At 73.2% G+C, this 57671-nt stretch carries 44 protein-coding genes and 2 pseudogenes (1 of these 46 running past the window's edge); 29 read left to right on the forward strand and 17 right to left on the reverse strand.

Annotated features, from left to right (window positions below):
* Window positions 1-71: 71 nt before the first annotated feature.
* Window positions 72-446, reverse strand: a complete 375-nt coding sequence (locus tag ABUW04_RS34550; protein ID WP_380568375.1) for a cupin domain-containing protein — start codon at window positions 444-446, stop codon at window positions 72-74.
* A gap of 106 nt (window positions 447-552) precedes the next feature.
* Here ABUW04_RS34550 and ABUW04_RS34555 point away from each other — a divergent pair, with 106 nt between their 5' ends.
* The 8 genes from ABUW04_RS34555 (at window position 553) to ABUW04_RS34590 (ending at window position 11805) form a co-directional block, all read left to right on the forward strand.
* On the forward strand, window positions 553-1008 hold the full coding sequence (locus tag ABUW04_RS34555; RefSeq protein WP_030250549.1) for a MarR family winged helix-turn-helix transcriptional regulator: 456 nt from the start codon (window positions 553-555) through the stop codon (window positions 1006-1008).
* A 140-nt stretch (window positions 1009-1148) separates the two neighbouring features.
* Entirely contained in the window at window positions 1149-2543 is a 1395-nt protein-coding gene (locus ABUW04_RS34560; RefSeq protein WP_380568377.1) for a hypothetical protein, read from the forward strand.
* Between the two features lie 11 nt (window positions 2544-2554).
* Complete coding sequence (locus tag ABUW04_RS34565) at window positions 2555-3520, forward strand: glutamate ABC transporter substrate-binding protein (RefSeq protein WP_380568378.1); 966 nt, start codon at window positions 2555-2557, stop codon at window positions 3518-3520.
* Between the two features lie 123 nt (window positions 3521-3643).
* The gene (locus ABUW04_RS34570) at window positions 3644-4975 is read left to right on the forward strand and encodes a hypothetical protein (RefSeq protein ID WP_232242037.1); all 1332 of its coding nucleotides are present in this window, start codon (window positions 3644-3646) and stop codon (window positions 4973-4975) included.
* Window positions 4976-5015: 40 nt separating this feature from the next.
* On the forward strand, window positions 5016-7769 hold the full coding sequence (locus ABUW04_RS34575; RefSeq protein ID WP_449341764.1) for a tetratricopeptide repeat protein: 2754 nt from the start codon (window positions 5016-5018) through the stop codon (window positions 7767-7769).
* A 540-nt stretch (window positions 7770-8309) separates the two neighbouring features.
* Window positions 8310-9392 (forward strand): PP2C family protein-serine/threonine phosphatase, encoded by a 1083-nt coding sequence (locus ABUW04_RS34580; protein ID WP_063757438.1) that lies wholly within the window; start codon window positions 8310-8312, stop codon window positions 9390-9392.
* Window positions 9393-9396: 4 nt separating this feature from the next.
* Complete coding sequence (locus tag ABUW04_RS34585) at window positions 9397-10743, forward strand: vWA domain-containing protein (RefSeq protein ID WP_030250537.1); 1347 nt, start codon at window positions 9397-9399, stop codon at window positions 10741-10743.
* 75 nt (window positions 10744-10818) lie between these two features.
* On the forward strand, window positions 10819-11805 hold the full coding sequence (locus ABUW04_RS34590; RefSeq protein WP_380568380.1) for an FHA domain-containing protein: 987 nt from the start codon (window positions 10819-10821) through the stop codon (window positions 11803-11805).
* Window positions 11806-11840: 35 nt separating this feature from the next.
* On the opposite strand, the gene ABUW04_RS34595 is transcribed toward ABUW04_RS34590, so the two are convergent.
* The gene (locus tag ABUW04_RS34595) at window positions 11841-12194 is read right to left on the reverse strand and encodes a nuclear transport factor 2 family protein (protein WP_380568381.1); all 354 of its coding nucleotides are present in this window, start codon (window positions 12192-12194) and stop codon (window positions 11841-11843) included.
* A gap of 64 nt (window positions 12195-12258) precedes the next feature.
* Here ABUW04_RS34595 and ABUW04_RS34600 point away from each other — a divergent pair, with 64 nt between their 5' ends.
* From ABUW04_RS34600 to ABUW04_RS34615, 4 genes are all read left to right on the forward strand, one after another.
* The gene (locus ABUW04_RS34600; protein WP_380568382.1) at window positions 12259-12660 is read left to right on the forward strand and encodes a globin; all 402 of its coding nucleotides are present in this window, start codon (window positions 12259-12261) and stop codon (window positions 12658-12660) included.
* Between the two features lie 152 nt (window positions 12661-12812).
* A complete protein-coding gene (locus ABUW04_RS34605; protein ID WP_380568383.1) occupies window positions 12813-16220 on the forward strand; it encodes an FtsX-like permease family protein in 3408 nt (1135 codons plus the stop codon).
* Window positions 16217-19063 (forward strand): ABC transporter permease, encoded by a 2847-nt coding sequence (locus tag ABUW04_RS34610; RefSeq protein WP_380568384.1) that lies wholly within the window; start codon window positions 16217-16219, stop codon window positions 19061-19063. Before ABUW04_RS34605 ends, ABUW04_RS34610 begins: the two co-directional genes overlap by 4 nt.
* Window positions 19060-20106, forward strand: coding sequence for an ABC transporter ATP-binding protein (locus ABUW04_RS34615; protein ID WP_380568385.1), 1047 nt, complete (start codon window positions 19060-19062; stop codon window positions 20104-20106). The genes ABUW04_RS34610 and ABUW04_RS34615 overlap by 4 nt, the downstream gene beginning before the upstream one ends.
* A gap of 5 nt (window positions 20107-20111) precedes the next feature.
* Here ABUW04_RS34615 and ABUW04_RS34620 read toward each other — a convergent pair whose 3' ends face one another.
* Genes ABUW04_RS34620 through ABUW04_RS34630 form a run of 3 tightly spaced genes read right to left on the reverse strand, consistent with a single transcriptional unit; the run spans window position 20112 to window position 22730 of the window.
* The gene (locus ABUW04_RS34620) at window positions 20112-21242 is read right to left on the reverse strand and encodes a dihydrofolate reductase family protein (RefSeq protein ID WP_030250525.1); all 1131 of its coding nucleotides are present in this window, start codon (window positions 21240-21242) and stop codon (window positions 20112-20114) included.
* A gap of 14 nt (window positions 21243-21256) precedes the next feature.
* Entirely contained in the window at window positions 21257-21946 is a 690-nt protein-coding gene (locus ABUW04_RS34625; RefSeq protein ID WP_380568386.1) for a 4'-phosphopantetheinyl transferase family protein, read from the reverse strand.
* Between the two features lie 28 nt (window positions 21947-21974).
* Entirely contained in the window at window positions 21975-22730 is a 756-nt protein-coding gene (locus tag ABUW04_RS34630) for an alpha/beta hydrolase family protein (protein ID WP_030250521.1), read from the reverse strand.
* Window positions 22731-22812: 82 nt separating this feature from the next.
* On the opposite strand from ABUW04_RS34630, the gene ABUW04_RS34635 reads away from it, so the two are divergent.
* The 3 genes from ABUW04_RS34635 to ABUW04_RS34645 all read left to right on the forward strand — a co-directional run bounded on the left by ABUW04_RS34635 (window position 22813) and on the right by ABUW04_RS34645 (window position 26169).
* Window positions 22813-24456 (forward strand): CYTH and CHAD domain-containing protein, encoded by a 1644-nt coding sequence (locus ABUW04_RS34635; protein ID WP_380568387.1) that lies wholly within the window; start codon window positions 22813-22815, stop codon window positions 24454-24456.
* A 95-nt stretch (window positions 24457-24551) separates the two neighbouring features.
* Complete coding sequence (locus tag ABUW04_RS34640; RefSeq protein WP_380568388.1) at window positions 24552-25565, forward strand: YihY/virulence factor BrkB family protein; 1014 nt, start codon at window positions 24552-24554, stop codon at window positions 25563-25565.
* Between the two features lie 58 nt (window positions 25566-25623).
* Window positions 25624-26169 (forward strand): YchJ family protein, encoded by a 546-nt coding sequence (locus ABUW04_RS34645; protein ID WP_380568389.1) that lies wholly within the window; start codon window positions 25624-25626, stop codon window positions 26167-26169.
* A 12-nt stretch (window positions 26170-26181) separates the two neighbouring features.
* Here ABUW04_RS34645 and ABUW04_RS34650 read toward each other — a convergent pair whose 3' ends face one another.
* On the reverse strand, window positions 26182-26475 hold the full coding sequence (locus ABUW04_RS34650; protein ID WP_380568390.1) for an SCO5918 family protein: 294 nt from the start codon (window positions 26473-26475) through the stop codon (window positions 26182-26184).
* A 308-nt stretch (window positions 26476-26783) separates the two neighbouring features.
* Here ABUW04_RS34650 and ABUW04_RS34655 point away from each other — a divergent pair, with 308 nt between their 5' ends.
* Window positions 26784-26987, forward strand: coding sequence for a cold-shock protein (locus tag ABUW04_RS34655; protein ID WP_030250513.1), 204 nt, complete (start codon window positions 26784-26786; stop codon window positions 26985-26987).
* A 78-nt stretch (window positions 26988-27065) separates the two neighbouring features.
* Here ABUW04_RS34655 and ABUW04_RS34660 read toward each other — a convergent pair whose 3' ends face one another.
* From ABUW04_RS34660 to ABUW04_RS34695, 8 genes are read right to left on the reverse strand one after another with little or no spacing between them, the layout of a single operon-like run.
* Window positions 27066-27935, reverse strand: coding sequence for an amidohydrolase family protein (locus tag ABUW04_RS34660; RefSeq protein WP_380568391.1), 870 nt, complete (start codon window positions 27933-27935; stop codon window positions 27066-27068).
* Window positions 27932-28579, reverse strand: a complete 648-nt coding sequence (locus ABUW04_RS34665) for a LutC/YkgG family protein (RefSeq protein ID WP_380568392.1) — start codon at window positions 28577-28579, stop codon at window positions 27932-27934. The genes ABUW04_RS34660 and ABUW04_RS34665 overlap by 4 nt, the downstream gene beginning before the upstream one ends.
* Window positions 28576-30060: a lactate utilization protein B gene (locus ABUW04_RS34670; protein ID WP_380568393.1), complete on the reverse strand. Its 1485-nt coding sequence runs from the start codon at window positions 30058-30060 to the stop codon at window positions 28576-28578. The genes ABUW04_RS34665 and ABUW04_RS34670 overlap by 4 nt, the downstream gene beginning before the upstream one ends.
* Window positions 30057-30761, reverse strand: coding sequence for a (Fe-S)-binding protein (locus tag ABUW04_RS34675; protein ID WP_380568395.1), 705 nt, complete (start codon window positions 30759-30761; stop codon window positions 30057-30059). The genes ABUW04_RS34670 and ABUW04_RS34675 overlap by 4 nt, the downstream gene beginning before the upstream one ends.
* Complete coding sequence (locus ABUW04_RS34680) at window positions 30761-31720, reverse strand: aldo/keto reductase (protein WP_380568396.1); 960 nt, start codon at window positions 31718-31720, stop codon at window positions 30761-30763. The genes ABUW04_RS34675 and ABUW04_RS34680 overlap by 1 nt, the downstream gene beginning before the upstream one ends.
* A gap of 36 nt (window positions 31721-31756) precedes the next feature.
* On the reverse strand, window positions 31757-32515 hold the full coding sequence (locus ABUW04_RS34685; protein WP_380568397.1) for an SDR family NAD(P)-dependent oxidoreductase: 759 nt from the start codon (window positions 32513-32515) through the stop codon (window positions 31757-31759).
* On the reverse strand, window positions 32512-33894 hold the full coding sequence (locus tag ABUW04_RS34690) for an L-fuconate dehydratase (RefSeq protein ID WP_380568398.1): 1383 nt from the start codon (window positions 33892-33894) through the stop codon (window positions 32512-32514). The genes ABUW04_RS34685 and ABUW04_RS34690 overlap by 4 nt, the downstream gene beginning before the upstream one ends.
* A 29-nt stretch (window positions 33895-33923) precedes the next feature.
* A complete protein-coding gene (locus ABUW04_RS34695) occupies window positions 33924-34775 on the reverse strand; it encodes a fumarylacetoacetate hydrolase family protein (RefSeq protein WP_380568399.1) in 852 nt (283 codons plus the stop codon).
* Window positions 34776-35123: 348 nt separating this feature from the next.
* On the opposite strand from ABUW04_RS34695, the gene ABUW04_RS34700 reads away from it, so the two are divergent.
* The 4 genes from ABUW04_RS34700 to ABUW04_RS34715 all read left to right on the forward strand — a co-directional run bounded on the left by ABUW04_RS34700 (window position 35124) and on the right by ABUW04_RS34715 (window position 39648).
* Window positions 35124-36176, forward strand: a complete 1053-nt coding sequence (locus ABUW04_RS34700; RefSeq protein WP_380568400.1) for a sugar ABC transporter substrate-binding protein — start codon at window positions 35124-35126, stop codon at window positions 36174-36176.
* A 61-nt stretch (window positions 36177-36237) separates the two neighbouring features.
* Entirely contained in the window at window positions 36238-37851 is a 1614-nt protein-coding gene (locus ABUW04_RS34705; RefSeq protein ID WP_380568401.1) for a sugar ABC transporter ATP-binding protein, read from the forward strand.
* The gene (locus tag ABUW04_RS34710) at window positions 37838-38929 is read left to right on the forward strand and encodes an ABC transporter permease (RefSeq protein ID WP_380568402.1); all 1092 of its coding nucleotides are present in this window, start codon (window positions 37838-37840) and stop codon (window positions 38927-38929) included. The genes ABUW04_RS34705 and ABUW04_RS34710 overlap by 14 nt, the downstream gene beginning before the upstream one ends.
* A 23-nt stretch (window positions 38930-38952) precedes the next feature.
* A complete protein-coding gene (locus tag ABUW04_RS34715; protein ID WP_030250488.1) occupies window positions 38953-39648 on the forward strand; it encodes a FadR/GntR family transcriptional regulator in 696 nt (231 codons plus the stop codon).
* Between the two features lie 8 nt (window positions 39649-39656).
* Here the strand turns inward: ABUW04_RS34715 and ABUW04_RS34720 are convergent, their stop codons facing one another.
* Window positions 39657-40292: an NAD(P)-dependent oxidoreductase gene (locus ABUW04_RS34720; RefSeq protein ID WP_380568403.1), complete on the reverse strand. Its 636-nt coding sequence runs from the start codon at window positions 40290-40292 to the stop codon at window positions 39657-39659.
* A gap of 406 nt (window positions 40293-40698) precedes the next feature.
* On the opposite strand from ABUW04_RS34720, the gene ABUW04_RS34725 reads away from it, so the two are divergent.
* Window positions 40699-42120, forward strand: a complete 1422-nt coding sequence (locus tag ABUW04_RS34725) for a ricin-type beta-trefoil lectin domain protein (protein ID WP_380568404.1) — start codon at window positions 40699-40701, stop codon at window positions 42118-42120.
* A gap of 52 nt (window positions 42121-42172) precedes the next feature.
* On the forward strand, window positions 42173-44386 hold the full coding sequence (locus ABUW04_RS34730; protein ID WP_380568405.1) for an RICIN domain-containing protein: 2214 nt from the start codon (window positions 42173-42175) through the stop codon (window positions 44384-44386).
* On the opposite strand, the gene ABUW04_RS34735 is transcribed toward ABUW04_RS34730, so the two are convergent.
* Window positions 44373-45440 carry a sigma-70 family RNA polymerase sigma factor gene (locus ABUW04_RS34735; RefSeq protein ID WP_380568406.1) on the reverse strand — a complete coding sequence of 356 codons (1068 nt, stop codon included), beginning with the start codon at window positions 45438-45440 and terminating at the stop codon, window positions 44373-44375. The two genes, ABUW04_RS34730 and ABUW04_RS34735, sit on opposite strands and share 14 nt — an antisense overlap.
* Before the next feature lie 160 nt (window positions 45441-45600).
* On the opposite strand from ABUW04_RS34735, the gene ABUW04_RS34740 reads away from it, so the two are divergent.
* The 7 genes and pseudogenes from ABUW04_RS34740 to ABUW04_RS34765 form a co-directional block, all read left to right on the forward strand.
* Window positions 45601-47031, forward strand: a complete 1431-nt coding sequence (locus ABUW04_RS34740) for a DHA2 family efflux MFS transporter permease subunit (protein ID WP_380568407.1) — start codon at window positions 45601-45603, stop codon at window positions 47029-47031.
* A 222-nt stretch (window positions 47032-47253) separates the two neighbouring features.
* Entirely contained in the window at window positions 47254-49731 is a 2478-nt protein-coding gene (locus tag ABUW04_RS34745) for a lamin tail domain-containing protein (RefSeq protein ID WP_380568408.1), read from the forward strand.
* Between the two features lie 229 nt (window positions 49732-49960).
* The gene (locus tag ABUW04_RS34750; RefSeq protein WP_380568410.1) at window positions 49961-51496 is read left to right on the forward strand and encodes a carboxylesterase/lipase family protein; all 1536 of its coding nucleotides are present in this window, start codon (window positions 49961-49963) and stop codon (window positions 51494-51496) included.
* A 149-nt stretch (window positions 51497-51645) separates the two neighbouring features.
* Window positions 51646-53367, forward strand: coding sequence for a class I adenylate-forming enzyme family protein (locus tag ABUW04_RS34755; protein ID WP_380568411.1), 1722 nt, complete (start codon window positions 51646-51648; stop codon window positions 53365-53367).
* 293 nt (window positions 53368-53660) lie between these two features.
* A complete protein-coding gene (locus tag ABUW04_RS34760; protein ID WP_380568412.1) occupies window positions 53661-55352 on the forward strand; it encodes a hypothetical protein in 1692 nt (563 codons plus the stop codon).
* Between the two features lie 254 nt (window positions 55353-55606).
* Window positions 55607-56020, forward strand: a pseudogene (locus ABUW04_RS39740) (discoidin domain-containing protein); the annotation flags it as partial.
* 75 nt (window positions 56021-56095) lie between these two features.
* Window positions 56096-57340: pseudogene (locus ABUW04_RS34765) on the forward strand (beta-1,3-glucanase family protein); the annotation flags it as partial.
* 71 nt (window positions 57341-57411) lie between these two features.
* On the opposite strand, the gene ABUW04_RS34770 reads toward ABUW04_RS34765, so the two are convergent.
* Window positions 57412-57671 carry the end of a molybdopterin-dependent oxidoreductase gene (locus ABUW04_RS34770; RefSeq protein WP_380568414.1) on the reverse strand. It continues 2023 nt past the right edge of the window, so the window shows 260 of its 2283 coding nt (coding positions 2024-2283); the start codon falls outside the window, past its right edge — the gene reads right to left on this strand; the stop codon is at window positions 57412-57414.

Genomic DNA, 57671 nt, shown 5'->3' on the forward strand with positions numbered 1-57671 from the left:
GGCGGCCCGGCGGGTGTCCTCCGCCGGGCCGCCGGCCGTCGTTCTGCCCCTTCACCGTCTTCACCGTCGCGTCAGTTGGCCCAGGGCGGGGTGACGGTGCTGCCGTCGGCGAGCGTGGCGGTCAGACCGACGCTGGTGACGGTCCACATGGTGGCGGGCTCGCCGCCGGGGTTGTCCACCCCGAAACGGGCTCCGGCCGGGACGATCACGGTGTCGCCGGGGACCAGGTCGGCCGCCTCTCCGTCGACGGTGAAGCGCAGGGCGCCGGTGAGGACGTGGATGACCTCCTCGCGGCTGACGGTGTGCGGGACGCCGGTGGTTCCGGCGGGGATCTCCACCCGCCAGGAGCAGATCTCCTTGCTGCCGGTACCGGCGTTGGCGTGGGCGACGAAGCGGGATCCGTGCATCTCGTGGACGGTGGCGTCGGCACTGCGGATGACAGGCATGATGGCTCCCCGGATTGATGGTCAAGCGGCTTGTCCTTCTGTGGATAGTCAAGCTGCTTGCCCATCGATAGTCAAGCCGCTTGTCCTTCCATGGCAGACTTGGCGCATGAACGACTCCCGTGCCGCCGACGTCCGCGCCCTGCCCGCACTGCTGCTCGCCCTCAGCGGCGAACTGGTCGCCGGCGTCCAGGCCGGCGGTACCGCACGGGGCTTCGGCGACGTACGCCCGGCACACGGCTACGCCTTCGTCCGGCTCGCCCCCGACGGCGCGACCATCGGCGAACTGGCCGAGTACCTGGGCTTCACCAAGCAGGCCGCCAGCCAGCTGGTCGACGAACTGGTCCGCAAGGGTTACGTCGAACGCCGTCCCCACCCCACCGACGCCCGGGCCCGCCTGGTCGTCCTCACCGAGCGGGGCTGGGCCTGCACCAGGGCCGCGGACGAGGCGGCGGCGGAGACGGTGGCCCCGTGGATCGAGGAGCTGGGGCCGGAGCGGTTCCACACCCTGGTGACGGATCTGGCCCGACTGGCACCACGGGGACCGATCCGGCCCAGCTGGTAGTCGCTCCTGTCCCGCCCGCGTCACAGCTGGGCGACGAAACCTCAAGATCGACGCAAGTCCCGTGTGGATGCCGCAGGGGTTGGCCATACTGCTCCCAAAGGACCGCAGCAGGGGAGCGACGGGGGAAGGGGGCGCGCCTGATGACGACGCCGGGTCAGGGTTACGGGCAGGGCGGAGGGGCGGTGGCCACGGCGCCGCCGTCACCGCCCGCCCTCGTGCGCCCCGCCGACGAGAGTCCCGCGCCCGGCCGTGGCGGCCGCCGTCCCGGCGGCTCCCCGCTGCGCCGGCTGTGGACCATGGGGACGCTGCTGGCCGTACTGGCCGTGGTGTTCGGCGTGCTGACGGTGACCCAGGTCGTGCAGAGCTCCAACGCCGCCACCAGCGTGGTGGACCACAGCCAGCCGCTGAGCGACGACGCCGCGCAGATCTTCCACTCGCTGGCGGACGCGGACACCACCGCGGCCACCGGCTTCCTGCAGGCCGGCAACGAGACCGCGGCGGTGCAGAAGCAGTACAACAGCGACATCGCGATGGCCTCCACGCTGCTGGCCAAGGCCGCCGGGAGCACCGCCGCCGACGACCCGGGACAGGTCCAGATCCGCCAGCTCAACGCCCAGCTCCCGGTCTACACCGGCCTGGTGGAGACGGCCAGGGCCGACGACCGGCAGGGGCTGCCGCTGGGCGGCGCCTACCTGCGGTTCGCCTCGGGCCAGTTGCAGAACACGATGCTCCCCGAGGCGAAGCAGCTCTACACCACCGAGACGGCGCGGCTGCACCACGACTACGCGGACGCGCAGGCGCTGCCCTGGGCCGCGATCGGCCTCGGGGCGGTGCTGCTGGCGGCGCTGGTCTGGGCCCAGGTCCGGCTGTTCCGGGGCACCAACCGGGTGTTCAACGTCGGTCTGCTGGCGGCCAGCGCGTTCACCGCCGCCGCGCTGATCTGGCTGGGCACCGCGCAGAGCCTGGCCGCCTCCGATCTGCGGGCCAGCAACACCCGGGGCGCGGCGCCGCTGCAGGTGCTGAACGAGGCGCAGATCACCGCGCTGCAGTGCCGCGGCGCGGAGAACCTCAACCTGGTGGCCCGCGGCTCCACCACCGACTACCAGACCCTCTGGCAGACCGTCAGCACCGAGCTGGCCGGCCAGGGCGGCTACCTGGACCAGGCCGTCCAGATGACCAGTGGCGACGCCGCGGCGCAGCAGCAGGTGCAGGCGGCCCTGGCGGCGTTCGGCACCTGGGACAAGCGGCACGACGCGGCCGGCACCGCCAACAACAACGGCGAGTACGCGACCGCGGTCCAGGACACCATCGGCTTGCCGGGGACCGCCTCCACACAGACCACGGATGCGGCGTTCACCAGCCTGAACTCCAGCCTGGCCGCCGCCATCAGCCATGAGCAGGCCAACTTCGCGAAGCTGGCCGCCGACGGGCGCGGGGCGACCACGCTGCTGGCCGAGGGCGCCGGCGTACTGGCGGCGCTGGCCGCCGCCGGGGCGCTGCTGGGCATCAACCGCCGGGCGGCGGAGTACCGGTGAGGGGGCGACAGATGACGAGGAAGCGACTGATGGCCATGGGCACGGGCAGCCGGACCCGCGCGGCGGTGCTGGCGGCGGGTGCGCTGCTGCTGGGCACCGTCGCCCTGCCCGGCAGCTCGGCGGCCGAACCGCGGCCGCAGGCGGTGCGGATCAGTGCCGGGGCTCCGGCGCTGGCACCCGCCGCGGCGACCTGCGACACCGGCACCAGCCTGACGCCCAGCACGGACGACAGCGGGCCGAACGTGCAGCGGATCAGGAAGCGCGGGAAGCTGATCGCCGGCATCGACACCAACAGCGACCTGTGGGGCTTCCGGGACCCGGCCACCGGGAACCTGCAGGGCTTCGACATCGACCTGGTGCACGCCCTGGCCAAGTCGATCCTGGGCGACGCCAACGCGGTGGAGTTCCTGGCCGTGCCGACCGCCAACCGGATCACCGCGCTGCAGAGCGGCCAGGTGGACGTGGTGGTGCGGACCATGACGATCACCTGCGACCGGCTGAAGCAGGTCTCCTTCTCGGTGCCCTACTTCGACGCCGGGCAGGAGGTGGTCGCGCCCAAGTCCTCACCCATTACCGGACTGGACGACACCGTCAAGGGCAGGCAGGTCTGCGCGGCGACCGGCTCCACCGGTCTCGACCTGCTGAAGGCCAACCTGCACGGCGCCAAGGTGTTCACCGTCGCCAACCAGCTGGACTGCCTGGTGCAGATGCAGCTCGGCAACGTGGACGCGACCATCACCGACAACGCCTTGGGCGCCGGCCAGGTGGCCCAGGACCCGACCATTCATCTGGTCGGCGGACTGTTGGACCACGAGGTCTACGGGGTGGCCATGAAGCTGGGCTCCACTGATCTGGTCCGCAGGGTCAACGCCGCGATGCAGGACTTCCTGGCGAACCAGTGGACCGCCGAGTACAGCAAGTGGTTGAAGCCGCTGGGAGCTTCGCCGGGGGCGCCGGTTCCGCACTTCGCGGGTTGAGCCGGCCGCCCAGGTGACGAGAGTGCAGAGGACGAGTACCCGAGGGTCGACAATTCAAGGGACGACGGGGACCGAAGAACGAATGGCGGACGGATGGCGCTGACAGGACCGAACGGTCCGGTGATGACCCGGGAGGAGGTGGACCGCACCCTGACCAGGCTCGGGGCCGAGCGGGACGCCGTGGAGGCGTCGCTGCTGGCGCTCCAGGACCACCCGGGCCGCCGCCTGCTGGAGGGCGCCGAGCTGAACGGCCGCACCCGGGACCGCTGGGTGCAGGCCGAGCCGGGCCTCGGGCTGCTCTGGTCCATGTTCGACACCTACTCGGAGGCGCTGGCCGCCGCCCGGGCGGTGCGCTCCCGGCGGGCCAGGCCCGGTCAGGCCGAGCTGTACGAGCTGACCGAACTGCTGCGCGGACGGGGCGTCACCGTCTCGGCCGGGAAGCTGCCGCAGGGCGGCCACACCGTCACCGGGATCACCGGCAGCGCCCGGATGAGCGAGCAGGTGAGCCTGACCGAGCTGGTCGACCGGATGAACGGCTGGTACGGACGGATCATCGAGATCGCCTCGGCCGCGGACGCGGTCTGGTCCGCGCTGCCGGCCCGGATAGACCTGCTCACCGCCGAGTTGGGCCGGGTGCGGGCGCTGGCCCGCTCGGTGGGCGTGCACCCCGGCGAGCACCCGGCCGGGGACGCGCTGGAGGAGATGACCAAAGAACTGGCCGCGCTGCGCGGCGAGGTGGTCACCGACCCGCTCGCCTTCTGGACCGCGCACCCGGCCGCGGGCGGCTCCGAGACCTCCCGCGGCACCGTCCCCGGCAGCGTGGACACCGGCCGCTACGACCGCGCCGCCCGCACCGTGGACGACCTCCGGCTGGAGCTGGAGGACCTGCTGCGGCTGCGGGACGACGCCGACGAGCGGCTCGAAGGCGTCGGCGAGACACTGGCCCGGGCGGACGCCACACTGGCCGAGGCCAGGCGGGCGCGCGGCGAGGTGCTGGCCAAGATCGCCTCGACCGAGGTCCCGGCCGTGCCCGGTCCCGCCAGCGCGATGCGGGAGCGGCTGGCCCAGGCCGACCAGCTGCGCCGGCACGGCCAGTGGCACCGGCTCGGCCCGCTGCTGGACACCCTGGAGGGCGCCGCCCAGCGCGAGTTGGAGCGGGCCAGGGAGTCGCTGACGGCGGTCACCGCACCGCTGGCGATCCGGGCCGAGCTGCGCGGACGGCTGGACGCCTACAAGGCGATGGCCGCGCGGCGGGGCGTCGCGGAGGATCCGGAACTGATCGAGCGTTACGACCAGGCCCGGCGGATGCTGTGGAGCGCACCCTGCGACCTGAGGGCCGCCGAGTACGCGGTCCAGCGGTACCAGCAGGCGCTGCGACCACCCGGCAACGGTTTTGACGGCGATCTTAACGGCGGCGGGGGCAGTCCGGTGGACGGGCGCCCGTACAGGGGTTGACCATGATGGCGAACAGTCGATCGATGGGGGGATGGCGGGGATGACGTCCATGACGGGCACACCGTGCACACGGCCCGAGTGCACCGGCGGCGGAGTGATCGACGCCGACGGCTACTGCACCGAGTGCGGGCTGGCACCGGCGGCGGTCCCCGCTCAGGCCGCCGCGGCCGCGGGGTCCGCCAGCGGGTCCGGCACCGGCTCGGCGGCGGCCGCTCCGGCACAGGCGGCGGGCCCCGGCTCACCCTGCACCCGGCCGGAGTGCACCGGCAACGGAGTGATCGACGCCGACGGCTACTGCACCGAGTGCGGGCTGGCGCCCGCGCCGGTGGCCGCCGCGAGCGGCGTCCCGCAGCAGGCCTCCTCCCAGTCGGTCCGCTCCGGCAGCAGCACCTCGCGCGGTTCCTCGCGCTCGCTCTCCGGCCGCTCCCGGTCGGTCCGCAGCGGTTCCACCCGCTCCTCGGTGTCGGTGCGCAGCACCCGCAGCAGCACCTCGCAGTCCAGCCGGGGCGCGCTCGGCGCCGGGCTGGTGACGGTGCCTCCGGTGCCCCGCCCCGATCCGCGCAGCATGGTCCAGGAGCACCCCGAGGTCCCCGAGCGCAAGCGCTACTGCAGCAAGTGCGAGGCCCCGGTGGGCCGTTCGCGCAACGGCAACGCGGGCCGCCCGGAGGGGTTCTGCACCAAGTGCGGCACCGAGTACTCGTTCAGTCCCAAGCTCTTCGCCGGGGACCTGGTCGGCGGCCAGTACGAGGTGGTCGGCTGCATCGCCCACGGCGGCCTGGGCTGGATCTACCTGGGCATCGACCGCAGGGTCAACGACAAGTGGGTGGTCCTCAAGGGCCTGCTGGACACCGGTGACGAGGAGGCGCTGGCGGTCGCCATCGCCGAGCGCCGCTACCTGGCCGAGGTCGACCACCCCAACATCGTCCGCATCATCAACTTCGTCGAGCACCCCGACCTGGCCAAGGGCAGCACCGACGGCTACATCGTGATGGAGTACGTCGGCGGCAAGTCGCTCAAGGACATCGCCGACGAGCGGCGTGGCGCGGACGGCCGGCGGGTCCCGCTGCCGGTCGAACAGGCCATCGCCTACGCCCTGGAGGCGCTGCCGGCGCTCGGCTACCTGCACAGCCGGGGTCTGATCTACTGCGACTTCAAGCTGGACAACGTGATCCAGTCCGAGGACCAGCTGAAGATCATCGACATGGGCGCGGTGCGCCGCCAGGACGACGACGGCGCGATCTACGGCACCGTCGGCTACCAGGCCCCCGAGATCGCCACCGACGGTGTCTCGCCGGCCTCCGACCTCTACACCGTGGCCCGTTCGCTGGCCGTGCTGACCTTCGACTTCCAGGGGTTCTCCACGGTCTACCGGGACACCCTGCCGGGCCCGGAGGACGTCGAGGTCTTCGACCGCTACGAGTCCTTCTACCGGCTGCTGGTCCGGGCCACCGACCCGGACCCGGACAAGCGCTTCTCCTCGGCTCAGGAGATGGCGGAGCAGCTCACCGGGGTGCTGCGGGAGATCCTGGCGCTCCAGGACAACCGGCCCCGGCCCGCCCTCTCCACCCTCTTCGGCGCGGAACTGCGGGTCGTGGACACCGAGTTGGTCGGTCCGGCCGGATTCGACGCACCCGGCCGGGACCGGGTCGGCCGGCGCCGCGGACGCAAGGCCGCGGTCCCGGCGCCCCGCGCACCGCTGCCGGTGCAGACCGCTCCGGGCGCGGCACCGGCGCCGGCCGTGGGCGCCAACGGCGCCGGCAACGGGAGCGGGGGCCATCCGGCGACGATCCCCGGGGTGGCCCCGGCGCTGCCGTTCCAGCCGGGCGGCGACGCGGCCCCGCAGGTGCTGGCGCTGGACCCGCGCCCGGCCGCGCTGGCGCTGCCGGTGCCGCGGATCGACGTGGCCGACCCCAACGCCGGCTTCCTGGCCGCGCTGATGGCGACCGCGCCCGCCGACGTCATCGCTGCGCTCCGCTCCGCGCCGCTGAGCTCGGTCGAGCTGCGGCTGCGGGAGCTGCGCGCGCTGATCGAGATCGGCGATCTCGCGGCCGTGGACGCGGCGTTGAACGCGCTGTCGGCGGACCACCCGGACGACTGGCGGGTGGTCTGGTACCGCGGCCTCGCCGCGCTGGTCGCCGCGGGCACGGCCGGAGGCCCGGAGCCGCTGGCGGCGGCGCGGGCCGCGGCCGACTCCTTCGACGCCGTCTACGACGCGTTCCCCGGCGAGGCCGCGCCCAAGCTGGCGCTGGCCATCTGCGCCGAGGTGCTGGGCTCGCGCGAGGACGCCGCCGAGTTCTACCGGCTGGTGTGGACCACTGACCGCGCCTACGTCAGCGCGGCCTTCGGGCTGGCCCGGGTACGGCTCGCGGCCGGCGACCGGGTCGGCGCGGTGGACGCGCTGGAGTCGGTCCCGGAGACCTCCAACCACTACGTGGCGGCCCGGGTCGCGGCGGTGCGGGCGCGGCTGCGGGAGCGGTCGGCGGCCGAACCGCTCAAGGGCGACCTGGACGCCTGTTCGGTCCAGCTCACCGGGCTCGGCCTGGACGCACGGCGCCGCGAGGAGCTCTCCGTCGAGGTGCTGGGCAAGGCCCTGGGCTGGGTGCTGGCCGGGCGTCCTGACGGTCCGGCGGGTGCAGGACCGATCCTGCTGCTGGGCCATCCGGCTGAGGAGCGGGAACTGCGGTTCGCGCTGGAGCAGTCGTACCGGGTACTGGCGCGTCTCGCGGAGCAGCCCGAGAAGCGGATCGAGTGGGTGGAGCGGGCCAACCGCACCCGGCCCAGGACGTGGGTGTAAGCGCGCATGGACCAGTTGACCCTTTCCTGTCCCAACTGCGCGCAGCCGGTGGGCGAGAGCGACCGCTTCTGCGAGCAGTGCGGGCGCGACCTGACGGTCGCGGCGAGCCCGCCCTCCGGGGCGACGGCCCCTGCGGGGGCTGCTCACGCCCACGGCGTTGCGGCTGCCGGCACGGGCCCCGACATGCCCTCCGGGCCCGGAGCCCCTGCCGGGCAGGCCGCCTACGGCGGGGGCGCGCCTGCGGCGGGCGGGCCCGGCGGAGCCGGAACTGCGGTGGAGGCGGGAGCAGTCGGCGTGAGCCAGGGTGGGTCCCCCGGGGCGGCGGCCCCTGCGGGGCAGGCCGCTCACGGCGGGTTCACACCCGGCGCGGCCGGGGCAGCCGCTGCCGGGACCCGCGGCGAGGCAGGTACTCCGGCTCCGGCTGGGGCTCTCGGCGAAGTCGGGGCTGTGCCGCCGCGGCCGGTAGGGCCGCCGGTGGTGGGGGTGGATCCCCGGGCCGGGCTGGGGCGGGGCGGGACAGAGGCTCCGCAGGAGGGGCATGTGCCGGGAGCCACCGGGGACTTCCTGCTGGCCGCCCCCGCGCAGCTGCTGGTCAGCGAGGAGGAGCCGGAGTCGGAGCTGGACCACGCCCCGACCGAGCCCAACCCGGTGGTGGTGATCGCCCCGGGCGGCGGCCCGGTGTGCGTCGGGTGCGGAGCACAGCGCATCGACGCGGACGGGTACTGCGAGGCCTGCGGGCGGGCGCAGCCGCGTCCGAGGGACCATCAGGAGCGCGCGCTGGCCGGGGTCACCGGGGTCAGCGACCGCGGCCACCGGCACCACCGCAACGAGGACGCCTTCGCCGTCGCCGCCACCTCCCGTCCCGGCGGCTCCCCCGCCGTGGTCGCGGTGGTGTGCGACGGGGTCTCCTCGGCGACCCGTCCTGACGAGGCGTCACAGGCCGCCGCCGACACGGCGAGTGAGTACCTGCTGGAGGCGCTGGAGTCGGGCGCGGACCCCAAGCCGGCGATGCACGCCGCGATCATGGCCGCGGCGCAGCGGGTCGAGGAGCTGGCGAACGAGGGCCCGCTGGAGCCCAGCCGCAACTCCCCCGCCTGCACCATCGTCAGCGCCATCGCGGCCGACGGCGAGGTCACCGTGGGCTGGGTCGGCGACAGCCGGGCCTACTGGTTCCCGGACGAGCGGGCCGGCTCCGAACGGCTGACCGTGGACGACTCCTGGGCCGCCCGGATGGTCGAGGCCGGACTGATGGAGGAGGCCGAGGCCTACGCCGACGCCCGGGCCCATGCGATCACCGGCTGGCTGGGGGCGGACGCCGTCGAGGTCGAGCCGCACACCACCGTCTTCGCGCCCCCCTCCGCCGGAGTCGTGCTGATCTGCACCGACGGCCTGTGGAACTACTGGGAGTCGGCCGCCGACCTCGGCGCCGTGGTCCCCGCCGACGCCAGGACCCGGCCGCTGGAGGCGGCGCAGGAACTCGTCAGGTTCGCCTGCGAGCGCGGCGGGCACGACAACATCACAGTCGCCGTGCTGCCCTGCCTCGCCTCCCCCCTGTCCACCCCCTACACACCCACCGAGCTCTCGCTGCCCGTCCTGGGCGCGGGAGAGAAGCGGGAGATCTGACCCCATGGCCAGGCTCGCCAAGTCCAACCTGCCGCAGTTCGCCGTCGACATCTTCCAGAACGAGTACCTGGCCGAGGGCGCCCGCGAGGTGAACGCGATCGTCACGGTCACCGCGACCGGCGGCGGGACCAGCGGCAGCGTCAGCGCCCAGCCGGTCAACTTCGCCGACGGCCCGGACGCCGCCGTGGTGATCATGGTGGACTGCTCCGGCTCCATGGACTACCCGTCCGACAAGATACGCGCCGCCCGCGAGGCCACCGCCGCCGCGATCGACGCGGTCAGGGACGGGGTCGCCTTCGCCGTGGTGGCCGGGACGCACGAGGCCAAGGAGGTCTACCCGGGCGGCGGCCAGCTCGCCGTGGCGCACGCAGGCAGCCGGGAGGAGGCCAAGCAGTCGCTGCGCCGGCTCACCCCCAGCGGCGGGACCGCCATCGGCACCTGGCTCAGCAAGGCCGAGCAGCTGTTCCACTCCCGCCGGGACATATCGATCCGGCACGGCATCCTGCTCACCGACGGCCGCAACGAGCACGAGAACCCCAACGACCTGCAGCGCACCCTGGACCGGGTGCAGGGCCACTTCACCGCGGACTGCCGCGGCGTCGGCACCGACTGGGAGATCCAGGAGCTGCGCCGGATCTCCTCGGCGCTGCTCGGCACCGTGGACATCGTCGCCGACCCCGCGGGTCTCGCCGACGACTTCCGGGCCATGATGGAGAACGCCATGGGCAAGGAGGTGGCGGACGTGGCCCTGCGGGTGTGGACGCCGGCCAACGCCGCGGTGAAGTTCGTGAAGCAGGTCGCGCCGACCGTCGAGGACCTGTCCGGGCGGCGCAAGGAGTCCGGCCCGAGGGCCGGGGACTACCCGACCGGCTCCTGGGGCGACGAGAGCCGCGACTACCACGTCTGCATCGAGGTCCCGTCGGCGGCCGTGGGCAGCGAGATGCTGGCCGGGCGGATCAGCCTGGTGGTGCCGCAGCCGGACGGGACCACCGAGGTGCTGTCGCAGGGCCTGGTCAAGGCGGTGTGGACGGACGACATCGCCGCCTCCACCAAGATCAGCCCGCAGGTGGCGCACTACACCGGCCAGGCCGATCTGGCGAAGGCGATCCAGGAGGGCATGGAGGCCCACCGGCGCGGGGATGTGGACAACGCGACGTCCAAGCTCGGCAAGGCGGTCCAGCTGGCGCACGAATCGGGCAATGAGGACACCTTCCGCCTGTTGGCGAAGGTGGTGGACGTGGTGGACCCGAAGGAAGGTACCGTTCGATTCCGTAAGAACGTCAGCGAGGCCGACTCGATGACACTGGAGACCCGGTCCACCAAGACGGTCCGGGTCAAGAAGACGCCCTGATCAGAGCAGCACGCGTCCTGAAGAAGCAGGCCGCCCGGCCGGGCGCTGCACCCACGAGCCAGAGGGGGGCTCCCCATGCCGATCTGCCCGCAGGGCCATGACTCGCCAGCCGCCGACTACTGCGACTACTGCGGCTGGCCCATGCCCACGCAGACCGCCCAGCCGCCGCAGCAACAGCAGCAGCCGCAGCAGTGGGGCGTCCCGGACCCGGCGCAGCAGCAGCCGCCGCAGACCGCGGGTCTGGAGATGTGCCCGATCTGCAGCACCCCGCAGACCGGCCGCTACTGCGAGGAGTGCGGCTACGACTACGACCTGGCCACTCCCTCGCGGCGGGCCCAGCAGCAGCCCCCGCAGCAGCAACAGCCGTCCCCGGTGCCGCCGCACTTCCAGCAGCAGCAGCCGTACGGCCAGCCCCAGCCGCCGCAGCCGCAGTACGGGCAGCAGCAGGGCTACGGACAGCAGCCCGGCGGCTACGCCCAGCCGGGCCGGCCCGTCCAGCCGCAACAGCAGCAGCCCCCGCAGCCCCAGCCGGGCACCTACGGCGGGGTGCAGTACTCCACCGGCGACACCAGCGGCGGTTTCGGCACCGACTACTTCCTGCCGCCGCCGCAGGAACAGCAGCAGCAGTCCCAGCCGTCACAGCCGGTCGGCCGGGTCACCTGGGTGGCCACCGTCGCCGCCGACCGCGACTACTTCAACGACATGATGGCGCGCAGCGGCCCGGACGCCGCCGGGCTCTACTACCCGCCGTACTCGCAGGAGCGGCGGGTGCCCATGACCGGGCGCGGCCAGCTGCGGATCGGCCGGCGCAGCAACCAGCGCGGCACCGTGCCCGAGATCGACCTGTCCACCGCCCCCGAGGACCCGGGGGCCTCGCACCAGCACGCGCTGCTGCAGGAGCAGCCGGACGGCGGCTGGGTGGTCATCGACCAGGACTCCACCAACGGCACCACCCTCAACGGCGCCCCGGACTCGATCCCGGCGCACACACCGGTCCCGTTGAAGGACGGCGACCGGATCCACGTCGGCGCCTGGACCACCATCACGGTGCACCACGCCTGACGGCCGTACGGCGCCTGAGCGATCCGAGGAGACGTTCAGGCGAGGTCGGCACTGCCCTCGCGGTAGACGGCGGCCGAGACGATCAGGCCGTCCCGGAAGCGGAAGAAGCCCGCTATCGGGACGGCGCTGGTCCGGCCCTCGTGGGTGAGCGTCTCGGTGAGCTCGCAGGCCGCGAGGTCGCCCTCGACCACCAGGGTGCGCAGGGTCAGTTCCGGCAGGATGTTGGCCATCGCCCAGCCGAACAGCTCGGTGAGCGCGGCCCGCCCGGTGACCGTGTCGGTGCCGGTCCGCCAGACCGCGTCGTCGGCGAATCCGGCCATCAGGGCGTCCAGGTCCCGGGCGTTGAAGGCGTCCAGATGGGCCTGCAGCAGCTCGCGCGATGTGATCATCCGGTGAGTATGGACGATGGCCGGCCCGGCCGTCCGGGACTCGAACATCTGAGACCATGGGGCCGTGGACCAGATCAAGCGAGGCACCCTCGACACCCGGACGTTCTTCGAGCAGGTCGGCGGCGAGCCGGTGTTCCGGCGCCTGGTGCACACCTTCTACCAGGGCGTCGCCGAGGACCCGCTGCTCCGGCCGATGTACCCGGAGCAGGACCTCGGCCCGGCCGAGGAGCGGCTCGCACTGTTCCTGATGCAGTACTGGGGCGGCCCGCGCACCTACAGCGACCAGCGGGGCCACCCGCGGCTGCGGATGCGGCACGCCCCGTTCACCGTCGACCGCGCCGCCCACGACGCCTGGCTGCGCCACATGGGGGCGGCGGTGGACGAGTTGGGGCTGGCCGAGGAGCACCGGCAGCAGCTCTGGGACTACCTGGTGTACGCGGCGGCGTCGATGGTCAACACCCCCTGACCCTGTGCACCCGCTGACCTGTACACGCTGAGCCAACTCCCGTCCACTACCGGGTCGGTCAAGATTTACCCGCGGCCCTTCCGCCACCACTGGCCTGCGTGACAGGATCGCCCGCGAACCGGGGGTGATCGGATCGAGACACGGGGGCTCAGGTGGGTGGCTTCGTCCTGCTGCGGGTGCGGGCACACCGCCTGCTGATCGCCGCGGCGCTGCTCACCGTGCTGCTCACCACCACGGTGCTGGCCGCACTGGCCGGCTTCACCTCCTCGGTCGGCGACGCCGGCGTGCGGCGCACCCTGGCCACCACCGACGCCGCCGGCACCCCGCTGCTGCTGACCCGCACCGCGGGCCAGGCGGACCGGGCCAAGAACGACGCCGCGGTCCGGCAGCTCGCCGCCGAGGCCTTCCCCGGACTGCCGACCAGCACGACGACGCTGGCGCTGTCCGACCCCTACGCCCTGCCCGGCGCGGCGAAGGGGGCCGACCCCGACACCGCCTCGCTGGGCTCGCCGGACCGCTCCCGACTGCGCCTGGTCAGCGGCGCCTGGCCGGGGACGGCGGTGCCGGGCGCGCCGGTCCCGGTCGCGGTGCCGCAGGCCGCGGCCCAGCGCTTCGGGGCCACCGGCGGCCGCACCCCCGTGGTCACCGTCAAGGACCGGCTCAGCGGCAGGCAGGTGCGGCTGCGGATCACCGGCGTCTACGCCCCGCGCAGCAGCGCCGACCGCTACTGGCAGCTCGACCCGCTGGCCGGCAAGGGCGCCTCGCGCAGTTCCGGGAGCAGCACCAGCTCCTACGGCCCGCTGCTGGTCGACGACGCCGACTTCGGCAACGGCACCGTCCCGCAGTACCAGGAGTCCTGGCAGGTCGTCGCCGACTTCGGCGGCCTGGACAGCGGCCGCCTGCCCGCGCTGGCGCAGAGCCTGCGCACGGTGGTGAACGGCATCGGCAACCAGTCCGTCGGCAGCGGCTCCGGGCCCTTCTCCGCCACCTGCGTGCTGCCCTCGCTGCTGGACCAGCTGCAGAACTCGCTGCTGGTGGCCCGGGCCACGCTGCTGGTGGCGGTCCTGCAGCTGTGCCTGCTGGCGATGATGACGCTGCTGCTGGCGGCCAGGCTGCTGGCCGAGGAGCGGGAGTCGGAGAACGCGCTGCTGCGGGCCCGTGGCGCCGCCCCGCGCCGGCTGACCCTGCTGGCCGCCGCCGAGGCGGTGCTGCTGGTGCTGCCCGCGGCCGCGTTCGCGCCGCTGCTGGCCGCCCCGCTGATCCGGCTGCTCGGCGGCTACGGCCCGCTGGCCCGCTCCGGCGTGCGGCTGGACGGTCCGTTGCCGGACAGCGCCTGGTGGGTCGCCCTGGCCGCGGCCTTCGCCAGCGCGCTGGTGGTGCTCGGACCGACCCTGGTGCGGGCCAGGAGCTGGTCCGAGCACCGGCGCGGGCGGGCCCGCCGGGCGGCGCTGCCCGGACTGCTGCGCGGCGGCTCCGACCTGGCCCTGGTCTGCCTGGCGGTGGGCGCCTACTGGCAGTTGAACCACTACGCCGCCCAGAGCGACGGCAGCGGGGTGCTCACCGCGGACAGCGGCGGCAAGCTGGGCATCGACCCGGTGCTGGTCGCCGCGCCGACCCTGGCGCTGTGCGCCGGAACGGTGCTGACGCTGCGTCTGATACCGATGGCGGCCAAGGCCGCCGAACGGCTGATCCCGCGCGGACGCTCGCTGCCGGCCGCCATGGTGGGCTGGCAGCTGGCCCGGCGGCCGCAGCAGGGCGCCGGACCGGTGCTGGTGCTGTCGCTGGCCGCCGCCATCGGCACCCTCTCGCTGGGCCAGATCGCCACCTGGCAGCAGTCGCAGACCGACCAGGCCGCGTTCGACACCGGCGGCCAGATCCGGGTGGCCGCCAACAGCACACCGCCGTTCGGGCAGGGCGGGCAGTACGCCGCGCTGCCCGGGGTGACCGGCGCGGTCCCGGTCGGCCGCAGCTCGGTGTCGGCGACCGCCGGCCGCAGCGCCGAGCTGATCGCCCTGGACACCCGGCAGGAGGCGGACCGGTACCCGCTGCGCGCCGACCTGGCCGACCGCAGCGCCCGGCAGCTGCTGTCCTCGCTGGCGGACCCGCCGCTGTCCGCGGCCGCCGAGGGCATCCAGGTCCCGGGCCGCCCGGACAGCATCGTGCTGGACATCAGCGCCGGGCTGTCCGCCACGGCGTCGGCCGAACCGCAGATGAGCGCCGCCACCGACCAGGTGGCGATCCAGGTCACCGACCGCTACGGCCTCCCCTACACCCTCGCCGCCGCCGCGGTCGCCGCCGACGGGGCGACCCACCCGGTCGCCTTCGACCTGGGCGCCGCCACCGGCGGCGGCGCCCCCGCCTACCCGCTGTGGCTGAGCGGAATGACCGTCACCACCCCGGTCTCCCTGGGCCGGGCGGTCACCCAGACCTTCACCGTGCACGCGGTGCACGGGCAGGGCGGCGCCGCGGCGACCCTGCCGCCGGGCGCCGCCTGGAAGGCGTCCTTCGACGCCGGTGAGAACAACATGGTCTACAGCCTGTCCGGCGGTCCCACCAGCTACGTCGACGGAAAGGTGCTGGGCCTGGCCTCCGGCGGCGGTGCGCTGCTGACCGCGCGCATCGACAGCGGCACCTTCCACGCCGACCCGGGCAGCGACACCCCCTCCGGGACGCTGACCCTGGGCCCGGGCACCGCCGGCACCGCGACCGGGGCCCTGCCGGCCGTCGCCGACCAGCGGTTCCTGGCCGCCACCGGCACCCGGATCGGCTCGCAGCTGGCCCTCCCCTCGGGGTCCGGCACGGTGCAGGTGGTCATCACCGGCTCGGTCAAGGCGCTGCCCGGCACCGGGAGCGCGGCCGAGCAGGGGATCAACGGCTCGGCACTGGTCCAGGGTTCGGGGTACGGCAGCACCGACCCCAGCGAGTACGGCGGGGCCCTGCTGGTGGACCTGGCCTCCTACAACCGCCGGGCGCTGGCCGACCAGGCCACCCCGCTGCCGGCGGCCGAGTGGTGGCTGTCCGTCGCCCCCGGCGCCGCCGACCGGGTCGGCACGGCGCTGCGCAATCTGCAGGGGGTGGAGGCGGTGTACGTCCGGGACCAGGTCTCCGGGGCCGCCCTGACCGACCCGCTGGGCACCGGACCGCAGGCCGCGCTGCTGGCCGCGGTCGCGCTGGCGGTCGCCCTGGCCGCGGTGGGCTTCAGCGCCGACGCCACCGGCGCGGTACGGCGGCGGACGGGCGAGGTGGCGGTGCTTCAGGCGCTGGGCGCCCGACGGTGGCAGCTGGTCCGCGGCACCGCCGCGGAGCTGGCGCTGCCGGTCCTGGTCGGCGTCGGGGTGGGCGCCGGCCTGGGCCTCGCGCTGACCCGGCTGGTGACACCGCTGCTGGTGATCACCCCGCTGGCGCACCGGCCGGTGCCCCAGGTACTGGTGCGGATACCCGGCGAACGGCTGGTGCTGCTGCTGGTGGCGGTCGCCGCGGTGCCGCTGCTGACGGCGGTGGCGGCGGGGCTGCGCGGCGGCGACCCGGCGCGGCAGCTGCGGCAGCCGGAGGAATCATGAGCGGGGATCAGGTGAGCGAGCGTCAGGAACCGCGCCGGGGAGGCCCGCTGGGCCTGCTGGGCCTGCGTCGCCGGGGGAACCGGCCGCCGGCCGTGGCGCCGTGGACCCGTACCAGGCTGCGGTCGGCCGCGGGGGCGGCGCTGGCCCTGACCGTGCTGGTGCTGGCCACCACCTTCATCGCGGCCGGCTTCCCGCGCTGGTACGACCGCTACCAGGACGGCGCGCTGCGCAGCGAGCTGGCCAAGGCCGGGGTGTCGGGATCGGCGCTGGAGGCGGTGGCCGGCTTCAGCAACGACGGCACCCTGCCCCAACTCGGCGGTGCGTCCGCGGTGTCGCCGTCGAACCTGGCGACGGTCCGCTCCAAGCTCGCGGACATCCTCACCGAGGTGCCGGCCGAGACCACCGGCGGCAGCACCGGCGTCCACACCACCGGGATCAGGGACTTCCTGATGGACCCCGGGCTGGCCCGGCCCGAGGGCATCCCGCCGCTGATGACCCTGGACTGGCAGGACGGCGACGCCTCCCGGCTGAAGCTGCTCCAGGGCCGGATGCCGCAGGCGCCCGACGCCGGCTCCGCCGCCCCGGGCGAGCTGGAGATCGCGATCAGCGCCGCGACCGCGACCACCGTCCACATCCGGCTCGGCCAGGTGCTGCACCTGGCGCCGCAGCAGGGCGCCCCGGTGCTGCTGCACGTGGTCGGCGTCTACCAGCCGGTCACCCAGCAGCTCCGGTACCAGGACCAGGACTACTGGAGCGCGGAGCCGCGGCTGGTCGCCCCCTCCTCCACCATCACGCTGCCGCCGAAGGGCGACCCCAACCCCGGCAGCACCTGGCACGCCGAGGCGCTGGTGGCGGCCGGCACCGTCCCGTACTTCCCGGCCATCGGCGGGCTGGAGGCGTACTGGTGGTTCCTGCCGCAGCAGGGCGCCCTGCACGCGCACGACATCCCGGGGCTGCAGAGCAAGCTGTCGGACCTGCTGACCGGAGGCGGACAGGCGGCGGCCCGGGTGCCCGGTGACGGGTTCCCGCAGGGCGAGCAGTTCACCTCCGGCCTGCCCGACGCCCTCAGCCAGTTCACCACCGAGGCGAACGCGATCACCCCGGTGCTCACCGTCGGCATCGCCGGCGCCGCCGGGGTCGCCGGCGCGGTGCTGCTGATGGCGGCCGGGCTCGCGGCGGACCGGCGGGACGCCGAACTGCGGCTGCTGCGGGCACGCGGCGGCAGCATGCCGGCGCTGGGCCGACGGCTGCTGGGCGAGGCGCTGTGCTGCACCGTCCCCGGCGCCGCCGTCGGCATCGGCCTGGCGCTGCTGCTCCTGCCCACCGGCCGGACCCTGCCCGCGCTCACCGCCGGCCTCGCGGTCTGGGCGGTGGCCACCGCCGCGATCCCGCTGCGCGGACTGCTGCGGCACCGCAGGCTCCGGGCCGCCGGCCGTCCCGAGGACGTGACCACGACCAGGCCCAGCCGCCGGCGCACCGTCGCCGAACTGGCCGTGGTGCTGGTGGCGGTGGTCGCCGTGGTCGCGGTGCGGCGCCAGGGGCTGGCGTCGGGCGGCGGCGTCGACCTGCTGCTGACCTGTGCACCGCCGCTGATGGGGCTGGCCGGGGCGTTCCTGCTGATGCGGATCTACCCGTGGCCGCTGCGGCTGGCCGCCCGCCCCTCGCAGCGGCGCGGCGGCGCCGTCGGCTTCCTCGGCCTGGCCAGGGCCGGGCGGGCCTCCTCGACCGCCTCGGTGCTGCCGCTGCTGGCCCTGCTGCTGGCGCTGACCGTGGCCGTCTTCGGCACCGAGGTGCTCAGCGGTGTCAGTGACGCCCGGGACCGGGCGGCGCTGGCCCAGGTGGGCGCGGACGCCCGGGTGACCGCCACCGGCTCGCCGATCCCGGCCGCCGTGGTCGCCGCGGTCCGCAGCGCACCCGGCGTGCGCAGCGTGCTGCCGGTGGCGCAGACCCGGGTGGCGTTCCCCACCGTGGGCGCGGAGGTCGACTTCTACGGGGTCGACCCGGACGGCTACCGGGCCGTCTCCGACCGGGTGGGCGGCTCCTTCCCGGCCGGGCTGCTGCACTGGAGCGGCAGCGGGCCGATCCCGGTGCTGGTCTCCGCCGACGTGGCGGGGACCATGGGCCGGGCGCCGATGACGGTGCAGGACGACTCCGGGTCCTTCCAGATCGTGGTCGCCGGGGTCCTGGACTCCGTGCTGATGGGCAAGGCGCCGTTCGTGGTCGCCTCCGCCCAGGCACTGGCCGCCCGGACGCAGGTCTCGGCCCACGCCGACGACGTGCTGACGCTCTACGTCACCGGACCGGTGGACGGCCCCGCGCTGCGGGCCGCCGTGGCGCGCAGCTCCGGTTCCACGGTGACCACCGTCGACCTGCACAGCGAGGCGCTCGCCGCGCTGCACGGCGACCGGCAGTCCGACGGGGCGGCCACGCTCTACCTGGCCACCATCGCCGCCGGCGCCCTGCTCGCGGTACTGGCGGTGCTGTTGTCCCTGCTCCAGGCCGCCCCGGGGCGCGCAGCGCTGCTGGTACGGTTGCGGACCATGGGCATGACGCCCCGTCAGGGATATCGGCTGATCCTGGTGGAAGCGCTGCCGCAGGTGGTCGCGGCGGTGCTGGCGGGCACCGGGCTGGGGCTGGCCGCGGTGCCGCTGCTGGGCCCCTCGGTGGACCTCGCGGCCCTGGTCGGAGCGGACGTCGACGCCGGCCTACAGGCCACCGCGCTGCCGGTGCTGGGCCCCGGTCTCGCCCTGCTGGCGCTGGCGGTCGGCGTGGTCGTGGTGGAGGCAGCTGTGATCGGCAGGCGCCAGATCGGCGTCGAGTTGAGAGTGGGGGACCAACGGTGAGCACCACCGCGCAAGGGCAGACCGGCGGCCGTCCCGGGGACGGCGGGCCGGAGACCGTACCCAGCCTGGATGAGCTGCGCGGCCGGGTCGCCGCCGCCCGGCAGCAGCCCGCCTACGGGCACGACGCGGTGATCGCCTGCGACCGGCTGGTCCGGATCTTCTCCTCCGACGGGGTCGAGGTCCAGGCCCTGCAGGGGCTGGACCTGACCGTCGCCAAGGGCGATCTGATGGCCCTGGTCGGCGCCTCCGGCAGCGGCAAGTCCACGCTGCTGCAGATCCTGGCCGGGCTGGACGTGCCCACCGCGGGGAAGGCCACCGTCGCCGGCCGCGACCTGATGGCGATGGGCGCCAAGGAGCGGCTGGCCTACCGCCGCGAGGTGGTCGGCTTCGTCTGGCAGCAGACCGCCCGCAATCTGATGCCCTTCCTGACGGGCCGCCAGAACGTGGCGCTGCCCATGCAGTTGAGCGGCGGCCGGGGCCGGGCGCTGAAGCGGCGGCGCGGCGAGCGGGCCGGTGAGCTGCTGGACCTGCTCGGCGTGGGGCACTGCGGCGACCGGCGTCCGCAGCAGATGTCCGGCGGCGAGCAGCAGCGGGTGGCCATCGCCGTCGCCCTGGCCAACGAGCCCTCGGTGGTGCTCGCCGACGAGCCCACCGGGGAGCTGGACTCGGAGACCGGCGCCCAGATCTTCGAGGCCTTCCGCACCGTCAACCGGGAGTTGGGGGCGACCGTGGTGATCGTCACCCACGACCTGATGGTGGCCGGCGAGGTCCGCCGCACCGTCGCCGTCCGCGACGGCCGGGCCAGCTCCGAGGTGCTGCGCCGGCTGGCCACCGACGAGCACGGCGAGGAGTCCCTGGAGGAGCGCGAGTACGCGATGCTGGACCGGGCCGGCCGGATCCAGCTGCCCCGGCAGTTCCTGGAGGCCCTGGGCATGGAGCACCGGGTCGGCGTCTCGCTGGAGCCGGACCATGTCGGCGTGTGGCCGGAGCAGCAGCAGGACCCCGCCGCCGACGGGGCGGACCTCGACGAGCGGACGGACTGAGCCGCTCAGCCCAGGTGGGCGTTGACCGCGCGGGCCTCGGCGGCGAGTTCGGGGCACTCCAGCACGGTGACCCCGGCCTGCTCCAGCAGTTCCACGCCCTGGCAGTCGGCGACGAACAGGGCCGGCTCGCGCCAGGCCAGCACCACCCGGCGGATGCCGGAGGCGAGCACCAGCTGGGCGCACGGGGTGGGACGGGAGGCCCGGACGCTGCACGGCTCCAGGGTGGTGTAGAGGGTGGCGCCGGGCAGCCGCGGGTCGTCGGCGGGGATCTTGGCCAGGGCCGCCTCCTCCGCGTGCACCTTGGGGTCGCCGCCCTCGCGGGAGTGGCCGCGGGCCAGTTCGGTGCCGTCCTCGGCGACGACCAGGGCGCCGACCGAGTAGGCGGTGTCCGAGGGCGGGCAGAGCCGGGACTCGGCGACGGCCTCGGCCAGCAGCCTGCGGTCGGCCGGGGTCAGCGGCGGACGGGCGACCAGGTAGCGGAGCAGTGCGGTGTCGCCGAGGGCGCTGGTTCCGGCCAGGGTCATCCGGTGCGCGGCGTCCTGCGGGAACAACCCGGGGCGGACGAACGCGGGGGCGTCGGCGTCGCCGACGAAGAAGGGGGCGACGGCCAACTGGATCTCGTCGACCAGACCCGCCGTCAGGAACAGGGTGTGCACCGCTCCCCCGCCCTCGACCATCAGCCGGCGCACGCCGCGGGCGCCCAGGTCGTCCAGCACCGCGCCCGGGTCCAGTCGGGCGCCGGTGCCCACCACCTCGGCCAGCGCCCCCAGCCGGGCCGCGAGCGCCCCGGTGGCGGCGTCCGGGGCGTAGGCGACCCTGGCGTCGCCGTGGTGCCAGAAGCGCCGGGCCGGGTCGAGGTCGCCGCTGCCGGTCAGCACCACCCGCAGCGGCTGCTCGGGCCGGCCCTCGGCCTTGCGCCGGGCCTGCCGCGCCGGAGCGTTGACCAGCAGCCGGGGGTCGTCGCTGCGCAGCGTCCCGGCGCCGATGAGGACGGCGTCGCTCTGCGCGCGCAGCTCGTCCACCCGGTCGAAGTCCTCCGGCGAGGACAGCAGCAGCCGTTCCGGCGAGGAGTCGTCGATCCGGCCGTCCACCGACATGGCGGCGCTGAGCAGGACGTACGGTCGGGGGTCGGTCATGGCGGCGCTGGTCCTCAGTCCTGGTCGTTCCGGTGCTTCTGGCCGAACCAGGCCAACCCTGCCACAACCGGCTCCGACTGCCGCACCGCGACCGCGACGGCGTGGCCGTCCGGTGCGGCCAGGTCGGCCAGCGCCCAGCCCTCCGGGCCCGGCTGCCCGGTGCCGACGTAGTCGAGGTCCAGGGCGCGGCCGAGGCCGGTGCCGAGGCCCTTGAGGTAGGCCTCCTTACGGGTCCAGATCCGGGCGAAGGCCGCCACCGGGTCGTCTGCGGCGTCGATCTCCGCGCGCTCGGCCGGGTGCAGCTTGGAACCGACCTCGGCGACCGTGCCGGGCCTGGGCAGCGCCTCGACGTCCACGCCGATCGGCACTCCGGCCCCGGCCACGGCGACCGCGACCAGGGCGCCGGCGTGGGACAGCGAGAACTCCAGCGGCGGCTGCTCCCCCGCCAGCACCGGACGGCCGTGCGGGCCGCCGCAGCAGGGGCAGTCCTGCCGGGCGAAGCGCACCTCGGCCGGGTCCTGGTCCAGGCAGCCGCCGAGCACCTGACGCAGCATCACATGAGCGGCGGTGTACCGCTCCCGAAGCTCCGCGCGGACGAAGGCCGCCGCCCTGGCCCGTTCCACCGGGTCCAGCACGGCGGCACCCCCGGCCGCCCCGCCCGTACCGCCGTCGGCCCACCCCAGCCACACCCGTACCGCGTCCATCGGGCCAGAGTAGGTGGTGTGCGCCCGGTCAGGCCACCCGCACCCCGGCCGCCTCCGCGATCAGCCGGGCCGTCACCTCGCCGGCCCGCAGCGCGTGGTCCGCGGTGGCGCCGCGGCAGCGGCCGAGGGCCTTGTCGTACTCGGCCATCACCACCCCGGAGTGGTCCGAGTCCGACTCGGTGAGGGTGACCGGCCACCCCCGGGAGCGCAGTGCGGCGGCGAACTCGCGGGAGCGGGCGACGTCGACGACCGCGTCGGCGGTGCCGTGGTGCAGCCGGACCGGGACCGGGGTGGCCCGGGAGAGGGCCAGGTCCTCCATCACGGTGGGGTACATCAGCTCGTCCTCGGAGCGGTAGTTGCTGCCCAGGCCGACCACGGCGCTCGGACGCCAGCCGTCGGAGCTGGCGGCGGACGGCCGCAGCGCGGTGGCCAGCGCGGCACGGCCGCCGAGGGACCAGCCGGCCAGCACCATCCGCCGGGCGTCGCCGCCGTGCCGGACCGCACGGGTACGGGCGTAGGCCAGGGACTCGCGCAACTGCCCCCAGCCGCCGTCCGGTGCGTCGGTGCGCCAGTCGGGCACCAGGACGACCAGGCCGTGGCCGGCCACCTCCCGGGCCAGGGTGGCCATCACCGCCCGGTTGTCGGCGGGGCGGCCGTGCCACAGCAGCACGGTCGGCACCAGCTCACCGGGCGGGGCGGCCGCCCGGTAGACGTCGAGCATCTGCCCGCTGGGGCCGTAACGGAGGCCCCGCCGCACCTCGACGCGTTCCGCGAGTCTGTTCATGCAGGTCTTTTCCGCCAGCGGGAGTCGGCTGAAACCTCGCCGGGCGCGGTATGGCACCGCCGGTGTTGGGCAGGGAAGGGGCATGAAGAGCAGTCACCTGGAGAAGGAACGCAAGTTCGACGGCCTGGCGGACGCGGCTTTTCCCGCTCTGGACGGGCTCCCCGGCGTCGCCGAGGTGTCCGATCCGGGGGTGGAGGACCTCGACGCGGTCTACTACGACACCGTCGACCTCCGGCTGCTCGAACACGGCATCACCCTGCGCCGCCGCACCGGCGGGCACGACGCCGGCTGGCACCTGAAGCTGCCGGTCGGCCCGGACCGGCGCCGCGAGGTGCAGCTGCCGCTGAGCGCCGGCGCGCCGGGACGGGTGCCCCGCGCGCTCACCCAGCGCACCCGGGCGTACGCGCGCGGTGAGAAGCTGGTCCCGATCGTGCGGCTGCGCACCCACCGGCTCCGCCGGCTGCTGCTGGACAGCGAGCACCGCTCGCTGGCCGAGGTGGCCCAGGACGCCGTCTCGGCGCAGCTGCTCGCCCCGGAGCGGCTCTCAGGACTCCCAGGGCTCTCAGAGCTCCCCGCCGAGGCGGCGCCGGCGGCGCAGCCCGTGAGGCCGGTGATACCGGCCCAGCGCAACGGCAGCGCCAACGGCCACCGCAGCACTGGCCCCGCCGCGCCCACCGCCTGGACCGAGGTCGAGGCCGAGCTGGTCAAGGGCGGCACCGCACTGCTGGACGCGGTGGAGCAGCGGCTCGTCAGGGCCGGGCTGCGACGCTCGCTCAGCGGCTCCAAACTGGCCCGCGCGCTCGGCCTGGAGAGTGCCGGGGCGGTCGTCCCGGCTCCGCGCGAGGCCCGGAGCATCGGCGCCGCCGTCACCGCGCTGCTGCGCGGGCAGACGGAGCAGCTGATCGCCCTGGACCCGGCCGTCCGCGCGGACGAGGCCGACGCGGTGCACCGGATGCGGGTCGCGGTGCGCCGGATCCGCAGCACCCTGCGCACCCACCGGCGGCTGCTGGCCGACGAGCCCTGCCAGGCGCTGGCCGAGGAGCTGCGCTGGCTCGGCGCGGTCCTCGGCGAGGCCAGGGACCGGGAGGTGCTGGGGGCCAGGCTCGGCGCGGAGATCGGGCGGCTGCCGGCGGCGGAGTGCCCAGGGCCGGTGCGCGAGCGGATCGACGGCTGGGCCTCGGCCGAGTACCGGCGCTCCTGGAAGCGCGCGGTCACCACCCTGGACAGCCCGCGCTACTTCGTCCTGCTGGACGGCCTGGAGGCGCTGGCCGCCCGGCCGCCGCTGCGCGGCCGGGCCCACCGCGGCGCGGTCGCGGAGTTCCGCCGCACCGCGCGCCGCGAGCAGCGCCGGGTCGCCCTGCGCCTGGCCGAGGCGTCGGCCACCCCGGCCGGTCCGCAGCACGACCAGGCCCTGCACGAGGCGCGCAAGGCCGCCAAGCGGGCCCGCTACGCGGCCGAGGGCGCCCGCCCGGTGGTGGGGAAGTCCGCCGGGCGGCTGGCCCTGCGGATGAAGGACCTCCAGGAGCTGCTGGGCGAGCGTCAGGACGCGCTGCTGGCCTGCGCCGCGCTGCCGGAACTGGCCGCCGCCGCGCACCGGGCCGGCGAGCCCGGCTTCGGCTACGGCGTGCTGTACGCGGGCCAGCGGGCCGCCGTGGCCGAGGCCGACCGGCGGCTCCCGGCCGCCCGGCGCGCGGCCGGGAAGCGCAAGCTCACCCGGTTCCGTTAGCCCGGTGCCCCGCGGCCTGCCGGTATCGTCCGGGCGGATCAGGGCAGGCGGAGGGTGAGGCACCAACCGCACGGCACGACAGTCGGAGCGACGGCGTGAACATCTTCGAACGGGGTCTGCACTCGGTGGACCGGGCCCAACAGGCCCGGCGGACACCGGGGTTCGTGGTCGGCGTGGTGAAGAAGTTCGGTGACGACCGCGGCGGCCAGCTGTCCGCGCTGATCACCTACTACGCCTTCGCCGCGGTGTTCCCGCTGCTCCTGCTGCTGACCACCGGCCTGGGCTTCGTGCTGCACGGGAACCCCGGGGCGCAGCGGGCGGTGCTGCACTCCGCGCTGGCCGACTTCCCCATCATCGGCAACCAGTTGCAGGACAACGTGCACTCGCTGCAGGGCACCGGGGCCGCCGTCGCCATCGGCACGCTGGGCCTGCTCTACGGCTCGCTGGGGATGACCCAGATCCTGCAGTTCGCCATGGCTCAGGTGTGGAACATCCCCGGCACCGAGCGGCCCGGCTTCTTCGACCGGATGGGCCGGGGGCTGCTGATGCTGCTGGCCCTCGGCCTCGGCCTGGCCCTCAGCACCGCCACGGCGGGCCTGGTCGGCTTCCTCGCGCACGGCGCACTGGCCTGGGTCGGCGGCCTGATCGGCTCGGTGGCCGTCAACATCGGCCTCTACCTGGCCTGCTTCCGCATCCTCACCCCCGAGGAGGTGACGCTGCGCCAGCTGCTGCCGGGCTGCCTGATCGCCGGCCCCTTCTGGACCGCGCTGCAGACCTTCGGCGGGATCCTGGTGGCCCATCAACTACGGCACTCCACCCAGGTCTACGGCTTCTTCGGCACCGTCCTCGGGCTGATCTCCTGGCTCTACCTCGCGGCCCGGATCACCATGTACGCGGCGGAGGTCAATGTGGTGCGGGCCCGCCGGCTGTGGCCGCGCTCGCTGACCCAGCCGCCGCTGACCCGGGCCGACCGGGAGGTGCTGGACGCCCTGGTGCGGCAGGAGGAACGCCGGCCCGAACAGCAGGTGCTGATCTCCTTCAAGGACCAGCCGGAGCAGGCGCCGGCACCCTCGAAAAGCCCGCAGAAGGGCGTCGAGGGCCACACCTGAGGGTGACCGGCTGCCGCCCCGGGCCCGACGGGCGCCGCGGAGCGGGCACAATCGAGGGATGTCCCGACGCAGCAAGGCCCGCAACAGCAAGGCGCGCAGCAGCAGCACGGCGAAGACCGGCGCGACGAAGACCGGCGCGCGCAGGGCGGCCGCCCCGGCAGCAACGATTCTGCCGCTCGGCGGGGACGCCGAGTGCCCCTGCGGCTTCGGCAAGCCGTACCAGGAGTGCTGCCGGCCGTTCCACACCGCCGTCGCGCCCGAACCGGGCCGGGCCCCCGTGCCCGCTCCCGCCACCGCCGAACTGCTGATGCGCTCCCGCTACAGCGCCTTCGCCGTCGGCGACACCGCGTACCTGCTGCGCAGCTGGCACTCCAGCACCCGGCCCGCGCGGCTGGCGCTGGACCCGGGTCAGCGCTGGACCCGGCTGGAGGTGCTGGGCAGCAGCGAGGGCGGCCCCTTCCACCTCGCGGGCACGGTCGAGTTCCGGGCCCACTTCTCCGAGCACGGGGAGGAGGGCGTGCTGCACGAGAACAGCAGGTTCATCCGCGAGGGGGGCGTGTGGGTCTATCTGGACGCGCTGCCGGACCTGCCTGCGCTCGGCTAGCCCGGCCGGCGGCTACTGCCAGAGCTGCTCGGTACCGGTCTCGGGCTGGACGACCGGCGCGGGTTCCGGCGCGGGCGCCGGGCTGCAGGTGAAGCCGAGCTTCTCCATCGCCCGGGTGACGTCGGCGGCGCTGAAGTCACGGCGGTCCTGCTTGGTGATCACCGCACCGACCTGCTTGACCGGGTAGTTCCGCCGTCCGATCCGGACCGACTCGCCGGTGACCGGCTCGGCCTTGATGTCCTTCATCAGCGCGACGACCTCGCTCGCCTGCAGATAGAAGGAGCAACCGGCGATGGTGACGCGCATCGTGCCTCGCAGTCGGGGGGAGGGATTCTGGGGGGACGGGGGTGGCGTCCGTACCCGCCAGCCTTGCACAGCCTGACCCGGACGGAAAGAACGGCTGGGTCGGCGCGGCGTGTGCTAGCTTTGAAGGCGTTGCAGTTTTGGTGTTCCCATGAACGTTGTGTGCGCCTGGCGGGTTGACAGTGACCGCGGGCGCACTTTTGTTTTTCCGGCCTTCTGTGTCTTGTCGCAGCCGGAGCGGGGCGATCATCGCGGCGACTCGGACACCGCACAGTGCGGCGCCCGAACTCTGCCCCTGAAGGAGACAGATCATGGCCAGTGGAACCGTGAAGTGGTTCAACGCCGAAAAGGGCTTCGGCTTCATCGAGCAGGACGGCGGCGGCGCCGACGTCTTCGCCCACTACTCGAACATCAACGCCCAGGGCTTCCGCGAGCTCCTCGAGGGCCAGAAGGTCGAGTTCGACGTCACGCAGGGCCCCAAGGGCCCGCAGGCGGAGAACATCCGCCCGCTGTAGTCGACCCGCTCGACCAGCAGGCTCGTTGATGCTGCAGGGCCCCGCCGCCCCCACCCCGGGGTGGGGACGGCGGGGCCCTCATGCTGTCGGCAGCCGGTAGGCGCGGACGGCGGTGCCGCCCAGGACCGCCCGCTGCTCGTCCTGGCCGAGCGCCGAGACCAGGTCGCGGGCGGTGTCCATGACCCGCCCGTAGTCGGCCGCCAGCGTGCACACCGGCCAGTCCGAGCCGGCCATCAGCCGGTCCGGACCGAAGGCGTCCAGCGCGGTCCCGACGTAGGGACGCAGGTCGGCGGTGCTCCAGCGGTGCCAGTCGGCCTCGGTGACCAGGCCGGAGAGCTTGGCGAAGGTGTTGGGGCGGAGCGCCAGCTCGCGCAGCCGGGTCGCCCACGGCTCCTGCTCCCCCGCCGCGATCGGCGGTTTGCCCAGGTGGTCCAGGACGAAGGTGAGACCGGGCAGCAGTTCGGCGGCCCTGGCCGCCGCCGGCAGCTGCTCCGGCAGCACCAGCAGGTCGTAGGCCAGACCGGCGTCGGCGACGGCGGCCAGGCCGCGCAGCACGTCGGGGCGGACCAGCCAGTCCGGGTCGGGCTCGCCCTGGACCTGGTGCCGGATGCCGACCAGGTACGCGCCGCCAGGGCCCTCCCGCAGCGCGGCCAGGGTGTCGGCGACCCCGTCGGCGGTCAGGTCGGTCCAGCCGACGACACCCGCGACCAGATCGCTGCCGGCCGCCAGGGCCAGGAACTCCGGGGTCTCCTCGGCCACCGTGACCGTCTGCACCAGCACGCTGGCGCCGACCCCGGCCGCCCGGGCCCGGGGCTCCAGCTCGTCCAGAGTGAAGTCCCGCCGCAGCGGGGCGAGTTCGGGGCCGGTGATCCAGTCCTGGTCACGCACCGAGAGGTCCCAGACGTGGTGGTGGGCGTCCACGACGCCGCTCGGGTCCACCGTGCTCATACGACCGGCTCCGCTCCGACGAGGACGACGACCAGGGTGCGCGGACCGTGCACGCCCTCCACCCGGTCGAGTTCGATGTCACTGGTGGCCGAGGGCCCGGAGACGAAGGTCAGCGGACGGGCCGGGTCCAGCGCGGCCAGCGCCTCGGGCACGTCGCCGACGATCTGCTCCTCGCGGACCACGCACAGGTGGTAGTCGGGCAGCAGGGTGAGTGCCCGGCGGCCCTGGCCGGGGCCGGTGTCCAGCACGATGGTGCCGGTCACCGCGATGCCGACCGCCGCGGTGGTCAACACCCCGTCCGCCGCGTCGAGTTCGGCCACGGTCAGCTGCGGGTCGTCGCCGAGGCGCTGCCAGGGGCCGTCGTCCGGGAGGAACTCCTCCGGGAAGCCGGGCGGCACCACCAGGCTGCGCACGCCCCTGCGCCGCAGCGCCTCGGCGACGGCCTGCTTCGCGTCCGCGGGTGCGGTGCGGACCACCTCGGCGCGGTAGTCGGCCACCCGGTCCGCGAACAGGCCGGTCGGGTCGTCGCCGGCGTGGTCGGCCAGGTAGTCGCGGGCCACCGGGACGTCCTGCGGGGCCTCGTCGGCGGGCACGTCCGCGAGGGCGGCACGGATGCGGCCGAGGACGGTGTCGCGGGCGTTCATCTGCTCTCTCCTGACCGGGTCTCGCCCGGATGGGTGCGCCGCCACCACGCATGGAAGGTCTCGGCCGGCGGCTGCGGGCTGTCCCGGCTGTCGGACCAGGCGCGCAGCGGGCCCGGCAGTCGGCCGATGCGTCCCTTCCGGGCCAGCAGATGGCTGCCCAGCCGGGCGCTGCGCTGGGCGGCGGACAGCCGGAGCGGGGTGGCCAGTGCGGCCGCTGCGGCCCGCATCACCAGTGCCTCGGGGGTCGGCGCACGGTGGCTGCGGCGCTTGGACTCGACCACCTCGGCCCGCAGATGGGCCAGTACCTCGGGGATGTTGATCTTCACCGGGCAGGCGTCGTAGCAGGCACCGCACAGGGTGGAGGCGAACGGCAGCGAGGGCGCCTTGTCGACCCCGGCCAGCTGCGGGGTGAGCACCGCGCCGATCGGCCCGGGGTAGACCGAGCCGTAGGCGTGGCCGCCGGTGCGCTCGTAGACCGGGCAGACGTTCAGGCAGGCCGAGCAGCGGATGCAGGCCAGCGCCTGGCGGCCGACGGTGTCGGCCAGGGTCGCGGTGCGGCCGTTGTCCAGCAGCACCAGGTGGAAGTCCTGCGGGCCGTCGCCGGGGGTGCGCCCGGTCCAAGTGGAGGTGTAGGGGTTCATCCGCTCGCCGGTGGAGCTGCGCGGCAGCAGCTGCAGGAACACCTCCAGGTCCGACCAGGCGGGCAGCACCTTCTCGATCCCCATCACGGTGATCAGGGTCTGCGGCAGGGTCAGGCACATCCGGCCGTTGCCCTCGGACTCGACCACCCCGACCGTCCCGGTCCCGGCGATGGCGAAGTTGGCACCGGAGACCGCCACCCGGGCCCGCAGGAACTTCTCCCGCAGGTGCAGCCTGGCCGCCTCCGCCAGTGCCCGCGGCTCGTCGGTGAGGCCCTCCGGGGCCGGGCGGCCCCAGGCCGCCATCTCCCGCCGGAAGATCCCCTGGATCTCGCCGCGGTTGCGGTGGATCGCCGGCACCAGGATGTGCGAGGGCCGGTCCCCGCCCAACTGCACGATCAGCTCGGCCAGATCGGTCTCGTAGGCGGCGATCCCGGCCTCGGCCAGCGCCTCGTTGAGGCCGATCTCCTGGGTGGCCATCGACTTGACCTTGACCACCTCGTCCGCGCCGGCGGCCCGCACCAGCTCGGTGACGATCCGGTTGGCCTGGTCGGCGTCGGCGGCCCAGTGCACCGTGCCGCCGGCCCGGGTCACCGACTCCTCCAACTCGACCAGGTAGCGGTCGAGATGACGGAGCGTCCGGCGCTTCAGCGCGGCCCCGGCCGCGCGCAGCTGCTCCCAGTCGGCCAGCTCGCCGGTCACCGCCAGCCGCTTGTCCCGGATGGTGCCGGTGGCCCGGCGCAGGTTGCCGCGCAGCTGGGTGTCGGCGAGGGCGGTCCTGGCCGCCTCGGGGAAGGCCGGGGTGTCCAGCCAGACCAGGCCGTCCCCGGTGCCGGTCGTCATCGGGCGTCCCCTTCGGTCGCAACGAGGATCTCGGCCAGGTGCAGGGTGCGCACGCCCGAGCGGATCCGGGAGAGCCCGCCGCCGATGTGCATCAGACAGGAGTTGTCGGCGGCGGAGAGGACTTCGGCGCCGGTGCGCAGCACGCAGTCGGCCTTGTCGGCGAGCATCGCCGCCGAGGTCCCGGCGTTCTTCAGGGCGAAGGTGCCGCCGAAGCCGCAGCAGGAGTCGGCAGCGGGCAGCTCCACCAGGTCGATGCCCTTGACCGCGCGCAGCAGCCGCAGCGGCCGGTCCCCCACCCGCAGCATCCGCAGCGAGTGGCAGGTCGGGTGGTAGGTCACCCGGTGCGGGAAGTACGCGCCCACGTCGGTCACCCCCAGCACGTCCACCAGGAACTCCGAGAGCTCGTACACCTGCGGCGGCCGGCTGCCGGTCAGCAGTTCGTGGCTGTCCCGCACCATGCCGGTGCAGGAGGCCGAGGGGCTGACCACGGCGTCGTAGCCGGCGAACACCTCGGCGAAGCGGCGGGCCAGCGGGGTCGCCTCGGGGCGGTAGCCGGTGTTGAAGTGCATCTGCCCGCAGCAGGTCTGGTCGAGCGGGAACTCCACGGTGTGGCCCAGCCGCTCCAGCAGCCGCACCACCGCCTTGCCGGTCTCCGGGTAGAGGGTGTCGTTGAAACAGGTGATGAACAGGGCCACCCGCATCAGCGCACCCCCTCCGTGGCGGCGAGGTCCGCCCAGAGCTGCTCCGGGATCTCCCGCCGGTACTGCGCCAGTGCGTCCTCGACCTGGGCGGCGTCGCGCAGCCCCAGCAGCACCCCGGCCACGGCCGGGTGGCGCAGCGGGTAGCGGGCGGCGGCGGCGCGCAGCGGGACGCCGTACCGCTCGCACACCTGCTGCAGCCGCAGCGCCCGGCCCAGCAGTTCGTCCGGTGCCGCGGCGTAGTCGTAGGTGGCGCCGGGGCTGGGGTCGGCCAGCAGACCGGAGTTGAAGACTCCTCCGACGACCACGGAGACCCCGCGCCGGGCCGCCTCCGGCAGCAGTTCGTCCAGGCCGCTGCCGTCCAGCAGCGAGAGCCGCCCGGCCAGCAGCACCACGTCCAGGTCGGTCTCGCGGACGAACCTGGTGGGCAGCGCGGTCTGGTTCATGCCGATGCCGATGGCGCCGACCACCCCCTCGGCGCGCAGCTGCTCCAGGGCCGGGTAGGCCTCGGTGAGGGCCTGCTCGGCGTGGTCGTCCGGGTCGTGCAGCAGGACGGTGTCCACCCGGTCGAGGCCCAGCCGGACCAGGCTCTGCTCCAGGCTGCGGCGGACGCCGTCGGCACTGAAGTCCCAGACCCGGCGGTGCGTGGCCGGGACGGCGAAGCCCTGGTCGTCCAGGCCGGTGGCGCCGGGGGTCGGCACCAGCAGCCGGCCGACCTTGGTGGACACGGTGTACTCGGCGCGCGGACGGTCCCGCAGGGCCGCGCCGAGCCTGCGCTCGGACAGGCCGAGGCCGTAGTGCGGTGCGGTGTCGAAGGAGCGGATGCCGCCGTCCCAGGCCGCCGCCACGGCCTCCGCCGCGTCCTGCTCGCCGACCTCGGTGAACAGCCCGGCGATCGCGGCCGCGCCGAAGGACAGTTCGGTCACCTCGGTCTTGCTGCGGCCCAGCGGGTGCGTGCGCATCGTCGGTACTCTCCTGTGCCTTCTCGTGGTTCTCGCTCAGCTCTCGGCGGGCGGCCGGAGCCGCAGGCCCTGCATACCACCGTCGACCGCCAGCGCGGTACCGGTGACCGATCCGGCGGCCGGGCTCAGCAGGTAGGCGATCGCGGCGGCCACCTCCTCCGCGGTGACCAGCCGGCCCTGCGGCTGACGGGCCATCAGTGCGGCCCGCTCGGCGGCCGGGTCCTCGGCGGCGTCCAGCAGCCGGCCGACCCAGGGGGTGTCCGCCGTCCCGGGGTTGACGCAGTTCACCCGGATGCCCTCGCGGACGTGGTCGGCCGCCATGGCCAGGGTGAGCGAGAGCACCGCGCCCTTGCTGGCGCTGTAGAGGGCGCGCTGGGGCAGCCCGGCGGTGGCGGCGATGCTGCAGGTGTTGACCACCGCGGCGTGCGCCGAGGCGCGCAGGTAGGGCAGGGCGGCGCGGCTGGTGCGCACCATGCCGAGCACATTGACGTCCAGCACCCGGTGCCACACCTGGTCGGGGTTGGACTCGACGGTGCCGGCCGCGCCGATGCCGGCGTTGTTGACCAGCAGGTCGAGCCCGCCCAGCGCCTCGGCCGCGGCCGCCACGGCGGCCCGTACCTCGGCGTCGTCGGTGACGTCGGCGCGGAAGCCCTGGAGCTCCTTGGGCAGGTCGTCGATCCCCCGGTCCAGGACGGCGACCGCCGCCCCGCGGTCGGCGAGCAACAGCGCCGTCGCCAGGCCGATGCCGGAGGACCCGCCGGTGACCAGGGCTCGCAGTCCGGTGAGTTCGCTCATGCGGGGATCTCCTGAGGTTGGTCGCGGAGGTCGGCGGCCCAGAAGGCACCGTCCGGATAGCTGTACTGGAGGATCGACTCCGGGCGCATCTGGGCGGAGAAGCCGGGCCCGGTGGGGGCCCGGTAGTGGCCGCGCCGGATCTCGACCGGGTCCAGGAAGTGCTCGTGCAGATGGTCCACGTACTCGATGACCCGGTCCTCAGTGGTGCCGGTCAGCGCGACGAAGTCGAACATGGACAGGTGCTGGACCAGCTCGCACAGCCCGACCCCGCCGGCGTGCGGGCAGACCGGGACGCCGAACCTGGCCGCGAGCAGCAGGATCGCCAGGTTCTCGTTGACCCCGCCGACCCGGGCCGCGTCCAGCTGCAGCACGTCGATCGCCCCGGCCTGGAGCAGCTGCTTGAACACCACCCGGTTCTGCACGTGCTCGCCGGTGGCCACCTTCACCGGGGCGACCGCGGCCCGGATCGCGGCGTGCCCGAGGACGTCGTCCGGGCTGGTGGGCTCCTCGATCCAGTACGGGTCGAACTCGCCCAGGGCCCGGGTCCACCGGATCGCCTCGTCGACGTTCCAGCGCTGGTTGGCGTCGACGGCCATCCTGATGTCCGGGCCGACGGCCGCCCTGGCGGTGCGGCAGCGGCGGATGTCGTCGGCCAGGTCGGCGCCGACCTTCAGCTTGATCTGGGTGAAGCCGTCCGCCAGCGCCTGCTGGGCCAGCCGGGTCAGCTTCTCGTCGGAGTAGCCGAGCCAGCCCGGCGAGGTGGTGTAGGCGGGGTAGCCCTCGGCGCGCAGCACCGCCTCGCGGGCGGCCCTTCCGGCCCGGCCGCGGGTCAGCAGTTCCAACGCCTCGTCGGGGGTGAGCGCGTCGGCGATGTAGCGGAAGTCCACCTGGCTGACCAGCCAGGCGGGGTCGGCGTCGGCGAGGAACTGCCACAGCGGCTTGCCGGCCGCCTTGGCGGCGAGGTCCCAGACGGCGTTGACGACGGCGCCGATGGCCATGTGCATCACCCCCTTCTCCGGGCCGAGCCAGCGCAGCTGGCTGTCGCCGATCAGGGCGCGGGACAGCGTCCCGGGGTCGGCGCACAGCTCGCTGACGGAGCGTCCGAGCACATGCGGGCGCAGCGCCTCGATCGCGGCGACCTGGACCTCGTTGCCGCGGCCGATGGTGAAGCTGAAGCCGTGGCCCTCGAGACCGTCGCCGGCGTCGGTGCGCAGCACCAGGTAGGCGGCGGAGTAGTCGGGGTCGGGGTTCATCGCATCCGAACCGTCCAACGACCGCGAGGTGGGGAAGCGGATGTCGTAGGTGTCGACGGCGATGACGCGCGCCGCTGCTGCGGGCATGCTGGGGCCTCTCGTGCTCGGACCGGGGCTCGGGCTCATCCGTGGGCTGTGCGGGCTCGTGCCCGGGCTCATGCCGGGACGAGGGTCTGCCGCTGGCTGCCGAGGCCGTCGATGGAGAGCTCCATGACGTCGCCGGGCCGCAGGTAGGGGTGGTCGGGCAGGCCGAGGGCGACGCCGGCCGGGGTGCCGGTGTTGATCACGTCCCCGGGCTCCAGCACCAGGTACTGGCTCAGGTAGTGGACGATGTGCGCCACCGTAAAGATCATGTTCTTGGTGCCGGACCGCTGCCGCTCGGTGCCGTTCACCGACAGCGCCAGCCCCAGGTCCTGCGGGTCGGCCACCTCGTCCGCGGTGACCAGCCAGGGGCCGAGCGGGTTGAAGCTCTCGCAGGACTTGCCGAGGTCCCACTGGCCCGAGTACTCCAGCTGGAACTCGCGCTCGGACACGTCGTTGCTGACGGCGTAGCCGGCCACGGCCTCCAGCGCCTCGGCGGGCGAGTCCAGGTAGCGGGCCCGGCGGCCGATCACCACCGCCAGCTCCACCTCCCAGTCGGTCTTCACCGACCCCCTGGGGATCAGCACCGGGTCGTACGGGCCCACCACCGTGCCGGGGTCCTTCATGAAGACCACCGGCCTGGGCGGGATCGCCGCTCCGGTCTCCTCGGCGTGGTCGCGGTAGTTGAGCCCGATGCAGACCACCTTCCCGGGCCGGGCCAGCGGCGCGCCGGTGCGCAGTCCGGTGCCGTCCAGCGGCGGCAGCGATCCGGCGGCCAGCGCCGCGCGCACCCGCTCGACCCCGCCGCCGGCCAGGAACGCGCCGTCGATGTCGGGGGTGAGGCCGGAGAGGTCCCGCAGCACCCCGTCCGCGCCGAGGAGCGCCGGGCGCTCCTGACCGACCGGTCCCATGCGCATCAACTTCACGCTGTGTGCCCATTCTTGAGGTTCCATCAGGAAGCAGCGGAGGCGGGTTCTCCCGGCTCGTTCCGCAACTGCCGGGAACTCTACCCAGCCCCCGCCGTCCCCACAAGTATTCATCGGAGGACTTGCCGGAAAACGCCTCAGCGCGGCCCGGTGGCCCCGGTCGCCGTCAGCAATTTTCCGTCAGTGCCAACAGCTTTTGCGCAGCTCCGGGGAGTTTCGGACGGCCGCCCTCCAGTTTCCGGAAAATTCATCGGAGGACACCCCTTGTCGGCCCCGCTTCCACCCTCGTATTCTCCGTTGCGCCCAGCCGCTGCACACCGATCGCACAGGCAGAGAAAAGAGTGAGCAATGAAGCTCGCAGGATCCCGCACCGCAGCCGCAGCAGCCACCGTCCTCGCCGTCGCCGCACTCGCCACCGCCTGCAACCGGGGCAGCACCACCAGCTCCGCCTCGGGCGGTGCGGCCAAGTCGCCGATAGGCATCGACCTGCCGCGCTCCGACTCGGACTTCTGGAACTCCTACGCCCAGTACGTCAACAAGTTCGTCGCCGCCGACGGTGACGCCACCCTGCCCATCAGCAACTCGCAGAACGACATCACCAAGCTGGTGGCCAACGTCCAGGTCTTTGAGAACACCGGGGCCAAGGCCGTGGTGATGGCGCCGCAGGACACCGGGGCCATCGCCTCCACCCTGGACGCCCTGGCCGCCAAGAACATCCCGGTGGTGAGCGTCGACACCCGGCCCGACAAGGGCAAGGTCTACATGGTGGTGCGCGCCGACAACCGCGCCTACGGCACCAACGCCTGCCAGTTCCTGGGCAAGCAGCTGGCCGGCAAGGGCAAGGTCGCCGAGTTCGAGGGCGACCTCACCTCGATCAACGGCCGGGACCGCTCCGAGGCCTTCGCCTCCTGCATGAAGCAGAACTTCCCCGGCATCACCGTCTACCCGCTGGTCACCAACTGGGACGGCTCGGTCGCCTCCAGCAAGCTGCAGACCCTGCTCGCCCAGCACCCCGACATCAACGGCCTCTACATGCAGGCCGGCGGGGTGTTCCTGCAGCCCACCCTGGCCCTGCTGCAGCAGAAGGGGCTGCTCAAGCCGGCCGGCACCGCCGGGCACATCACCATCATCTCCAACGACGGCATCCCGGCCGAGTTCGACGCCATCCGCAAGGGCCAGATCGACGCCACCATCTCCCAGCCGGCCGACCTCTACGCCAAGTACGCGCTGTACTACGCGGAGGCCGCGGTCCAGGGCAAGACCTTCAAGCCGGGCCCGACCGACCACAACTCCACCATCATCCAGCTGCCCAACGGGCTGGAGGACCAGCTGCCGGCCCCGCTGGTGACCAAGGCCAACGTCGACGACAAGACGCTGTGGGGCAACACCATCGGCAAGTGACCGGCGCCTCGTCCACGGCGCACCCAGCGCCGCAGCACCCCAGCGAAAGGACGGCAACCCCGTGCCGGACCGAGTGCCCGAACCAGCCCTGGAGCCAGAACCGGAGCTCCCGGCCCCCGTCGTGGAGGCCACCGGGATCTCCAAGCGCTACGGCGCCACCGTCGCGCTCCACCAGGCCCGGATCACGGTCCGGCCGGGCGAGTCGCACGCCCTGGTGGGGCGGAACGGGGCCGGCAAGTCGACCCTGGTCTCCGTCCTCACCGGGATGCAGCGCCCCGACAGCGGCAGCCTGCGCTTCCACGGCGAGCCCGCCCCGGCCCTCGGCGACACCGACGCCTGGCGGGCCCGGGTGGCCTGCGTCTACCAGCACTCCACCATCCTCCCGGACCTCAGCGTCGCCGAGAACCTCTTCTTGAACAGGCAGAGCGCCGCAGCGCCGCGTCCGATCCGCTGGCGCGAACTGCGCCGCCGCGCCGCCGACCTGCTGACCGAGTACGGCGTCGACATCGACCCGGCCCGGCGGGCCAGGGAACTGACGGTGGAGCAGCGGCAGTTCGTGGAGATCGCCCGGGCGCTGTCCTTCGGCGCCCGGTTCATCGTGCTGGACGAGCCCACGGCCAAGCTGGACGCCCGGGGCATCGACCGGCTCTTCGGCAAGCTCCGCGAGCTCCAGCAGCGGGGCGTGGCCTTCCTGTTCATCTCGCACCACCTGGCCGAGGTGTTCGAGCTGTGCACCACGGTCACCGTGTACCGGGACGCCCGGCACATCCTCACCACCGGGGTGGCCGGGCTCAGCCCCGACGCCCTGGTGGAGGCGATGACCGGCGAGCAGTCGGCCCCGACGGCCGCCCCCGCCGGCGCGGCCGGGACCGCGACCGGGACCGGGAAGGGCGCCGAACTGCTGCGGGTCACCGGCCTCACCCTGCCCGGTGCCTTCCAGGACGTCACCCTCTCGCTGCACGCCGGCGAGGTGCTCGGCCTGGCCGGTGGCGCGGCCAGCGGCAACGTCCGGCTCGGCGAGACCCTGGCCGGGCTGCACCGGGCCAGGTCCGGCCGGATCGAGGTGGCCGGCGAGGCGGTGCGCGGCGGCGACGTCCCGGCGGCGCTGGCCGCCGGGGTCGGCCTGGTGCCCGAGGACCGCCGGGCCCAGGGGCTGGTGCTGCAGCGCAGCGTGGCGGAGAACGCCACCCTGACGGTCAGCGACCAGCTGGGCCGCTACGGCACCGTACTGCCGTCGCGGATCCGGGAGTTCGCCCAGCGGATGGTCACGGACCTGGACATCAAGACGCCGAGGTCGGACACTCCGGTCTCGGCCCTGTCCGGGGGCAACCAGCAGAAGGTGGTGGTGGCCAGGGCGCTGGCCACTGACCCGCAGGTGCTGGTGGCGATCCGCCCTACCAACGGCGTCGATGTGAAGTCCAAGGAGTTCCTGCTGGCCAGGATCCGCCGGGTGGCCGACCAGGGCCGTTCGGCGCTGGTGGTCTCCGACGAGCTGGACGACCTGCGCGGCTGCGACCGAGTGGTGGCCATGTTCCACGGCGGGGTGGTCGCCGAGTTCGGCCCCGGCTGGACCGACGAACAGCTGGTGGCCGCCATGGAGGGGATGGCCGCCGGTACGCACCAGAGCGGGCACCGGAACGAGACCGAGAGGGAGAACGACGATGTCCAGCAGTGAGCTCGCCCCGAAGGCGGAGGCCACCGCCGCCGCGCCGGCCGCACCGGCAGCCGGCTCAGGGGCCGGCGCGGGGACCGGCACCGGCTCCGAACCGGCGGCCGCCCGGGACGGCTTCTCCTTCGCCCGCTACCGGGAACTGTCGCTGATCCCGGTGCTGCTGGTGATGTGCGTGATCGGCTTCATCGTCTCGCCGGCCTTCCTGACCTCGGCCAATCTGCTCGGGGTGGCCCAGCAGGCCACCGAGCTGAGCCTGCTGGTGCTGGCCGAGGCGCTGATCCTGATCTCCGGGCGGATGGACCTGTCGCTGGAGTCCACCATCGGCGTCGCCCCGGTGATCGCGGTGTGGCTGGTGCTGCCCCAGCACGGCGGCCGGTTCCAGGGGCTGGCCCTGATGCCGACCTGGACCGCGATCCCGCTCTGCCTGCTGGTGGGCGCGCTGATCGGCGGGCTGAACGGCTTCCTGATCCTGAAGCTGCGGCTGAACGGCTTCATCGTCACCCTGGGCGCCCTGACCATGCTTCGCGGGTTGCAGATCGCGGTCTCCCGGGGCCAGTCAATCGTGGAGCTGCCCAGCTCCTTCACCTACCTGGGCCGGGCCTCCTGGCTGGGGGCGCCGGCCTCGATCTGGATCTGCGCGCTGCTGTTCCTGGTCGGCGGCCTGGCCATGGGCTGGCTCAGGCACGGCCGGGCGCTGTACGCCATCGGCGGCAACACCGAGGCGGCCCGCACCGCGGGCATCAGGGTGGACCGGGCGGTGTGGTCGGTGCTGGTCATCGGCGGGGTACTGGCTGCTTTCGCCGGTATTCTCTACACCGGCCACTACGGCTCGATCTCGGCGGACCAGGGCAGCGGCTGGATCTTCCAGGTCTTCGCGGCGACGGTGATCGGCGGGGTCAGCCTGAACGGCGGCCGCGGCACCCTGTTCGGCGCGCTGACCGGGGTGCTCACCCTGCAGCTGGTCGTCAATGTGATGACCCTGGCCGGGGTGCCCCCGCTGTGGAACCAGTTCCTGAACGGCGCGATCATCATCCTCGCGCTGATCATCTCCCGCTTCGCCGCCGGCGAGCAGCAGGAGTAGTACCGACCGACCCGAGGAGTGCCATGGCCGTCACCGACGAGGCGATCGCCCGGATCAAGGAGATGATCGTCACCGGCCTGCTGCCGGCCGGCGCCCGGCTGCCGCGCGAGGAGGACCTGGCGGTCCAGCTCGGGATCTCCCGCAACTCGCTGCGGGAGGCGGTCAGGGCACTCACCGCGATGCGGATCCTGATCAGCAGGCAGGGCGACGGCACCTATGTCTCCAGCCTGGAGCCGCAGCTGCTGCTGGAGGAGCTGTCCTTCGTCGCGGACGTCTCGCACGGCGACTCGGCGGCCCAACTCCTGGAGGTGCGGCGGCTGCTGGAGCCGCAGGCGACCGCGCTGGCGGCGCACCGGATCACCGACGAGGGCCTGGCGGCGCTGCGGGTGGTGCTGGAGAGCAGCATGAAGGCCGACAGCGTGGAGACCTTCATCGCCTGGGACATCGCCTTCCACCGGGCGATCGTGGACACCGTCGGCAACCCGGTTCTGTCGCTGCTGCTGGACACCCTGTCCACGCACACCCAGCGGGTCCGCATCGTCCGCGGCGCCCATCTGGCCACTGCGCTGGAGTCGGTGCACCGGGAGCACGAGGCCATCCTCCGCGCCCTGGAGGCCCACGACGGCCAGCTCGCCGCCTCCGCCGCGATGCTGCACGTCTCGGCGGTGGAGCAGTGGCTCCAGGCGCGCACCACCGACCTGCTGTCGGGCGGTCAGTAGGCGAGCCGTCAGTAGGCGATCCCCACCGGCTGCTTGACCGTGGCCGGGTCGTCCAGCGCGGCGAGCATGGCGTGGGCGACGTCGGCCCGGGAGATGGACCAGCCCTTGGGCACCGCGGCGCCGACGGTCCGGCGGTAGCCGCCGGTCAGCGGCGCGTCCTTGAGCTGGGGCGGCCGGAACGAGGTCCACTCCAGGTCGGAGGCGGCCAGTGTGGCCTCCATATCCGCCAGGTCCGCGTAGACGCCCTTGAGCACCCGCCGGATCATCGGGGTGGCCAGGTAGCGCAGCAGCAGCGCGTCGTGCTCCGGGACCGGGAAGAGCGGGGCGGCGCTGATCACCACGATCCGGCGGACCTCGGCGGCGTCCATCGCCTGGACGATCGCCGCGGTGGCGGCCCCGGCGATCCCGGGCGACCTGCGGCCGTGCGGCCCGAGGCCGGAGAGCACCGCGTCCCGCCCGGTCAGGTGCGGGACCAGCGACCAGCCGTCGGTGACGTCGGCGGTGACGATCCGCAGCCCGGGGTCGACCAGCGGCAGCCTGGCCTTCTCCCGCACCACGGCGGTGACCTGGTGCCCGGCCTCCAGGGCCTGCCGGACGATCTGTCCGCCGACCCCGCCGGTGGCACCGAAGACTGTGACGTTCATGACTTCTCCTTCGTGGTGGGGCACTCACCCCTCTGACGCCCGACACCCGAAGAGTGTGACCGCCGTGACTGTTGCTCTTCCGCTGAGTGTTGATCGCTGAAAATGAGAGCGCTCTCAGAAACACTTGACGACCATTCAACGGCCGCAATCCCGATCGAAGTTCACAGCACCCGGGCTGAGCTGGGCAGACGGATGTAACAACGCCCGGATTACCAACTCAAATTGGCCCAGACCATTGACGTGGCCATGTGACATGAGTTCAATCAGGCCCTGAGCACAGTTGCCGAGAGAGCGCTCACAGCGTTCATTTCCTGAACGCTCGTCGGCCTGCCCGGGGCAACACCCCCACCGTCCCCGGGCGCACCCCCACCGTCCCCAGGAGGACACCGCCATGCTCAGGTTCAGCATGCCCAGAGCCCGATCAGCCGTCACCGCCGCACTCGTCGTCCCGCTGGCCGCAGCCGGACTGGTGCTCAGTGGCAGCGGCGCCGCGCACGCGGCCGCCAACCCGGGCCCGGGCTTCCCGGCGCACTACGCCGCGCCCTACGTGGAGACCTGGAACTCCCCCTCCGCGATGGCCTCCGCCGAGTCCGCCACCGGGCTGAAGTACTTCACCCTGGCCTTCGTCATCGCCGGCAGCGGCTGCACCCCGACCTACAACGGCGACACCTCCATCTCGGACGCGAGCTGGACCAGCGCCATCAACACGCTGCGGGCCTCCGGCGGCGACGTCATCGCCTCCTTCGGCGGAGCGTCCGGGACCGAGCTGGCCCAGGCCTGCACCACCGTCGCCTCGCTGCAGGCCGCGTACAAGACGGTCATCGACACGCTCAACCTGACCCGGGTCGACCTGGACGTCGAGGGCGCGGCGCTCAACGACACCGCCGCCAACGACCGCCGCAACCAGGCGCTGGCCAACCTGCAGACCGCGTACGCCGCTTCGGGGAAGACGCTGTCGGTGGACTACACCCTGCCGGTGGACCCGTCCGGCCTGGAGTCCAACTCGCTCAGCCTGCTGAACAACGCCAAGAGCCACAACCTCAACGTCAACCTGGTCAACATCATGACCATGGACTACGGGCCCAACGAGGACATGGGCGCGGCCGCGATCAGCGCCGCCAACGGGCTGCACAGCCAGCTCGGCGCGATCTGGACCAGCAAGACCTCGGCCCAGCTCTGGGCCATGGAGGGGAACACCCCGATGCTCGGGGTCAACGACTCCACCAACGAGGTGTTCAGCACCGCCAACGCCTCCAGCCTGGAGAGCTTCGCCGCGAGCAACGGCATCCAGGAGCTGTCGTACTGGTCGCTGGGCCGTGACAAGGCCTGCGCCGCGGTCGGCACCTACTCCGACACCTGCAGCGGCACCGCGCAGAGCACCTACCAGTTCGCCTCCATCTTCAACGGGCTGACCGGCAGCAGCGGCGGCGGTGGCACCACCGCGCCGACCGGCGCGATCACCGGCTACGGCGGCAAGTGCGTGGACGTCGCCGGCGCCGCCACCGCCAACGGCACCGCGGTCCAGCTCTACGACTGCAACGGCACCGGCGCGCAGAGCTGGACCGTCGCCGCCAACGGCTCGCTGCAGGCGCTCGGCAAGTGCATGGACGTCACCGCGGCCGGCACCGCCAACGGCACCCAGATCCAGCTGTACGACTGCAACGGCACCGGCGCCCAGCAGTGGACGCACCAGAGCAACGGCGAACTGGTCAACACGGCCTCCGGCAAGTGCCTCGACGCCACCGGGCCCAGCTCGGCCAACGGCACCCGGCTGCAGATCTGGACCTGCGCCGACAGCGCCAACCAGCAGTGGACCATCCCGAGCTGACCCCGCCCGCGCGCAACCCGTCGTCACCTCGACGACCCCTTGGAAGGCACCCATGCGAAAAGCTCAGAAGGCGCGCGCGGCGATAGCCGCGTCGGCGCTGGTCGCCGGCGGTCTGACCGTCGCGCTCGTCCCCTCCGCCTCGGCCGCCTCGGCGACCGTCAGCTCCGGGACGACCTACACCGTCACCAACGTCAACAGCGGCAAGTGTGTCGACGCCGCCGCCGCGGCCACCGCCAACGGCACCGCGGTCCAGCAGTACACCTGCAACGGCACCACCGCCCAGCAGTGGGTCTTCACCGCCACCAGCGGCGGCTACTACCAGGTCGGCAGCGCCAACAGCGCCGCGCAGGTGTGGGACGTCACCAATGTCTCCACCGCCGACAGCGCCCTGGTCCAGCTGTGGGCCTACGGCGGCGGCAACAACCAGCAGTGGCTGCCGGTCGCCGAGGCCAGTGGCAGCTACCACTTCGTCAACCGCAACAGCGGCAAGTGCCTGGACACCCCGTCGGCCTCCACCGCCGACAGCGTCCAGCTGCAGCAGTACACCTGCAACGGCACCGCCGCCCAGTCGTTCAACCTCAGCACCACCGCCGGGGGCGGGACGACCACACCGCCGGCCGGCACCCCGGACTTCGGCTCCAACGTGCTGACCTTCGACCCGTCGGAGTCCAGCGCCACCATCCAGAGCCAGATCGACGCGGTCTACAACAGCCAGCAGACCAACCAGTTCGGCACCCAGCGCTACGCCCTGCTGTTCAAGCCCGGCTCGTACAACGTCAACGTCCCGGTGGGCTTCTACACCCAGGTGCTGGGCCTCGGGCAGAACCCCAACCAGGTCACCATCACCGGCGGCGGCGTCAACGCCGACGCGCAGTGGGACGGCGGCAACGCCACCCAGAACTTCTGGCGTTCCGTCGAGAACCTCACCGACAGCCCGTCCAGCGGGACGGTCAAGTGGGCCGTCTCGCAGGCCTCGCCGATGCGCCGGGTGCACGTCACCGGCAACATGGTGCTGGACGACAACGGCGGCTGGTCCAGCGGCGGTTCGCTGAGCGACTCGCAGATCAACGGGCAGATCAACTCGGGCAGCCAGCAGCAGTGGCTGTCGCGCAACAGCTCCTGGGGCAGCTGGACCGGCTCCAACTGGAACATGGTCTTCGTCGGCGACACCAACGCGCCCTCGAACAGCTTCCCCAGCCCGCCCTACACCACGGTCGCGCAGACCCCGACCATCGCCGAGAAGCCGTACCTCTACGTCGACTCCTCCGGCAACTACCAGGTCTTCGTGCCCAGCGACCGGACCAACAGCAGCGGCAGCACCTGGTCCGCCACCGGCAACACGGCCGGCACCTCGCTGCCGATCAGCCAGTTCTACATCGCCAAGCCGACCGACACCGCGGCCACCATCAACGCGGCGCTGGCGGCCGGTCAGAACCTGCTGTTCACCCCGGGCGTCTACCACCTCACCGACACCATCAGGGTGACCCGGGCCGACACCGTGGTGCTCGGCCTCGGCCTGGCCACGCTGGAGGCCGACAACGGCGTCACCGCGATGTCCACCGCCGACGTCAACGGCGTCCGCATCGGCGGGCTGCTGTTCGACGCCGGGACCACCAACTCCCCGGTGCTGCTGCAGGTCGGCCCGACCGGTTCGACCGCCGACCACAGCGCCGACCCGACCGTGCTGTCCGACGTCTTCGCCCGCATCGGCGGCGCGGCCGTCGGCAAGGCGACCGTCAGCGTGCAGATCAACAGCAACAACGTGATCGGCGACGACTTCTGGCTGTGGCGCGCCGACCACGGCAGCGGGGTCGGCTGGACCTCCAACACCGCGCAGAACGGCCTGGTGGTCAACGGCGCCAACGTCACCATGTACGGGCTGGCCGCCGAGCACTACCAGCAGTACGCGGTGCTCTGGAACGGGAACGGGGGCCGCACCTACTTCCTGCAGAACGAGCTCCCGTACGACCCGCCGAACCAGGCCAGTTGGATGAACGGCAGCACCAACGGCTACGCCGCCTACAAGGTGGCCGCCGGGGTCACCAGCCACGAGGCCTGGGGGCTGGGCGTGTACTGCTACTTCAACGTCAACTCCTCGGTCGTGGCGGACCACGCCATCGAGGTCCCGCAGGTCTCCGGCGTGAAGCTGCACGACATGGTCACCGTGTCGCTCGGCGGCGTCGGCACCATCAGCCACATCGTCAACAGCACCGGAGGCCCGTCCAACTCCTCCACCAACGTGGCGGACCTGGTCAGCTACCCGTAGCCGACCCGTCCACCGCAACGCCCCGCCCCGCCGAGGTCCGCTCCTCGGCGGGGCGGACCCGTTCCAGCCCGAACACCGGGAACAGCGACAGGTCCTGGAAGGCGTTGATCCGGGTGACCGCGCCGCCGTCCTGATCCAGCGTCAGCACCTGGATGGAGTGGGCGTGCAGGCTGCCGTCCGGATCCAGCCGGTAGGTCGCCAGCGCCGGCTGCCCGTTGGCCGCGGTCCGCACCGCCCGGATCCGCTGCGAGGTGATCAGGACCCGGGTGGACAGGAACCGCACCGCCGCGTCCCGCCCGCTGAACCAGTCCGGGTGCGGCGGCATCTCCAGCACCACGTCCCGCGCCAGCAGCCGGCTCACCGCGGCCATGTCCCCGGCCTCGAACGCGGCGGCATAGCTGTCCAGCAGCGCCCGCCGGCGCGGGTCGCGCGGCTCGCGCACCCGCTCCTCCGCCAGCGCGGCCTGGTCGATCTGGGCTCTGGCCCGCTGCAGCAGGCTGTTGACGGCGAACACCGAGACCCCGAGCAGCTCGGCCACCTCGGCCGCCCGCCAGTCCAGCACCTCACGCAGGATCAGCACCGCCCGCTGCCGCGGCGGCAGGTACTGCAGCGCCGCGACCAGCGCCAACCGCACCCCGGCCCGCGAGGCGACCACGGCCGCCGGGTCGGCGGGGTCGGTGCCACCGGGCCCGAAGCCGATCAGCGCGTCCGGGATCGGCTGCAGCCAGGGCACCTCCGGGAGCGGCCGCCGCAGCGGCCCGTCCAGCGCGCTGTTGGACGTCCCCAGCCCGGACGGCAGCGGCCGCCGGCTGCGGCCCTCCAGCGCGCGCAGACAGGCGTTGGTGGCGATCCGGTACAGCCAGGTGCGCAGCGAGGAGCGCCCCTCGAACCGCCCGAAGGAGTTCCAGGCCCGCAGCATGGTCTCCTGCAGCAGGTCCTCGGCGTCGTGCACCGACCCCAGCATCCGGTAGCAGTGCGCCAGCAGCTCCCGCCGGAACGGATCGGTGAGCCGGACGAAGTCCTCGCTGCGCTCCATGGTCTCCACCATCGCCATCGCCATCCCTACTCGGTCCCAGTGTGTGCCGTCCTCGGCCCCGACGAGTACTGATCCCGGCGGTGAGCGGAACTCATCGGTGAATCGGGGCGACCCCCCGGATCGGTACCGGGTGATTCGCCACCCGTCCCGACCGCTATCGCTCCGAGGAGCAGTGAGCATGTCCTCCGTCGTCAGCACCCCGAAACAGCGCTGGGTCCTCGCCCTGGCCTCGACCTCCTCCTTCATGATCGCCATGGACGGCACCGTGGTCGCCACGGCGCTCAGCACGATCCGCCGCGATCTCGGCGCCTCCCTGGAGACCCTCCAGTGGACCGTCAACGCCTACATCCTCAGCTTCGCCGTCCTGCTGCTGACCGGCGCCGCCCTCGGCGACCGCTACGGCCGTCGCCGGATGCTCGCCGTCGGCCTCGGCCTGTTCACCACCGCCTCCGCGGCCTGCGCGCTGGCGCCCGGCATCGGTGCGCTGATCGCCGCCCGCGCGGTCCAGGGCGCGGGCGCGGCACTGGTGCTGCCGCTGGCGATGACCCACCTCAGCGCCGCCTTCCCGCCCCGGCAGCGGGGGCGCGCCCTCGGCCTCTTCAGCGGGCTGACCGGGCTGGCCACCTGCAGCGGCCCCTTCGTCGGCGGAGCGGTCGCGCAGGGGCTGGCCTGGCAGTGGATCTTCTGGATCAACATCCCGATCGGCCTGGTCGCCGTGGTGCTGGTCCGGCTGCGCCTGGACGAGAGCACCGGGCCCACCGTGCGCTTCGACACCGCCGGCGTCGCCCTCGCCACCGGCGGAGCGCTGGGCCTGGTCTGGGGCCTGGTCCGGGGCAACGACGCGGGCTGGGGCAGCGCGGAGGTCCTCGGCGCGCTGGTCGCCGGAGCGGTCCTGACGGTCGGCTTCGTCGGCTGGGAGCTGCGCAGCGCGGCCCCGATGCTGCCGATGCGCTTCTTCCGCAACCGCACCTTCGCGGCTGCCAACACGTCCAACTTCTGCCTGACCGCGGGCCTCTACGGCACCCTGTTCTTCCTCGCGCAGTACCTGCAGACCGCCCTCGGCCACGGGCCGCTGGCGGCGGGACTGCGGCTGATGACCTGGACCGGGGTGCTGATGGTCTGCGGCCCGGTCGCCGGCAGCCTGGCCGACCGCCTCGGCGAACGTCCGCTGCTGGTCGCCGGGATGCTGCTGCAGGCGACGGGCGGCGCATGGCTGGCGCTGGAGGCGACCCCCTCGCTCCCCTACGACCGTTTGGTCGCACCGCTGTTGATCAGCGGCCTGGGCATCTCCATGGCAATGCCCTGCGCGCAGAAGGCCGTTGTCACCGCCGTGGCCCCGGCCGAGATCGGCCAGGCCTCCGGCGCCTTCAACATGCTCCGCCAACTCGGCGGCGTCTTCGGCGTCGCCCTGTGCGCGGCCGTCTTCACCGCCTCCGGCAGCTACGCCTCGGCGCGCACCTTCACCGACGGCTTCAGCGCGGCGATGTGGGTGACCGCCGGCCTGGCCCTGGTGGGTGCCCTGGCCGGCACCGCCGTACGGCACACCCGACCGCCGACCCCCACCACGGAACTGCCCACGGACCGACGGGAGGTGGAGGTCACCGGCTGAACCGGACAAACCCTCCCGAACCAGCGTCAAAATCTACGCCCGTAGCCAATGCGCGTAGACCACCTCCCACCGGGGACGATGATCGATCGAAACTTTGTGGCAGCAGTATTCCGAAGTGTCATGCGGGGTTAACCGGAACGGCCCATGATGTGACCTGAATTCGGGTCAGTACTCCCCCGGCACTGCTCCACGTGCATGCTCGGCCCCAGGTCTAGGAGGACCGTGTCCAGATCCCGCGCGCTGCTGGCTGCAACCGCTGCCGCAGCCTCCGTCTGTGCCCTCGCTCTGGTTCCCACCAGCGCCAGCGCCACCGTCTCCGGCGACGTGGTCGTCAACGAGGTCTACGGTGGCGGTGGCAACTCCGGTGCCACACTCACGAACGACTTCATCGAACTGCACAACAACAGCAGCACCGCCGTGGACCTGAGCACCTGGTCGGTCCAGTACATCTCGGCCGCGCCCGGAGCGACGACGACCTGGCAGGTCACCGCGCTGACCGGCAGCATCGCCCCCGGCGGCTCGTACCTGGTCCAGGAGGCCGCCGGCACCGCGGGCACCCAGGCCCTGCCGACCCCGGACGCGACCGGCGCGATCAACATGAGCGGCACCAACGGCACCGTGGCACTGGTCAACTCCCAGACCGCACTGACCTGCAAGACCGCGGCCGACTGCGCCGCCGACACGACCGTCCACGACCTGGTCGGCTACGGCACCGCCGTGGTCCACGAGGGCACCGCGGACGCCCCGGCCGCCAGCAACACCACCTCGGTCTCCCGCGACGCGAACAGCACCGACACCGACCAGAACGGCACCGACTTCAGCGCCGGAACGCCGAGCCCGGTCAACTCCGGTTCGGCGAGCGCCAGTCCGTCCGCCTCGGCCTCCGCGTCGGCCTCCGCCTCCGCGTCCGCCTCGGCGAGCGCCTCCCCGACGGCCACGGCGGGCACCGTCCGGATCCACGACATCCAGGGCACCACCTGGATCTCGCCGCTGAACGGACAGACCGTCAGCAACGTCCCCGGCATCGTCACCGGCGTGCGCGCCTCGGGCAGCACCAAGGGCTTCTGGATCCAGGACCCCAACCCCGACAGCAACCCCGCCACCAGCGAGGGCGTGTTCGTCTACACCGGCTCCGCCCCCACCGTCGCGGTGGGCGACTCGGTGCTGGTCTCCGCCAAGGTCTCCGACTACTACACGCTGGCCAGCGGCACCACCACCGCCAACACCTCGAACCTCTCGGTGACCGAGCTGAGCGCTCCCACCGTGATCACCCTGAGCACCGGCAACGCGCTGCCCGCCGCCATCGTGCTCGGCCCGGACACGGTGCCCAGCACCTACGCCCCCGACCTCGGCGGCGGCAACATCGAGTCCACCCCGATCACCCCCACCCGCTCCGCGCTGGACTACTACGAGTCCATCGAGGGCATGCGGGTCGAGGTCGACGACGCCCGGGTGGTCGGCCCGTCCGACTCCTACGGCGAGCAGTACGTCACCACCAAGCCCACCGAGAAGGTCACCTACCGCGGCGGCACCGAGCTGACGGCGGAGAACGCCACCCCGTCCGGCCGGCTCGAGGTGGTGGCCGACAACGGCACCAACCCCGAGGTCAGCGTGGGTGACACCTTCACCGGCGCGACCATCGGCACCATCGACTACTCCACCTACGGCGGCTACCTGATCGCGGCCACCAGCCTGGGCACCGTGAAGTCGGGCGGCATCGCCCCGGTCGCGGCCAAGGCGGGCTCCGCCAAGGACCTCTCCATCGCCACCTACAACGTGGAGAACCTGGCCCCGCAGAACGCCGACAGCAAGTTCGCGGCGCTGGCCCAGGGCGTGGTCACCAACCTGGCCAAGCCCGACATCATCGCCCTGGAGGAGATCCAGGACAACACCGGCGCCACCGACGACGGCACCGTCGCGGCCGACCAGACCATCGCCAAGCTCACCACCGCCATCGTCGCCGCCGGCGGCCCGCAGTACAGCTACCGCAGCATCGACCCGGTCAACGACCAGGACGGCGGCCAGCCCGGCGGCAACATCCGGGTGGTCTACCTCTTCAACGCCGACCGGGTGAGCTTCGTCGACACCGGCGCCGCCTCGGTGAACCGCTCCACCACCGGCACCCAGGTCTACAAGCTGCACGGCGAGCCCGCGCTGACCCTGTCCCCCGGCCGGGTGGACCCCTCCAGCTACGCCTGGACCTCCAGCCGCAAGCCGCTGGTCGGCGAGTTCTCCTTCAAGGGCAAGCCGGTCTTCGTCATCGCCAACCACTTCGACGCCAAGCTCGGCGACCAGAACGCGGACGGCCGCTACCAGTACCCGCAGCAGACCTCGGCGCTGCAGCGCACCGCCCAGGCCCAGATCCTGCACGACTTCGTCCAGCAGATCCTGGCCATCGACAAGAAGTCCGACGTCGTCGTCCTGGGTGACCTGAACGACTACCAGTTCAGCCCGTCGCTGACCCAGTTGCGCACCGGCACCGGCGACGGCACCGGCAAGTCGATCCTCACCGACCTGATCAGCACGCTGCCGGTGAACGAGCAGTACACCTACGACTACGAGGGCATCTCCGAGGTCCTCGACCACATCCTGGTGACCTCGGGCGTCTCCAAGCCCGTCTACCAGGTGGTCCACGTGAACTCCGAGTTCGCCAACCAGACCAGCGACCACGACCCGCAGGAGGTCCAGTTCAAGCCGTGACCCGGCTGAACTGACCGGACGACACGTCCGACGGCCGGGGCCCCATCCGCGCGAAGCGGGTGGGGCCCTTGGCGTCTCGCGGCCTCCGGCCGTCCGAACGGCACCGCGGCACCGCGGGTGCGCGGGTGCGCGGGTGCGCGGGTTGCGGACCCCGTCGGGGCGGCCCTACGGTCGGGGTGACCAGCGACTGACCACCCATCATGCTGGGTCATTCACAATGGAGATCGCCTTGACGCAGCATGGTGAGCGGACCGTCGTACGGACTGCGCGGGGAGCGGTCCGCGGCGTTCCGGCGGAGGGCGGCGGCGTCGCCTTCAAGGGCATCCCGTACGCGGCACCGCCGTTCGGGGCCAACCGCTTCCGGCCACCGCAGCCGCCGGCGCCGTGGCAGGGCGAGCGCGACGCCACCGGCTACGGGCCGACCGCACCCAAGCCGCCGTACCCGGCGCCGCTGGACAGCCTGCTCCCCGAGGTCGACATCCCCGGCGAGGACTGCCTCAACCTCAACATCTGGGCTCCGGCCGACCGGGAGTCCGGCGGGCGCCCGGTCATGGTCTGGCTGCACGGCGGCGGGTTCACCAACGGCTCGGGCTCCGTCCCCGGCTACGACGGCTCCCGCTTCGCCCGCGACGGCGTGGTCTGCGTCACCGTCAACTACCGCCTGGGGGTGGAGGGTTTCCTCTACCTCGGTGCGGACGACCCGGCCCCGGCCAACCTGGGCCTGGTGGACCAGATCGCCGCGCTGGAGTGGGTCCGGGACAACATCGCCGACTTCGGCGGGGACCCCGGGCAGGTCACCCTTTTCGGCCAGTCGGCCGGGGCGATGAGCATCGGCACACTGCTGGCCGTACCCCGGGCACAGGGCCTGTTCCGGCGGGCGATCCTGCAGAGCGGCGCCGCCCAGCACACCCTCTCCCCCGGCACGGCCGAGCTGGTCGGCCGTCACCTCGCCCGGCGGCTGGGCATCCCGGCCACCCGCGAGGCCTTCGCCGCCGTGCCGTTGGACCGGCTGCTCCCGGTCCAGCGGGGTCTGCGCGGCGAGATCTCGGCCGATCCCGAACCGGAGCGGTGGGGGGAGGCGGCACTCAATCTGATGCCCCTGGAACCCGTCGTGGACGGGGACCTGCTCCCCGTGCCGCCGCTGGAGGCGCTGGCGGCCGGCGGAACCGACGGGGCCACCGCCGGGGTCGACCTGCTGATCGGCTCCAACAGCGACGAGTTCCGCCTCTACCTCACCCCCTCCGGCCTGCTGGACCTGGTGCCCGAGGAGCTGGCCAGGAGGACCGCCGCCGGCTACGGCCTGGACGACCCGGACCGGGCCCTCGCCGTCTACCGCGAGCGGCGGCCCGACGCCTCGCCCGGAGAACTGCTGGCAGCCGTCGCCACCGACTGGTTCTTCCGCATCCCCGCCATCCGCGTGGCCGAGAGCCGCTGGGGGGAGGGCCGTGGCACCGTCCACCTCTACGAGTTCGGCTGGCAGCCGCCCACCTTCGGCGGCCGCCTCGGCGCCTGCCACGTCAGCGAGCTGGGCTTCGTCTTCGACAACCTCCAGGACAAGTCCATGGTCGAGCTGCTCGGCACCGATCCCCCGCAGCGGCTGGCCGACAGCATGCACGCCGCCTGGGTCGCCTTCGCCGCCACCGGCGACCCCGGCTGGCCGGTGTACGACCGCGACCGCCGCGCCACCATGCACTTCGACCTGGAACCCGAGCTGCGGTACGACCCCAGGCCACGGGAGCGCGAGCTCTGGGAGGGCCGCCGGTGAGGCGGGTCGGGCCGAAGGCTGTGCCGTAGCTGTCCGTTCCCTTCCCGGACCGTCGTGCGCTTGCCAGACTGCACGGACGGGACGCCACCGCACCCGGCGTCCCCTCCAGCTGGACCACCAGCGAACCGCGGGAAAGGGGCCGGCCCACGATGCTGCTGCCACCGGGAATGCCGCAGAGCCTGGACTATCCGCACTGCACCGTCGGCGACATCCTCGCCGGGACCGCACCGCGCCACCCGGACCGGGTGGCGCTGCGGGACGGTGAGGAGTCACTGACCTTCGCCGAGCTGTACGACCAGGCGCTGCGCCTGGCCCAGGGGCTGCGGGAGCACGGGGTGAGCCCCGGCGACACGGTGGCCGTGCACCAGCCCAACTCGCTCCGCTTCACCCTCTGTTATTTCGGGGTGCTGCTGGCGGGAGCCGTCGTCAGCCCGCTCAGCCCGCTGCTGCCCGCCGCGCCGCTGGCCGAGCAGCTCGCCGAGGTCTCCGCCGTCGCGGTGATCACCCACCCGGCCGTCGCCCACGTCCTGGCCGAGGCCCGCATCCTGGCCGAGGCCCGCGGCCTGGCCGGCGCCGGCAGCCAGGGCAGCGCCCTGCGGTTCGCCGTCGAGGTCCCGGCCAGCCACGCGGCCCCCGGCCGTCCGCCGGGCACCGTGCAGGGCAACATCCCGCTGGCCGAGCTGCTCACCGCCCGGCCGGCCCCGGCGACCCCGGTCGGCCCCGACGACCTGGCCCATCTCTCCTTCACCGGCGGCACCACGGGCCGCTCCAAGGCCGTGCGGATCCTGCACCGGCACGCGGTCGCCAACGCCCTGCAGATGGGCTGCTGGCGCGGGGCCTCGCTGCCGCGCCTGGACCGGAGCGGCAGGATGTACCTGGAGCAGGTGGCCGCGGCGGTCGGCCCCGGCACCGTACCGATCGGCCGGAGCGTGCTGCTGTCGGTCGCCCCGATGTTCCACGCGATGGGCCTGATCACCCAACTGCTGTGCACCGCCAACGCGACGACCGTGGTGGTCTCCGGCCGCTTCGACCCGGCCCGCTACCTCGCCGAGGCCGAGCGGTGGCAGGTCACCCACCTCGCCGGGTCGCCCGCGCTGTTCCACGCGCTGCTCGCGGCCCCCGGGGTGCACAAGGCCGACCTGTCGTCGGTCCGCCAGGTCAGCTCGGGCGCGGCCCCGCTGGACTCGGAGACCATGGCCCGGCTGCGCGGGCTGCTGCCGCAGGCCGAGATCAGCGAGGGCTACGGGCTCACCGAGGCCACCATGGGGCTCACCGGCCACCCGCCGGAGCAGCCGGCCGCCGCACCCATCGGCAGCGTCGGGGTACCGGTGTTTGACACCGTGATCGAGATCAGGGACCCGGTCACCCGCGCGGTGCTGCCCACCGGCGAGGTCGGCGAGGTCTGGGCACGCGGCCCGCAGATCGCCGACGGCTACCACCACCACCCCGAGCTGACGGCCGAGCAGTTCGTCGACGGCTGGCTGCGCACCGGCGACCTGGGCCGCAGCGACCGCGACGGCTGGCTGTACCTGGTGGGCCGAGCAAAGGACATGCTGATCCACAAGGGTTACAACGTCTATCCGGCCCCGCTGGAGGACCTGCTGCACCGGCACCCCGCTGTCGCGGTGGCAGCGGTGGTCGGCGCCCCCGACCCGGCGGCCGGGGAGATCCCGGTCGCCCATGTGATGCTGCGGACCGGCTACGCCCCCTCCCCCGAACTCGCCGACGAGCTGATGGCGCACGTCGCCGCCGCGGTCGCCCCCTACCAACGGGTCCGCGAGATCCACTTCACCGCCGCACTGCCGCTGTCCGCAGCGGGCAAGATCCTCAAGACGGAGCTCCGACGACTGCACCAGGCGCCGGGGGCGTGAAAATCCGAGCGACCACGTCAACGCGCCCTGGCGCGGGACACAGCACACCCTGAGGTGCATCCAACTCCTCTGGGGCAATAGTGTGATGAGCTGCAGCGGTCCGGTGCTGCCCGGGAGCAGCCGCGGGCTGGCGAATGGACGAACCCTGCGGCATGTTCCGCCGGGGATTGGCAGGGTGCGTGCGCCGCTCGCAAGCGCACCCGTATCGTGTGCGTTCACGCAGCACGGGACCACCGCTGCGCATGATTCTGCCCCGACGCCGCAGTCCTCCCTGCCACGAAGCGGACCTCACCATGACGACGATCGACCTGACTAACACCGACGAGACACCAACGGCCCCGGCGGCCACTCCGAACGATGAGCAGCAGTCGGACGTCCTCTCAGGCGTCCGCGACGACCTGCTCAAGTACTCCGCCCAGGGCGGATTCACCCTGACCGCCGAGACCCACGCCTGGTACGCGGCGGTCGGCACGGTGGCCACCCCCGAAGACGCCCGCGCCGCCTCGACCATCCTCGCCGAGCTGCGCGGACGCGACCTGGCGACCGTCCGCGAGGCCGCCGAGCTGCTCGACTCCTCCACCCCGCTGAGCGGGCTGGACACCGTGGCGGCGGTGGCCGAGGCCGTCGCCCTGCTGCTCCGGGTGCGCGAGACGCTCGCCACGCTGACCCCCGCCGCGTACCGGTCCGCCGACCTGGACCGGCTCTCCGCCGCGACGGCGAGCGGCGCCGACCGCAAGGCGCAGGGCGTGAAGCTGTCCTGGGGCGACCGCCGCGCGCTGGCCAAGGCCGCCCGCAGGCTCGCCGTGTCCAAGCGCACCCGCAAGGCCACCCTGCACTCCGCGATCAACGCCGCGTCGGCGGAGCGGGCGGACTGGGCGGCGCTCGCCCCGGACACCCTGCCGGCGCTGCCGGAGGACGCCGCGGTGCTGGACAGCGCTCCGTCGGTGGACACCGTCCGTACCGGCCTCGCCGTGCTCGGCCAGCTGCTGCCGGACTCCTCGGACCTGGCCGCACTCCCCTTCGCCGAACTGGCCGAGCTGGTCGACCGCCTGGCCGCCGACGAGGGCACCCTCTACCGGCTGCCCACGCTGCGGGCGCTCCGCGACAGCATCGAGGAGCGGGGCCACGGCGAGCTGCTCGCCGAACTGACGGAGCAGCAGGCCGACGCCGACGCGGTCACCGCCGCCTGCGACCGGCACTTCGGGCCTGCGGCCACGGAGCCGGCTGAGGCCGAGGCGGCGGAAGCGGAAGCGGCGGACGCCGAGGTCGTGACCACGACGGTGACCACCACCGCAACCGCCACCGACCTGCTGCCCGCCCCGCGGGCTACGGACGACGCAACAGAGGTCGAGGCAGAGGACACGACTGAGGTCGCCGAGGTCGAAGCCCAAACTGAGGTCGAAGCGGTCGAGGTCGCGGTCGAAGCTGAGGTCGAGGTCGCCGAGGTCGAGGCCGTCGTCGAGGCGGAGACTGAGGTCGAGGTCGAGGCTGAGCCGGTGGCCGAAGCTGAGGCCGAGCCGGTGGCCGAGGTCGAGGCTGAGCCTGTGGCCGCCGCAGTCGAGGCCGAGGACGCTCCGGTCGAAGCCGAGGTGGCCGAGCCTGCCGAGGCGCCCGCCGCCGAGGCGGAGGCTCCCGAGGCCGCGGCCGTCGAGTCCGAGGAGCCTGCCGCCGAGGCCGCCGCCGTGCAGGCACCCGCGCCCGAGGTCGAGACCGCGCCTGTGGTCGAGCCCGTAGCCGAGGCTGAGCCCGAGGCAGTCGAGCCCGCTGTGAAGCGGCCCCGCAAGCCCTCGTTCACCCCGGGCCGTCCGGTCACTGCCTACTCCGCCGACGAGCTCGTCTCGGTCGTGCGCTGGATCGACGGCGACGGCACCGCCCGCACCGAGGACGAGCTCCTCCGCGCCGCGATGAAGGAGCTGGGCTTCTCCCGCCTCGGCCCCCGCATCAAGGAGGCGCTCGGCGCCGCCATCACCGCAGCCCGGGCCTGATCCGATCATCCGAAGCCCCTGGGACCCGGCCGTGCCGGGTCCCAGGGGCTTCGTGGTTCCGCAACAGCGTTTGCGCACAAGGACATTGACACCCGTACAACAACGGCTGTAGACATCGACCACCCCCTTCAGAGAGCGCTCTCAGGGAGGCCCAGGCTCCACAGGACCACCACCCGGTTCAAGGAGAGACCATGTCCACCAGCATCCCTGTCCACCTCCATGCCAGGCGCAGGCCGTACCTTCTCATCGCTCTGATGGTCGCCGTACTCGCCGCTCTCGTCCTGACCGTGTCCCAGTCACCCGCACGGGCAGCAGGCACGCTGCTCTCCCAGGGGAAGCCCGCCACCGCGTCCTCCACCGAGAACGCCACCTTCCCCGCCTCCGCAGCCGTCGACGGCGACACCGGCACCCGCTGGTCCAGCGCCTTCAGCGACCCCCAGTGGATCCAGGTCGACCTCGGCGCGCAGGCGACCGTCAGCCAGGTCGTGCTGCAGTGGGAGACGGCGTACGCCACCGCCTTCCAGATCCAGACCTCCAACGACGGCACCACCTGGACCTCGATCTACTCCACCACCACCGGCACCGGCGGCACCCAGACCCTCAACGTCACCGGCACCGGACGCTACGTCAGGATGTACGGCACCGCCCGCGCCACCGCCTACGGCTACTCCCTCTGGGAGTTCCAGGTGTACGGGACGCCGGCCTCCGCCGGCACCTGCGGGACGGCCAACGCCGCGCTGAACCAGCCGGCCACCGCGTCCTCCACCGAGAACGCCACCTTCCCCGCCTCCGCCGCCGTCGACGGCAACAGCGGAACCCGCTGGTCCAGCGCCTTCAGCGACCCGCAGTGGGTCCAGGTCGACCTCGGCTCCGCGCAGCAGATCTGCCAGGTCGTGCTGCAGTGGGAGGCGGCCTACGCCACCGCCTTCCAGATCCAGACCTCCAACGACGGCACCACCTGGACCTCGATCTACTCCACCACCACCGGCACCGGCGGCACCCAGACCCTCAACGTCACCGGCACCGGACGCTACGTCAGGATGTACGGCACCGCCCGCGCCACCGCCTACGGCTACTCCCTCTGGGAGTTCCAGGTCCACACCGGCGCGTCCGCGACCAGCAGCCCGACCGCCTCCGCCAGTCCGACCAGCTCCACCACGCCGGACCCGAACGGCTTCTGGGGCGACACCAGCACCATCCCGGCGGCCCAGAACGTCGTCGAGGTGAAGATCCTCAACCGCACCAACGGCAAGTACCCCGACAGCCAGGTGTACTGGAGCTTCAACGGCCAGACCCACTCCATCGCCGACCAGCCCTACCTGGACATGCCGGCCAACTCCGCCGGCCGGATGTACTTCTACCTCGGCTCGCCGACCAGCCTGTACTACGACTTCATCGAGTTCACCGTGGGCGCCAACGTCTTCAACGGCAACACCACCCGGGTGGACGCCTTCGGCCTGAAGCTGGCGATGCGGCTGCACGCCAAGGACGGCTACGACGTCCAGGTCGGCGAGAACCAGCAGACCTTCGCCGAGGACCGGTCGGTCACCTTCCAGCGGTTCATCAACGCGGTACCGGCCGAGTTCAAGGTGCTGGCACAGACCCAGGCCCCGTACCGGATCATCGCCCCCGGCAGCGACCCCAGCTTCCAGACCGGCGGCGTCAACGCCAACTACTTCACCGCCTACGCCAACTCGGTCGGCGTCAACGCACCGACCTCCGACATCTTCGGCTGCGCCGGCGTCCTGGCGAGCAACCCGGACGAGTGCGCCGCCCTCAACCGCCACGTGGCCACCCTGCCCGCGGCCCAGCAGTCCGACCCCACCCAGTACTACCTCGCCGCCCCCGCCAACTACTACGCCAAGTTCTGGCACGACAACGACATCAACAACCTCGCCTACGGCTTCCCCTACGACGACGTCGCCGGCCAGTCCTCCTTCATCTCCCACTCCGACCCGCAGTGGCTGGAGGTGGCCGTCGGCTGGTAGCCCGGCCCTGACGACCGGTACGAACCGTCCGACCAGGTGCCCCGTCCCCCACCAGGGGGGCGGGGCACCGCTCATGGCGCGGCGGCGACCGCCCGCACCACTTCCACCGGGATTCCGTTGAGGACAGCGGTTCCTGACAGGACATCAAGCGGCGCCTCGTCGGTCAACAGGTTGCTGTTGACGCCCGGCTCGCGGGCGGCGAGGGGCAGCCGGGTGGCCGGGTCGTCGTGGCCCCAGCCGTGCGGAAGACTGACCACTCCCGGCATGACGGCGTCGGTGACCTCGGCCTCGGCGTGGAGTTCGCCGACCCGGGAGCGGACCTGGACCTGCT

The organism is Streptacidiphilus jeojiensis (assembly GCF_042510965.1).
GTDB classification, from domain to species: Bacteria; Actinomycetota; Actinomycetes; order Streptomycetales; family Streptomycetaceae; genus Streptacidiphilus; species Streptacidiphilus jeojiensis.

Excerpts from the sequence above, each read along its gene's own strand:
- ABUW04_RS34550 (WP_380568375.1), bottom strand. The coding sequence starts at position 446 with ATGCCTGTCATCCGCAGTGCCGACGCCACCGTCCACGAGATGCACGGA.
- ABUW04_RS34555 (WP_030250549.1), top strand. The coding sequence starts at position 553 with ATGAACGACTCCCGTGCCGCCGACGTCCGCGCCCTGCCCGCACTGCTG.
- ABUW04_RS34560 (WP_380568377.1), top strand. The coding sequence starts at position 1,149 with ATGACGACGCCGGGTCAGGGTTACGGGCAGGGCGGAGGGGCGGTGGCC.
- ABUW04_RS34565 (WP_380568378.1), top strand. The coding sequence starts at position 2,555 with ATGACGAGGAAGCGACTGATGGCCATGGGCACGGGCAGCCGGACCCGC.
- ABUW04_RS34570 (WP_232242037.1), top strand. The coding sequence starts at position 3,644 with ATGACCCGGGAGGAGGTGGACCGCACCCTGACCAGGCTCGGGGCCGAG.
- ABUW04_RS34575 (WP_449341764.1), top strand. The coding sequence starts at position 5,016 with ATGACGTCCATGACGGGCACACCGTGCACACGGCCCGAGTGCACCGGC.
- ABUW04_RS34585 (WP_030250537.1), top strand. The coding sequence starts at position 9,397 with ATGGCCAGGCTCGCCAAGTCCAACCTGCCGCAGTTCGCCGTCGACATC.
- ABUW04_RS34590 (WP_380568380.1), top strand. The coding sequence starts at position 10,819 with ATGCCGATCTGCCCGCAGGGCCATGACTCGCCAGCCGCCGACTACTGC.
- ABUW04_RS34595 (WP_380568381.1), bottom strand. The coding sequence starts at position 12,194 with ATGATCACATCGCGCGAGCTGCTGCAGGCCCATCTGGACGCCTTCAAC.
- ABUW04_RS34610 (WP_380568384.1), top strand. The coding sequence starts at position 16,217 with ATGAGCGGGGATCAGGTGAGCGAGCGTCAGGAACCGCGCCGGGGAGGC.
- ABUW04_RS34620 (WP_030250525.1), bottom strand. The coding sequence starts at position 21,242 with ATGACCGACCCCCGACCGTACGTCCTGCTCAGCGCCGCCATGTCGGTG.
- ABUW04_RS34625 (WP_380568386.1), bottom strand. The coding sequence starts at position 21,946 with ATGGACGCGGTACGGGTGTGGCTGGGGTGGGCCGACGGCGGTACGGGC.
- ABUW04_RS34630 (WP_030250521.1), bottom strand. The coding sequence starts at position 22,730 with ATGAACAGACTCGCGGAACGCGTCGAGGTGCGGCGGGGCCTCCGTTAC.
- ABUW04_RS34635 (WP_380568387.1), top strand. The coding sequence starts at position 22,813 with ATGAAGAGCAGTCACCTGGAGAAGGAACGCAAGTTCGACGGCCTGGCG.
- ABUW04_RS34645 (WP_380568389.1), top strand. The coding sequence starts at position 25,624 with ATGTCCCGACGCAGCAAGGCCCGCAACAGCAAGGCGCGCAGCAGCAGC.
- ABUW04_RS34650 (WP_380568390.1), bottom strand. The coding sequence starts at position 26,475 with ATGCGCGTCACCATCGCCGGTTGCTCCTTCTATCTGCAGGCGAGCGAG.
- ABUW04_RS34655 (WP_030250513.1), top strand. The coding sequence starts at position 26,784 with ATGGCCAGTGGAACCGTGAAGTGGTTCAACGCCGAAAAGGGCTTCGGC.
- ABUW04_RS34660 (WP_380568391.1), bottom strand. The coding sequence starts at position 27,935 with ATGAGCACGGTGGACCCGAGCGGCGTCGTGGACGCCCACCACCACGTC.
- ABUW04_RS34665 (WP_380568392.1), bottom strand. The coding sequence starts at position 28,579 with ATGAACGCCCGCGACACCGTCCTCGGCCGCATCCGTGCCGCCCTCGCG.
- ABUW04_RS34670 (WP_380568393.1), bottom strand. The coding sequence starts at position 30,060 with ATGACGACCGGCACCGGGGACGGCCTGGTCTGGCTGGACACCCCGGCC.
- ABUW04_RS34675 (WP_380568395.1), bottom strand. The coding sequence starts at position 30,761 with ATGCGGGTGGCCCTGTTCATCACCTGTTTCAACGACACCCTCTACCCG.
- ABUW04_RS34680 (WP_380568396.1), bottom strand. The coding sequence starts at position 31,720 with ATGCGCACGCACCCGCTGGGCCGCAGCAAGACCGAGGTGACCGAACTG.
- ABUW04_RS34685 (WP_380568397.1), bottom strand. The coding sequence starts at position 32,515 with ATGAGCGAACTCACCGGACTGCGAGCCCTGGTCACCGGCGGGTCCTCC.
- ABUW04_RS34690 (WP_380568398.1), bottom strand. The coding sequence starts at position 33,894 with ATGAGCCCGAGCCCCGGTCCGAGCACGAGAGGCCCCAGCATGCCCGCA.
- ABUW04_RS34700 (WP_380568400.1), top strand. The coding sequence starts at position 35,124 with ATGAAGCTCGCAGGATCCCGCACCGCAGCCGCAGCAGCCACCGTCCTC.
- ABUW04_RS34710 (WP_380568402.1), top strand. The coding sequence starts at position 37,838 with ATGTCCAGCAGTGAGCTCGCCCCGAAGGCGGAGGCCACCGCCGCCGCG.
- ABUW04_RS34715 (WP_030250488.1), top strand. The coding sequence starts at position 38,953 with ATGGCCGTCACCGACGAGGCGATCGCCCGGATCAAGGAGATGATCGTC.
- ABUW04_RS34720 (WP_380568403.1), bottom strand. The coding sequence starts at position 40,292 with ATGAACGTCACAGTCTTCGGTGCCACCGGCGGGGTCGGCGGACAGATC.
- ABUW04_RS34725 (WP_380568404.1), top strand. The coding sequence starts at position 40,699 with ATGCCCAGAGCCCGATCAGCCGTCACCGCCGCACTCGTCGTCCCGCTG.
- ABUW04_RS34730 (WP_380568405.1), top strand. The coding sequence starts at position 42,173 with ATGCGAAAAGCTCAGAAGGCGCGCGCGGCGATAGCCGCGTCGGCGCTG.
- ABUW04_RS34735 (WP_380568406.1), bottom strand. The coding sequence starts at position 45,440 with ATGGCGATGGTGGAGACCATGGAGCGCAGCGAGGACTTCGTCCGGCTC.
- ABUW04_RS34740 (WP_380568407.1), top strand. The coding sequence starts at position 45,601 with ATGTCCTCCGTCGTCAGCACCCCGAAACAGCGCTGGGTCCTCGCCCTG.
- ABUW04_RS34755 (WP_380568411.1), top strand. The coding sequence starts at position 51,646 with ATGCTGCTGCCACCGGGAATGCCGCAGAGCCTGGACTATCCGCACTGC.
- ABUW04_RS34760 (WP_380568412.1), top strand. The coding sequence starts at position 53,661 with ATGACGACGATCGACCTGACTAACACCGACGAGACACCAACGGCCCCG.